Below are 57,671 nucleotides of genomic sequence, written 5' to 3' on the forward strand. Positions count from 1 at the left end.
GGGTGGGCCGGCGCCCGGCGGCCGCCGGCGCGCCGCCCCGCGCCCCGGGGCCGCCCGGGCGGCGCGCCGGCGGCCCGCCCCCCCCCCCCACCGCCGCGTCGCCCGCGTACTGCTCCAGGCAGCCGCGGGCACCGCAGGCGCATCCGGCGCCGTCCGGCTGGACGGGGATGTGGCCGAGTTCGCCGGCGAAGCCGCGGGCGCCCCGGAACAGCCGTCCGTCGATGACCAGGGCGGCGCCGATCCCGGCCTCGGCGGAGACGTGGACGAAGGTCTCCGCGGCCTGCCCGGCGCTCCAGTACTCGGCCAGCGCACCGAGGTTGGCCTCGTTCTCGGGCTCTGGCACGGTGTCCGGGTCGGGCCAGTGGTCGGCGAGGGAGACGCCGCGCCAGCCGAGGTTGGGCGCGCGCTCGACCAGCCCGGCCGGTTCGTTCGGCACCACCCCGGGGACGGCCAGGACGCGGCCCTCGACGCTCAGGCCGAGGTCGGCGGCCTCCGCCTGCGCCTCGGCCGCCAGCGCGGCGGCCTCCGCCAGCACCTCCCCGGCCGGCCGGCCCGCGTTCTCCCGTTCGACCCGGCGCCACACCCGTGGCTCGCCGCGCAGGTCCACCACGCAAGCACCGAGGTGGGTGATGCCGATCTCCAGCCCCAGACCCGCCGGGCCCTGGTCGTTCACGGCCAGCGCCCGTCCGGGGCGGCCGACCCGGCCACTGGCCGTGGCCGCCGCCTCGGTCAGGGCTCCGCGGCCGATCAGCTCGTCCACCAGGGAGGAGACGGCCGCCCTGGTCAGGCCGATGCGCCCGGCGACGTCCGCGCGCGAGAGCGGGCTGTGCCCGGCGACCGCGCCGAGGACCAGTGAGAGGTTCTGGCGTCGCATGTCCTGCTGCGACGCAGGTCCGCTCTCCGGTCCCTTGCCCGCCCTGACCACCACCGTCACGCGCCCCTCCTACCGGTCCTCGGCCGGAGCACCCTGCAAGGCCCCGGCCCGACGCAGGGTATCCCCGATCCGCATCAGCGCGTCCTCGTCCTTCTTCACGGCCTCCAGGACCGGTCCCTCGGCCGTCCGCCAGCGGCGTGCCACGGCGTCGGCGCGCTCGCCGGTGAGCAGCGCGGCGGCCTGGGCGGCGGCGCCGATCGCCACCAGTTCCTGCGCGGCGGGCACCTGGACCGCCCGGCCCGAGAGCCGCAGGACGGTCCGCTGCCACGCCGTGCCGCGGGCGCCGCCGCCGATGAGCAGCAGCGGTTCGTCGCCGTCGGGGTCCTCGCCCCCGGCGCGCAGGACGCCGTCCAGGGCCGCGAGCAGGGCGTGGGCGGCGCCGTCGTAGGCGGCCTGGAGCAGCTGCCCGCGGGTGGTGTCGTGGCGGAGTCCGTGGATCAGGCCGGACGCGCCTGGGAGGTCGGGCGTGCGCTCGCCGTCCAGGTAGGGCAGGACGACCGCGGTGCCGCCGTCCTCGACCTCCTCGCGGCCGCGTCCGAGCAGGGCGGCGAAGCGGTCGACGGCCAGGGTGCAGTTGAGCGTGCAGGCCAGCGGCAGCCAGCCGCCGAGGGCGTCGGCGAAGCCCGCGACGGTGCCGCTCGGATCGGCCGGCCGCGTCCGGCCGACGGCGTAGACGGTGCCGGAGGTGCCCAGGCTGAGCACCGGCTGCCCGGGGCGCAGGCCGAGCCCGAGGGCCGCCGCCATGTTGTCGCCGGTGCCGGTGGCCACCAGTGCCCCCTCGCGCAGCGGCAGACCGGGACGGACGACGCCGGCCCGCACACCGGCCGGGAGGACCTCGGGCAGGAGCGCGGGATCGAGGCCGATGCAGGCGAGGACGTCCCGGTCGTACCCGTCCGGGCCCCACCAGCCGGTGCCCGACGCGTCGCCGCGGTCGGTGACGGCCTCGCCGGTCAGCCGTTCCGTCAGGAAGTCGTGGGGCAGGCGGACGGCGGCGACGCGGTCGGCCGCGGCGGGCTCGTGGGCGCGCAGCCAGGCCCACTTGGGGGCGGTGAAGGCGGCCGTCGGGACGCTGCCGGTGCGGCGGGCGATCTCCACCGCGCCGAGCGCGTCGCGCAGGTCGGCGGCCTGCGGCGCGGACCGGACGTCGTTCCAGAGCAGCGCCGGGCGGACCGGCCGGCCGGCCGCGTCGAGGGTGACGAGGCCGTGCTGCTGGCCGGCGACGGAGACCGCCGCCGCGCGGTCCGCCCAGCCCGTACGCGCCGCGGCCTCGCCGAGCGCCGACCACCACTGCTCGGGGTCGCTCTCCCTGCCGGCCCCCGTGCTGACGGTGTGCTGGGCTCGGCCCTCGCCCACCACGGCGCCGGTGTCGATGTCGACGGCCAGGGCCTTGGTGGACTGGGTCGAGCTGTCGACGCCGATCACGACACGCTGCTCAGCCATGCGTTCCTCCGGTGTGGGTTCCTTTTGACGTTCCGGCATACTAATTTGTTGAGAGCCCTGACAAACACCCTCCGCACGCGATTCGGAGCCGCTCCATGTCCAGCGACCCGCTCGTCCCCACCCCCGCGCACAAGTTCACCTTCGGCCTGTGGACCGTCGGCTGGCAGGGGCGCGACCCCTTCGGCGACGCGACCCGGCCCGCCCTCGACCCGGTCGAGACCGTACAGCGGCTCGCCGGGCTCGGCGCCCACGGCGTCACGTTCCACGACGACGACCTGATCCCCTTCGGCACCGGCGACGCCGAGCGCGAGCAGGTGGTCAAGCGCTTCCGCGCCGCCTTGGACACGGCCGGGCTGAAGGTGCCGATGGCCACCACCAACCTCTTCACCCACCCCGTCTTCAAGGACGGCGCGTTCACCGCCAACGACCGTGACGTGCGGCGCTACGCGCTGCGCAAGACGATCCGCAACATCGACCTGGCGGCGGAGCTCGGCGCCTCGGTCTACGTCGCCTGGGGCGGCCGCGAGGGCGCCGAGTCGGGGGCGGCCAAGGACGTGCGCACGGCCCTCGACCGGCTGAAGGAGGCCTTCGACCTCCTCGGCGAGTACGTCGAGCAGCAGGGCTACGACCTGCGCTTCGCGATCGAGCCCAAGCCCAACGAGCCGCGCGGCGACATCCTGCTGCCCACCGTCGGCCACGCGCTGGCGTTCATCAACGAGCTGGAGCGCCCCGAGCGGGTCGGCCTCAACCCGGAGGTCGGCCACGAGCAGATGGCCGGCCTCAACTTCCCGCACGGCATCGCCCAGGCCCTGTGGCACGGCAAGCTGTTCCACATCGACCTCAACGGCCAGTCCGGCATCAAGTACGACCAGGACCTGCGCTTCGGCGCCGGCGACCTGCGGCAGGCCTTCTGGCTGGTCGACCTGCTGGAGTCGGCGGGCTACGACGGCCCCAGGCACTTCGACTTCAAGCCGCCGCGCACCGAGGACTTCGACGGCGTGTGGGCCTCGGCGGCCGCCTGCATGCGCAACTACCTGCTGCTGGCCGAGCGTTCCCGCGCCTTCCGCGCCGACCCGGAGGTCCAGGCCGCGCTCACCGCCTCGCGCCTGCCCGAACTCGCCCTCCCCACGGCCCAGGACGGCCTCACCGGGCTCCTCGCGGACCGCTCCGCCTTCGAGGACTTCGACGTCGACACCGCCGCCCGGCGCGGCATGGCGTTCGAGCAGCTGGACCAGCTGGCCTACGAACACCTCCTCGGCGCCCGCTGACCAGGGCCACGACCGAGCCGGGCCGTGCGGGCTGCCGACCCGGCTTGCTCCGTCGTGGTCGAGCGAGCGCCTCACCGGCGTGGCCTGGTACTCGCCCAACCACTGCCGGGACCCCTACCAGCTGTAGGGGGCGCATCTACCGCCCGGGTCGGCGCCGACCCGCCGACCCGTGAGGACCCCCCGGCCGGGGGGTCCTCACGGTGCCCGAATGGTCAGGCGCGGGCGGTCATGCCGTGCCCGGCAGGTGCCAGATCTGGTTCTTCTTGGTACTCAGCACGCTCGCGGGGTCGCAGGTCCACTGGTGGACGGGGGCTCCCGGTGCGGTCGACACCCCGCTGACGTCGACGCACTTGCCGCTGCCCACCGCGACGAGCTGGTAGTCCTGGCCGCTGCCCAGCGCGGTGACCGGCTGCAGCGTGAACATCTGGTTCGTCCCGCCGCCGCAGGTCCATCGGATGACGGCGGCTCCGTCGGCCGCGGAGGCACCCGAGACGTCCAGGCCCTTGCCGCTGTACTCGTCGACCACGGTGTAGGTGTTCGCCCGACCGGCGACTGGCTTGAGATCGAGCATCTGCTGGTAGCCGCCCTCGCCGTTGTACTGCTGGTACTGCGTAGCGCCGGCGGTGCTGAGGTTGGTGTCGTCCAGGCACTGACCGTCGTAGAGATATCACGTCTCCCTGGCCGCCAAACATCCTATGTATGCCGAGTGTTCATCCAACGAAGCACGGAGGTGACAGATCGTCAGATTGCGCGCCCATATTGCTTGAGCCAGCCAAAAGGCCAGGCCAGTGGCACTGTCAAGCACCCGCAGAGACATCCCATGTGTCGCCGGGCGAGCAGCTCGCCCCGTCCGATGCCTTGACAGTCGTCACGAGGCTGCCAGAATCGGCTGGGCCGCTTCTGTTATCGCTCACATTTCTACGCCTTGCACGCGGCAGGCCGTGTCGAGCCGCACGGCATGCGCTGCCCCAGCTTCGGTGTCGCGGCCCGGAACATCCTCCACCCAACGACGAAGGATCCAGCCATGGCGATCAACAGACGTGTCTTCCTGTCGAGTGCCGCCGGCATCGTTGCCGCCGCGACGGCGAATCTGACGCTCGGTACGACGAGGGCGGTCGCGGCTCCGTCGTCCTACTCGCCCACCTGGGCCTCGGTGGATCAGCACCCGCCGGCGCCGCAGTGGTTCCAGGACGCCAAGTTCGGGATCTACTTCCATTGGGGTGCCTTCAGTGTCCCGGCGTACGGCAGCGAGTGGTACCCGCGGAACATGTACATCGGCGGGAGCGATGTGAACAACCATCACATCGCCACCTACGGGGACCCGTCGGTCTGGCCCTACAACAACTTCCTCGACGGGGCCCGCGACAAGGCTGGCAACTGGGTGCAGTTCGCGCCCAAGTTGGCCTCCCAGGGCGGGAACTTCGACCCGGACGCCTGGGCCCAGCTCTTCGTGGACGCCGGCGCCCGGTTCGCCGGGCCGGTGGCGGAGCACCACGACGGCTTCTCGATGTGGAACAGCACGGTCAACGAGTGGAACTCGGTGCAGCGAGGACCGAAGCTGAACCTCCTGCAGATCTTCCGCGACTCGATCCGGGGCAAGGGACTGAAGCTGCTGGTGGCCATGCACCACGCCTACAACTTCAACGGCTACTACGACCACGCACCGGCGCAGCCGACCGCGAGCCTGCAGAAGCTCTTCGGCCAGCTGGGCACCACGGCGGAGAACCAGCTCTGGTACGACAAGCTCAAGGAGGTCATCGACCTGGCCCAACCGGACATCCTGTGGGAGGACTTCGACCTCTCCAAGGTCGACGAGACACAACGCCTGAACTTCCTCTCGTACTACTACAACCAGGCCCTGGGCTGGGGTCGGGAGGTCGTGGCCACCTACAAGGACGGTTACGACAACCTCGGCGAGGTCTTCGACTACGAACGCGGCGGCCCGGGCGACATCGCCAACCCGTACTGGCTGACCGACGACAGCATCAGCAGCTCCAGCTGGTGCTACACCGTCGGCATCGGCTACTACTCCACCCAGCAGATGCTGCACGCGCTGATCGACCGGGTCAGCAAGAACGGCAACATGCTGCTCAACATCGCCCCCATGGCGGACGGGACGATTCCCCAGGGCCAGAAGGACGTCCTTCTGGGCATCGGCGACCACCTCCACCGGTTCGGCGAGTCCGTGTACGCCACCCGGGCGTGGACGGTCTACGGGGAGGGGCCGACCAAGATGGGCGGCGGCTCCTTCACCACCCCCGTGGCAGGCACGAACAAGGACTTCCGGTTCACCCGCAGCAAGGACGGCACCGTCCTGTACGCCACGGTCCTCGGCTGGCCCGGGAGTTCCACGACCATCAGCACCCTGGCGAGCGACCGCATCGACCTCAGCTCCCTGACCTCGGTCCAACTGCTCAGTGCGACCGCAGGCACGTACACCAGCCTGCCCACCCCGACCCAGGCGAGCGACGGCCTGCACATCACGCTGCCGTCGTCCTCGGCCCCGTTCAACGCCCTCGCCTACGTCCTGAAGTTCACCTTCTCCGGTCAGATCCCCGTCCTCCAGCCCGGGGGCACCGGCGTGGCCACCGCGTACAGCGACATCTCGTACGCGGGCACGGCGGCCGCGCTGGTGCTGGGCGGCTACACGGCCGCCCAGTTGCAGAGCGCGGGGCTGGCGGCGCAGACCATCTCGTCCCTGCGGGTTCCGGCCGGCTACCAGGTGATCGGCTACTCCGGCGACAACTTCACCGGGACGGCGTGGACCTTCGGCGCGGACAACCCCGACCTGCGCAGCACCGGCAACAACGACGCCGTCACCTCGCTGAAGGTGATCTTCAACCCGGCGGCCTACTTCCGGATCGGCAACGTCACCGACGGCCTGGCCCTGGACAGCGGCGGCAACGTCGCCTCGGGCAGCAACCTCAAGCAGTGGACCTGGAACGGCAGCCCCAATCTCCAGTGGCAGGCGGTCGAGCTCGGCAACGGCTACTACAAGCTGGTCAACCGCACCAACGGGATGGTCGCCGACGGCTGGGGCGCCACCTCCAACGGGGCACCCGCGCAGCAGGCTCCCTGGAACGGCGGCACCAACCAGCAGTGGCAGATCACCGATCGGGGCAACGGCCTGTACAGCATCGCCAACCGCACCACGGGCCTGGTCCTGGACGGCGGCGGCCAGGTCGCCGCCGGCTCCGTCACCAAGCAGTGGGGCTGGAACGGCAGCTCCAACCTGCAGTGGTCCGTCATCGCACAGTAGGCCGTCGAACGGGCGGTTCACGACGCGCTGCCCAACCGCTACAACGCCGTCGACGAGTCCGCTCCGCAGGCCTGTCCGCGTGGCCAGCGCGCCAGGACCCTTCGTCGGGCTCCCGCAGCCGGGAGTCCGACGAAGGGCAGCCCGACGAACGGCCCGGGGCCGTCAGCCGACAGGCAGCAGGGCCGGGTCCGCCATGATCCGGCGGACCGTCGTCAGCGGTCGAGCAGCTGGACCGGCTCGCCCTGGAGCACCTCCTCGACACCCGCTGACCGTAGCCCTGCCCGAGCCGGGTCGTGCCACCACCTGGACGCCCCGGCAGGGCCTGTCCGGGCCGTGCCGGGGCGACGCGGTGTGCTACCGCCGGCGGGCGGTGATCAAACGCTGCAGGACGATGAAGACGAACAGCAGGGCGCCGATGACGATGCGGGTCCACCAGGAGCTGAGGGTGCCCTGGAAGCTGATCACGGTCTGGATCAGGCCGAGCACCAGCACGCCCAGCAGGGTGCCCAGCAAGTAGCCGGAGCCTCCGGTGAGCAGGGTGCCGCCGATGACGACCGCGGCGATCGCGTCGAGTTCGAGGCCCACCGCGTGCAGGCCGTAGCCGGACAGCATGTAGAAGGTGAGCAGTACCCCGCCGAGCGCGGAGCAGAAGCCGCTGATCGCGTAGACGGTGGTCTTGGTGCGCTGCACCGGCAGGCCCATGAGCAGCGCGGACTGCTCGCTGCCGCCGAGCGCGTACACGTTGCGGCCGAACCGGGTGTAGTGCAGCACGACGAACCCGACCGCCAGCACCAGCAGCGCGATGACCGCGCTCGGTGAGACGAACAGGCTGCCGAGCGGAATCCGGGTCTGCGCCATGGCGGTGTACTGCGGGTCGGTGATGGAGATCGACTCGACGCTGATCGTGTAGCACAGGCCGCGGGCCAGGAACATGCCGGCCAGGGTGACGATGAACGGCTGGATCTCGAAGACGTGGATGACCCAGCCCATCAGCCAGCCGCCCGCGGTGCCCATCAGCAGGACCAGCGGGATCACCAGCAGCGGCGGCCAGCCGTGCAACTGGACCAGCCAGGCGGAGACCATGGTGGACAGCGCCACCACCGCGCCGACCGACAGGTCGATGCCTCCGGTCAGCACGACGAAGGTCATGCCGACCGCGACGACGAGCAGGAAGGCGTTGTCGATCAGCAGGTTGAGCACGACCTGGCCGGAGAAGAAGCCGTCGTACTGCACCGAGCCGACGCTGAACATCGACACCAGCAGGACCGCGGTGACCAGCAGCGGGATCTGCCCGCGCAGGCGGGTCAGCAGGGCGTTGGCGTTCATTCGCCGACCTCCCGGTTGATGGGGGCCACAGCGTGCGGCCGGACGGCGGCGGTGCGCCGGGCCCGGGCGCCGCGGGCAGCGAGCTTGGCGCGGAAGACGGGCGACTGGATCAGGCAGACCGCGATCACCACGAACGCCTTGAACACCAGGGTGGTCTCCGGCGGGATGCCGATGGTGTAGACGGTGGTGGAGAGGGTCTGGATGATGAGCGCGCCCAGGACGGTGCCGCCGATCGAGAACCGGCCGCCGTTCAGCGAGGTCCCGCCGAGCACCACCGCGAGGATGGCGTCCAGTTCGATCCAGAGTCCGGCGTTGTTGCCGTCGGCGGCCGAGACGTTGGAGGACACCATCAGGCCCGCCAGCGCCGCGCACAGCGCGCTGAACACGTAGACCAGGGCCACCAGCCGCATCGCCCGGATGCCGACCAGCCGGCTGGCCACCGGGTTGCCGCCGACGGACTCCAGCAGCAGCCCGAGCGCGGTCAAGCGGGTCAGCAGCACGGTGGCCAGCACCACCAGCGCGCTGAGCAGGATCGCGAACGGCATGGTCAGCCAGTAGCCGCCGCCGATCAGCTTGTACGGCTCGCTGGTGACGGTGATGATCTGGCCGTCGGTGATCAGCTGGGCCAAGCCGCGTCCGGCGACCATCAGGATCAGCGTGGCGATGATCGGCTGGACGCCGACCTTGGCCACCAGCACCCCGTTCGCGACGCCCAGCAGCACCGCCGTGCCGAGCGCGATGCCCGTCGCCCCGAACACCGTGCCGAGGCTCGCCGGGTCGGCGGCCTCGCTGATGTGCTGGCAGGCCAGCGCACCGGCGATGGCGACGGTGGAGCCGACCGACAGGTCGATGCCGCCGGTGGCGATCACCAGGGTCATGCCCAGGGAGACCAGGATCAGCGGGGCGCCGAAATGCAGGATGTCGACCGTACTGCCGTACAGGTGGCCGCCCTGGACGTGGACGGCGAAGAAGTCCGGGGTGAAGGCGAGGTTGCCGAGCAGCAGCACGGCCAGCACCACGGCCGGCCAGAACAGCCGGGACCGCGTCACCGCCCTCGCCCGCGCGGTGGTCAGTGCCGTGGTCATTCTTCCGCTCCGCTCGCGATGGTGGCCAGGACACGCTCCGGGGTGAGCTCGACGTCGTTGTCGAGCTGGGCGACCATCCGGTGGTCGCGCAGTACGCCGACCCGGTGACTGAGCCGCAGCACCTCCTCCAGCTCGGCGGAGATGAACAGCACCGCCATGCCGTCCTCGGCGAGGTTCGCCACCAGCTTCTGGATCTCGGCCTTCGCCCCGATGTCGATGCCCCGGGTGGGTTCGTCCAGGATCAGCAGCTTGGGGTCGGTGAGCAGCCAGCGGGCGAGCAGCACCTTCTGCTGGTTGCCGCCGCTGAGGTTGCGCACCAGCGCCTCGGGGTCGCCGGGGCGGATGTCCAGGGCGCGTATCCAGCGCAGCGCGTACGCGTCCTGCGCGGTGCGCGACAGCGGGCGCGTCCAGCCGCGGGACGCCTGCAGAGCCAGGACGATGTTCTCCCGGACGGTCAGTTCGCCGACCAGGCCCTCGGTCTTGCGGTTCTCGGAGCAGAACGCGATGCCGTGGGCGATCGCGTCGCGCGGGCTGCGCAGCGCGGTCTCGACGCCCTCGATCCGCAGCGTGCCTCCGTCGCTCTGGTCGGCGCCGAACAGCAGCCGGGCGGCCTCGGTCCGCCCGGAGCCCAACAGCCCGGCCAGTCCGATCACTTCGCCGGGCCTGATGGCCAGGTCGTACGGCTCGACCGCGCTGCGCCGGGTCATCCCGTCGGCCTGCAGGAACGCCGTTCCGTCGGCCGGTGCGGTGCGTTCGCGCCGCTTTCCGCCGCCGAGCTGGTCGAGTCCGGCGAGCTCGGTGCCGATCATCCGGGAGACGAGTTCGACCTGGTTCAGCTCCCCGGTCAGGTACTCGCCCTCCAGTCGGCCGTTGCGCAGCACCGTCATCCGGTCGCAGATCTCGTAGATCTGGTCGAGGAAGTGCGAGACGAACAGGATCGCCACGCCCTGGTCGCGCAAGCGCCGCATGACGGCGAAGAGTTGGCGCACCTCGTCGCGGTCCAGGCTGGAGGTGGGCTCGTCCAGGATCAGCACCTTGGCGGAGACGTCGACCGCACGGACGATCGCCACCAGCTGCTGGACGGCGATGGAGTAGCTGTTCAGCGGCGCGCTGACGTCGACGTCCAGGTCCAGCTCGCGGACCAGCTCGGCGGCCCGGCGGCGCATCGCCGCCCAGCCGATCAGGCCGAACCGGCGGGGTTCGCGCCCGATGAAGATGTTCTCCGCGACCGACAGGTTCGGGCAGAGGTTCACCTCCTGGTAGACCGTGCTGATCCCGGCCTGCTGGGCCTGCAACGGCCCGTCGATCCGCACCCGATCGCCGGCCAGCACCACCTCGCCGCCGTCCGACTGGTGGACGCCGGTGAGCACCTTGATCAGCGTGGACTTGCCGGCGCCGTTCTCCCCCATCAGCGCGTGCACCTCGCCGGGGAAGAGCCGGAAGTCGACCCCGTCCAGCGCCACCACCCCGGGGAACTCCTTGCGGATACCCCGGACTTCCAGGACCGGTTGCTGACGCACCCCGGTTCTCCTCTCGTCGTGCGATCCGGCTCACCGGGGAGCGATCCGGCCGATCGCTCCCCGGGCCGGCCAGGCCGGTCAGTACTGGCGGTTGGGCAGGGCCGCGGTGGCCTGCTCGGGAGTGAAGGTGCCCTCCTCGGTCTTGATCCGCCGCGGCACCTGCTCACCCGCCTTGACCTTCTTCACCAGGTCCATCAGCTGGTCGCCGAGCAGCGGGTTGCACTCGACGTCGTAGTTGATCTTCCCCTGGCTCATCGCGGTGAAGGCGTCCTTGACGCCGTCCACAGAGACGATCTTGATATCGGTGCCCGGCTTCTTGCCGGCCTCCTCGATCGCCTGGATCGCGCCGAGCGCCATGTCGTCGTTGTGCGCGTACAGCACGTCGATCTTCGACTGGGACTTCAGGAAGGCCTGCATGACCTCCTTGCCCTTCGCGCGGGTGAAGTCGCCGGTCTGCGAGGCGACCACCTTGAACTTGGGCTCACCCTTGGTGGCGTCCGCGAAGCCGGACTTGCGGTCGTTGGCCGGCGCCGAACCGGTGGTGCCCTCCAGCTGGACGATGTTCACCTCGTCGGACTTGCCCTGGTACTCCTTCACCAGCCAGTCGCCGGCCTTCTTGCCCTCCTCGACGAAGTCCGAGCCCAGGAAGGAGACGTAGAGCGACTCGTCCTTGGAGTCCACCGCGCGGTCGGTCAGGATGACCGGGATCTTGGCGTCCTTCGCCTCCTTCAGCACGGTGTCCCAACCCGACTCCACCACCGGCGAGAAGGCGATCACGTCCACCTTCTGCTGGATGAACGAGCGGATCGCCTTGATCTGGTTCTCCTGCTTCTGCTGCGCGTCGGAGAACTTGAGCTCGATGCCCGCCTTCTTCGCGGACTCCTGGATCGACTTGGTGTTCGCGGTGCGCCAACCGCTCTCCGCGCCGACCTGCGAGAAGCCCACCACGAGCTTGTGGCCGGCCCCCTTGTCGGCCGAGCCCCCGCCTCCGCCGGAACCGCACGCGGTGAGGACGGTGACCATCGCACCGGCGACCAGGGCCGCCGCAGCTCTCTTGGACATGGTGGGACTTCCTCTCGGGATCATCGATCGCGCGAACGGCACCGACTGCGTGAACGCAAGGTATCGTCGCCGTTTCGCTCGGAACCGATTGTTAACGCTAACAATTGGCCCCAGCAAGGCCTCCGCGCCGCGTTACCCAATCTTGACCAGGACGCCACCGGCAATCGGAGGCACCCTCAACCCCATATCCATGACGGCCAGTTGACGACCGGAGGAGCACGCTCCCTGCCGTGGAGGACCGGAATCACGGAACACGCCTCGGGCCCGATCGGGGCAGGTCACACCAGATCGGCGGTGCACGATCGGAGGCTCGCCGCACTCGATGGCGTCGGCGCCGGCTCGCCGTCGACCAGTCACAACACCTGCCGCACTGCGGTCGACGGCCGGCCGCCGCCATGCCGCCGAACCGCCGCCCGTGCCGCTCCGGGGCAGTTGAGGCGGTCGGCGCGGCAGGCTCGCGCCGGCCCGGGCGGGCGGCTTCTCGGCGGCTCCGCCGACCGTGGCCGGGCGCGCAGGCCCCGGCCGCAATGGCTGCGCCGAGCTCAGGGGCGGTCTCGCCCCTGAGCTCGGCACCCGTCAGGACCATCGGCACCATGGCCCGCCCGCAGCATCGCGCTGCGCACGACCGCCGGCGCCCCGGCGGCTCAGCCCCAGGGCTGGGCCACCAGCCAGCTGGTGTCGTCAGCCCAACTGGCGGAGCTGTCCCAGCTGTTGGAGCCTCCGTTGTCGGCAATGTAGACCGTGTAGTTGTAGTGGCGGAGGTACTTCGTCGGGAAGTTGACGGACTGGAAGGAGGTGCCGACCCCGCTGTTGCCGCTGGTGGCGCAGAAGGTGGCGTCCTGCGCGAAGGAGCCTGCGCCGCTGTCGAAGTCCAGGTAGAGCTCGTAGTTGTAGTGGTGCAGGAACTGCCCGGGGTTGTTGGCGGACTCGAAGGACAGGCAGGAGCTGTTGGCCAGTCCGGCGCGGACGATCCAAGTGGCGTCGGCCTTGTCGGTGGCCGAGCCGGCGGAGCTGGTGTCGGAGATGACGACCTTGGAGTCGGTGTCGTTGTGGCGGAGGTAGTGGGAGGTGCAGCAGGGCGCGGTGGTGGCCCGCAGGGAGATCCGGGAACCGGGGGTCAGCGTGCCGGTGCTGGTCGAACCGCTGTTGTAGCCCACGGCGGTGATGTTGGCCTGGACCGCGTTCTCGGTGGCGTCCGACGGGTAGCCCTGGGTCATGACCCCTTCGTAGAAGGTGCCTTGGGCCCACTTGCTGTTGTCACCGCCGATGCCGAGGATGATCGCGCCTTCCTTGTGCATCGGGTCGTAACCGGTGGCGTTGGGGCGTGCGCCGTTGTAGAAGGTGGACAGACCGCCCGACTGCGCGTCGCCGCCGTGGAGGGCCCACTGGTTCGGGCCGCCCTTGAGCATGGCGGTCAGGAATCGGTTGCTGACGCTGGGGTCATTGGCGTTGAATCCTCGGTTGACCCCGGAGAACAGGCCGTTCTCCAGGTCGGCCATGACCCAGGGGCCGTTGCCGCTGCCCGAGCCCCAGCTCTTGTTGTTGCCGAAGTAGAGGGCCTCCATGTGGCCGTTGCCGGTGTCCAGGTTGTTGGTCTCGGCGTTGCCGTAGTCGAAGCAGCAGCCGCCGTTGAAGTGCGTGCCGTCGAAGACGGCGTACATGCCCTCGGCCTGGTCGCCGGTGGCGATGCCGTTGGTGTTGTTGTTGCGGTACCCGGTCCCGGGGGCGACGTAGACGCCGTACGCCTTGTGTCCGCCGACGGTGACCGGCGCTTCGAAGGCGTTGGCGAGGTTGTCCGGCCCGCCGGCCGCCCCGCCGGCAGGCGCCTGGGTGAGGTGGTTGCCCTTGCCGGACTGGTCGTAGAGGACGGTGATGACGCAGCTGGTGCCGGCGCAGAAGGAGTCCTGCGCGGCGGCGTCGGCGTATCCGCCGGCGCCCAGCAGGCCGATGTCCTTGGTCGCGTTGTCGGAGGCGCGCCTGACCTGGTACAGCGGGCCGTTGTACGCCCCGTACAGGGCCCGGGTGGTGCTGTGCGCGGCAACGCACGGGGTGTTGCCCGCGGCGTAGATGTCGCACGGTCCCTGGGTGGCGGCCTGTGAGGTGCCGGCCGTGGCGGTGAGCAGGCCGGCGGCGAGCGCAGCGGTGGTACCGGCCGCGAGGAACGCGTGTCGGAGGCGGTTCATCCACGGTTTGATCATGAGGAGTTCCTTCACTGGGTGGGGGTGGGGGGCGCCGACGAACCTCCCGGTGTCCGGCTGTGCGGACGGCACGGGTTGCGCTGGCGCCTGCGGGTCCGGTGCGGCTTCCTGCCCTCGTGGGCACCGGACCCCCTGCACGGGGGCTGCTGGTCAGCTCCAGGGGACGGCGACGAGCCAGCTGGTGTCCTGGGCCCACGACGAAGGGCTGTCCCAGGCGTCGGTGCCGCCGTCGCTCGCGACGTAGCCGGCGAAGCGGTAGTGGCGGACGTACCTCTCCGGGAAGTTGAGGGACTTCAGGGAGTAGCCGGTGCCGCTGTTCCCGGGCTGCGCGCAGAAGGTGGCGTCGGCGGCGAACTGGCTGGTGCCCGCGTTGGGCTGGAGAAGGAGCTGGAACGCGTAGTGCCTGAGGTACCTGCCGGGCATGTCGGCCGACTCGAAGGAGACGCAGCCACTGCCGGCCAGGCCGGCCCGGACGATCCAGGTGGCGCCGCCCTTGTCGATGGCGGAACTGCCGGAGGTCACCGGCGCGATCACGACCCTGTCGTCGCTCGTGTCGTGCTGCAGGTAGTCGTCGGTGCAGCAGGAGGTGGTGGCCCGCAGCGACACCTTCGCGCCCGGTGTGAAGGGGGCGGTGACGTCGGTGCGGTAGCCGGCCGCGGCGATGTTGGCCTGGACCGCGGCGTCGGTGGCGTCGGAGGGGTAGCCCTTGACCATCGCCCCCTCGTAGAAGGTGCCCGCGCTCGCGTTGCGGTTGGTCTGGCAGCAGTCGCCGCCGCTGCCGAGGATGACGGCACCCTGCTTGCGCATCGGGCTCCATCCGCTGGGCAGCGAACCGCTGTAGAGCTCGGTCAGGCTCCCGGACTCGGCGTTGGCGCCCTTGAGTGCCATCTGGCTGGTGCCGTCGTTCTTGAGCATCGCGGTGACGAAGCGGCTGGTCTGCGGGACCTGGCGGGGGTTCCACGCCTTGCCGCCACCGGAGAACAGGCCGTTCTCCAGATCCGCCTGCACCCACGGGCCGGTTCCGCTGCAGCCGCCGAACCAGCATTCCGTGCCGAAGCTGATCGCGTCCATGGCGCCGTTGCCGTCGGCCTTGTGGTCGATCTCAGTGTTGCCGTAGTCGAAGCAGCAGCCGTTGTTGACGTGGGTGCCGCTGGTGACCATGTACTCGCCTTCGGACGAGCTGCCGGTCGGCACGCCCCCGGCGGAGTTGTGGGCGAAGTAGCTGTTGCCGGGTTCGATGGAGAGCGCGTACGCCTTGTGGCCGCCCACGCTCAGCGGCTCCGTGTTCGCGACGGCCGCCGTGTCGGCGCCGCCGGTCCCGCCGGGCCCCTGGTAAACCAGGGTGTTGCCGCCGCCGGTCTGGTCGTAGACGCGGGTGATGGTGCAGGTGGTGGCCGCGCAGAAGGAGTCCTGTGCCGCGGCGTCGGCGATGCCCCCGGCGGACAGTACCCCGACGTCGTGCAACGTGCCGTCCGAGGCCCGCTGCACCTGGTACAGCGGGCCGCCGTAGGAGGCGAACAGCGCACGGGTGGTGCTGTGCGCCGCGACGCACGGCGTTCCGCCGCCGGCGTAGACGTCGCACGGCCCCTCGGCCGCGGCCTCAGCGGTGCCCGTGCCGGCGAGCAGACCGGCGGCCAGCACCGCGGTCGTTCCGACCGCCGCCAGCGCCCGGCGGGCGCGGCTCAGCCACGATCGTATGGTCATGAACGAACTCCTTCGCGGGTGGGGGAAGGAAGAAGGCGTTCCAATATTGTTAGCGTTAACAACAGTGGCCGGAAAAGAGCGCACCCGGGACGCCGAGGAAGTTCCTGGCCGGGCTGCGCCGCCCCTCACTATGGCCAGACGCTGAGACACCGTCAAGATGGCTGGTTGTTAACGCACACAATCGTGAGATCGCCTCCGCGACGACGACTTCCGGGTGTCGGGCGGGTGTCGGGCGGGTCCGGGGCGGCCGGGTCCGGGGCGGGAGTCCCCGCACGCCCGTGCTGTGGCGTGCGGGGACCCGCGTCCTGGGGCCGCCGTCAGGCCGGGTAGGGCAGCTCCGCCTCCACGGTGCCGGCCGGGCTGACGTTCAGCGCGCCGTCCGGGCCGCCGATCCGCAGCGCCAGGGGCACGGGCCGCCGGAGGCGTTCGTCAAGTGACCACCCGCTGAACGGCTCCGTGGAGTGGCTGCACAGGAACCGCCTGCATCCAGGACGAGGAACCCCGACCGGCGCGCGGCCGGGGTTCCTCCAGGCGTCGGGTACCGGTTCTCAGACGGACCGGGCGGGTCAGCGCTGCAGGGTGAGCACGCCCGGCCGGTACGGCAGCTGGATGTAGGACGTGCCGTCCGAGTTGGGGTTCCTGCCCTGGTAGAGGAACTGCATGTTGCATGGGTCGATGGTCATGGTCTGGTCGGGGTTGTTGCGAACCAGGTCACCGTGGCTGATGTCATTGGTCCAATTGGCACCGCTGTTGGCCTTGCTCGCGAAGGCGTCGCTCGCGGTGGCGGCCTGCGGAGTCCAGGAACCGTTCAGGCTGGTGGCGGTGAACGAGCGGAAGTAGCGGTGCTCGTTCACGTCCCGGGCCTCGACGATCATGAGGTACTGGTTCTGGCCCTGGACCTTGTAGACCTGGGGCGCCTCGAACAGGTTCTGCACCGTGTCGCTCATGACCGTGGTGTACGAGGAGCCGAAGCTACCGGGGAAGTTCCCGATCGGCATGCTCGCCCGGTAGATGCTGCCGTTGTCACCGGCGAAGAACAGGTACATGTTCTGGTCGTCGGCGATCAGGGTCGGGTCGATCGGGCCGCCGGTGGGGAGACTGCCGGTGAACAGCGCCTGCGGCGCGGACCAGCCGTTGGGGTTGGTGGGGTCGCTGGACGTGCGGTACGTGAAGGGCCAGGCGGTCCCCCACCCCAGTGAGGCCAGCACCCAGGTGTTCTTGGGCGCGAAGTAGAACAGCTGGGGCGCCACCGCGGACGAGGACATGACGGTCTGGGTGGCCGAGGCCATGTCCGCCCAGTTCGTGAAGGGAGCGAATCCCATCGACTTCCACGACGTTCCGTCGGAGTAGGTCGCGTAGACCAGGTGCTTGCCGTTGTAGACCACGTCGGTGAAGTCCTTCAGCGCGGCTCCCCCGTTCACCGGCTCCGCCAGCGGACCGGTCGAGGTCCACCGGTACGTCGACGGGAGAGCACACGTGGCGCCCGTCCCGGACAGGCCGGTCCACTGCTGGTTGCCGGTGCCGCCGCAGTTCCAGAGTTGCACCGCCGTCCCGTTGGCCGTACCACCGCCCGACACGTCCAGGCACAGCCCGGACTCCACACCGACGACCGTCCCGTCGGAATTCACCCGCCACTGCTGGTTCGCGGCGCCGGTACAGGCCCAGATCTCCACCCGCGTGCCGGCCGCGGTGGCGTGGCCCGGAACATCCAGGCACTTGGTGCCGTACACGGTCAGCTGGTTGCCGGACGTCAACGTCCACTGCTGGTTGGTCCCGCCCGAACAGTCCCAGATCTGAAGGAACGTTCCGTCGGTCTGGCTCGCGTTCGGCACATCGAGACACCGACCGGAACCCGCACCGCGCAATGCGCCGCTGGTGGCCGCCTGAGCCTGGCCTGCGACGAGCATCGACGCCAACGCCACCACGGCCGCAGCCACGGCGGTGAGCACCACGGACAGAGGTCTGCGGTTGGAACTTCGTCTGCGCATCGAGATGTCCTATCTGTGGGGATGGAGCTGTCACACGGTTCGGTTGTCGTTGACACGTGTGCTACCTGGCGGCGCGCGCCAGGAGTCGGGATCGGCCGGCGGGGAAGCCCCACCTTTGCCTGTCGGACTTCAGAAGCCCTGCACAGGTGCTTCTCTCTGCGGGGAAGGTCGGCGGAGGATGCGCCTCCAACTCGCCGTATGCGAAGGCGTTGCCGTCCACCGAGTCGGCGGGGGCGACGTGCAGCTCGCCAAGGGTGTTAGCGCTAACAATGCAGGGTCGAAGGGAGCCCTCCCAGTGGGAGGCAGATGAGATCTTGAACGTGAGCGGAGTCAATACCCGCCCACCTCGGCACGTCAAGACAGCTGCAACGACTTCCCGTGCCGCGACCGGTCGACCGGAGCGGTCCAACCGCATCCTGCCGTGGCGGGCGCTGACCGGCGACGACAGCTACGACCTCGACCACCGGGTGACCAGGGTCTCCAACCGTCCCAAGGAGAAGACGCCATGACGACCGATTCGGCCCCGCAGCAGATGCTGGTGCTCTACCGGTCCAGCTCCGCACTGGACTCCTCCGTCGTCGGCTGGGCGAGGTACGACGGCACCGGCCGCACCTCTCCCACCACCGACGACAGCGACGAGCCGCCGTACGAGACAGGAGTGACGGCGCTCCGGGAGGGCCGGCGGCTGTTCCAGGCCGCCCAGCTGATCCCGCCGTACCCGGGTCACGAGTACGACGTCTCCTCCCTCAAGCACGAGTTCTTCTTCGAACGGATCGCCGACGCCCGCAGCCCCGGGGTGGCGATGACGCCCTTCGGGGCCACGGTGACGGGTGCCGGCCTCGTCCAGCCCGCTCCCCGGCCCCCGCTTTCCGCCGAGCCCCACCCCCAGGTGGCGAGTGTGCCCCGGCGGAACAGAAGCAGACCCCGGACGTGGCATCCCTGCAACCTGACGACTCGTCATCAACTGTCAGAATGTGCGGTGTAGGTGAACCGGCCGGCGATCGGACATGGGATGCGATGCAGGCCTCCGTGGAGCGGGTGCATCCCCCCGTTCCTCCTGACAGTGCCGCCTGTCGAGCAGCTTTGCAGATACGGGCCTGTCATCGTGACTCCTGCGCCTGTTCCCGGCCATGGGATGTTCAGCGCGAGGGCGAACGTGCTATCTCTTGGAGTGCACTCCGTCCGGCGGGAGCACGGAACCAACCCGCCGGCGAAGGGAGCCCGAACCGGCGAACGCGGCGGACCAGCGCATGTGCGAACGCTGACCGCGCTCCTGACGGAACCGGACAGGCCCGTGACCGGACGGCTCCGGCCGTGCCCCAGACGGACGAGGACGCTTCCGCGCCGGGCACGGCTCGTCGGCCGCAGCGGTGACCGCATCGCCCCCGTGTCCCACAGCTGCCGCGCCGCGACGGTACAGCCCGGCTCCCGTCGTGCACTGGACCAGGACTCCCCTGAGCGAGGACTAGATGACTGAGGCGAACCTCGTCGTGCTGTCGGCCGGTGACGCGGCCCTCGTGCTCGACACCACCGGACCCGCGATGCCCCGGGTGCTGCACTGGGGCGTCGATCCCGGCTTCCGTGCCGGCGACGCCGCGCAGGTGCTCGACGCCATGGCCCGGACCTCGCGCCACCAGGCCGGGAGTCTGATGCCCTCCCAGGGGCAGGGCTGGGGCTGGTTCGGACGTCCGACCCTGTCCGGGCACCGCGACGGCCGGGTGCGCCCTCTGCGCTTCGAGCTCGCCGAACCGGCCGCCGTACGCGCCCAGGACGGCCGGGGCGGCACCCTCCGTGCGCGGGCCCTGGACCCCGGTGCGAGGCTCGCGCTGGACACCGAACTGCAGATGACGGAGCAGGGCGTGGTGCGGCTGCGCCACACCCTGACCAACACGGCCACGGACACCTACACCCTGGACGTCCTCACGTGTGTACTGCCGGTGCCCGCCCACACCGCGGAACTGCTGGACTTCGCGGGCCGCTGGGCCCGTGAGCGCTCCCCGCAGCGCGCTCCGCTGCGGCAGGGTGTGTGGTCGAGGGAGAGCCGTCGCGGCCGCACCGGCTTCGACGCCGGGTTGCTGCTCGCCGGCACCGAAGGCTTCGGCTTCCGCCACGGCGAGGTCTGGGGCGTGCATCCCGCCTGGAGCGGCAACCACGTCCAGTACGCGGAGCGGCTGGCCGACGGGACGACGGTCCTCGGCGGCGGCGAACTGCTGGACGCAGGTGAGATCCGGTTGGCGGAGCACGAGTCGTACCGAACCCCGTGGGTGTACTTCGCGACCTCCGGCACGGGCCTGGACGGGATCAGCCGCGGATTCCACGACATGCTCCGGAGCCGACCCCGGCACCCGAACTCCGCCCGGCCGGTCACCATGAACATCTGGGAGGCGGTCTACTTCGACCACGATCCCGAGCAGGTACGCGCCCTTGCGAACACCGCGGCAACGGTCGGCGTGGAACGGTTCGTCGTGGACGACGGCTGGTTCCGGCACCGCCGCCACGACCGGGCCGGCCTCGGCGACTGGTACGTCGACGAGAAGGTGTGGCCCGACGGGCTCCGCCCGCTCGCCGACCACGTCCACGGCCTCGGCATGCAGTTCGGCCTCTGGGTCGAACCCGAGATGGTCAACCGCGACTCCGACCTGGCCCGCGCCCACCCCGACTGGTTCCTCGCCGACCCCGAACGCCTCCCGTTCGAGCAGCGCAGCCAGCACGTCCTGGACGTCGCGCACCACAACGCCCACGCCTACCTACTGGAGCGGATCAGCGCCCTCGTCCGAGACGTGGGCATCGACTACCTCAAGTGGGACCACAACCGCGACCTCGCCGACGCCGTCCACGACGGCCGACCCGGTGTGCACGCGCAGACCACGGCGGTCTACCGGCTCCTGGACGAACTGCGCGGCCGCCACCCCGGGCTGGAGATCGAGTCCTGCTCCTCCGGCGGAGCCCGCGCCGACCTCGGCATCCTCGAACGCACCGACCGGATCTGGGGATCGGACAACATCGACCCGATCGAACGCCAGGCCATCCAGCGCTGGACCGGCCTGCTCCTGCCCCCCGAGCTGATCGGCTCCCACATCGGCTCCGCCCCCGCCCACATCAGCCGCCGCGACACCACGCTCGCCTTCCGCTGCGCCACCGCCCTGTTCGGTCACGCGGGCATCGAATCCGACATCTCGAACTGGTCGCAGGACGAGCTGACCGCACTGACCTCATGGGTCGGTGCCTACAAGCAGCTACGGCCGCTGCTCCACGGCGGCGACGTCGTCCGCACCGACCACCCCGACCCGGCCGCCTGGGTCCACGGCGTCGTCTCGCGGGACCGGACCCGCGCCGTCTTCGTGTACGTCCAACTCGACACCTCCGTCGCCGAGAACGGCGCGCCCGTACGCCTCGCGGGCCTGGACCCCGAGGTCCATTACGCCCTGCGGGTGCGGCCCGAGCTCTCCTGCCCAGAGCACACCTGGCCCGCCTGGGCACGACGGGCGTCCGCGCTCACCCTGACCGGCCGGTTCCTGACCCAGGTCGGCCTGGCCGCCCCGGCCCTGGCCAACCAGCCCGGCCAGGCGTTGGTGCTTGAGGCCCGGACGCAGCCGCCGGCCTCCGGGAGGCGATGACGAGGTCGACGAAGGCGTACCGCGCCGCGCGGAGGGATTGCACGACCGTTCTCTCCTTCCTCAGGCCGCAGAGGATGTCAGCCGGGCCGCGACGTCGGCGCCTTCTCGTACGAAGACCGGGATGCGCTCCAGCGGGGCCTCGGCGTCGAGCGTCGTTCCGCCCTCCAGCACACCGCCGGTGGCCGGGTCGCACCAACGGGTGCCGGACGGCAGGTACACCCGGCGGGCCCGGACGCCCGCCTCGTACACGGGTGCCACCAGCAGGTCGGGGCCGAGCAGGAACTGGTCGTCCACCTCCCAGGCGCGCTCGTCCTCGGGGAAGTCGAAGAACAGCGGACGCATGGGCGGGGCGCCGGTGCGGTGGGCGTCCTCGGACAGGCCGTGCAGGTACGGGCGCAGGCGCTCGCGCAGCAACAGGTGGTCGCGGAGGATGCCGTACGCCTCCTCCCCGTACGACCAGACCTCGTTCGGCCCGCCGGTCATGTCCGTCCCGAAGGCGGGGTAGTTGGGCGCGCGGTCGCCGTGCAGCCGCATGACGGGGCTGAAGGTGCCGTACTGGAACCACCGGACCATCAGCTCGCGGTAGGCCGGGTCGTCCGGGTCGCCGCCGAAGAAGCCACCGATGTCGGTGTTCCACCAGGGGATGCCGCTCATCGCGACGTTCAGCCCCGCCCTGATCTGGCGCCCGAGGGAGTCGAATGTCGTGGGGATGTCGCCGGACCACAGCAGGGCGCCGTGCTTCTGGCTGCCCGCCCAGGCGGAGCGGACCAGCGACAGCGGGCGGTCCTCGCCCGCCGCGCGCAGGCCGTCGGCCACCGCGCGGGCGTGCTCCAGCGGGTAGAGGTTCGCGGCCACGGCGGCCGGCCCTGCCGCGTAGACGGCGCGCTCGGCCAGGCCCGGGGGCACGTCGGGTTCGCAGGCGTCGAGCCAGAAGCACGCCACTCCCAGTGAGCGGTAGTTGTCGTTCAGCCGCTGCCACAGGGCGGCGCGGGCTCCGGGGTGGGTGGCGTCGTAGTACGCCATCGGGCGGATCAGAGCCTGCCCGCTGTGCCGGGACGGCCACGGGAAGGTCAGCAGGCCGCCGCCCGTGTCCCGTACGAGGTGCCCGGCTGAGCGGAGCCCGTCGTACGCGTCGCTTCCGGGCTCGACGGTGGGCCACACCGAGACGGCGAGCCTCGCTCCGAGGTCCGACAGCTCCTCGACCATGGCGGCGGGGTCGGGCCACTCGCTCTCTTCGAAGCACCAGTCGCCCATCCTCGGCCAGTGGAAGAAGTCGCAGACGATGACGGACAGCGGAAGTCCGCGTTCCTTGTACTCCCGGGCCACGGCGAGGAGTTCCTCCTGGGTGCGGTAGCGCAGCTTCGACTGCCAGAAGCCCGACGCCCATTCGGGCAGCAGGGGCGGACGGCCGGTGGCCAGGGTGTAGGCGTTCAGGATCCGGGCCGGGGTGTCACCGGCGGTGATCCAGTAGTCGATGCGCCCGCCGGCGTCGGCGGTCCACCGGGTGGTGTCGGCGCCCAGCTCGACCCGGCCGGTGGCGGGGTTGTTCCACAGCAGTCCGTAGCCGCGCGAGGAGTGCAGGAACGGGACGGCGGCGACGGTGTTGGTCTGGATGAGGTCGATCACGCAGCCCTTCTGGTCCAGTCGCCCGTGCGGATGCTGCCCCAACCCGTGCAGCCGCTCACCGTCGTACGCCTCGAAGGACTGTTCCGTCCGGCCGCCCGCCGCGTGGACGCGGGAGCCGGCATGGTGCGCGTACGGGCTTCGCTCGGCGAGGAGTTCGCGGCCCGAGGCGGCGTCGACGAACCTCAGCCGGCCGTCCGCCGAGGCCTCGACGGCAATGCCGCCGTTGACCAGGCGGGCACTGCCGTCGTCCGACACGGACATCTCGGCTTGCGGGGCGGGCCGCGGGTCCTCCAGCGCGCCGGGGGCGGTGGGGTCGACGGTCCCGGACGAGGCCCGCACCCGGACGGCGTCCGGTCCCCAGGGCTCGATACGGAGGATCTCTGCGGCGGTGTGCCGTTCCAGGGCGCCCGCGCGGATGCTGTAGGACAAGGGTGGCTCCTCTGTTCACGTGGCGGGTGGATGCGGGCGGATGTCCAGGTGCCGGTGCTCGTGGCTGTCGTCGCTGTCCCAGCGACCGGAGCCCGGCGACGGTGTCGGTGTCGGTGTCGGCGAGCATCCGGCGGCAGAAGGCGAGGTGGTCCTCGACGATGGCGGTGAAAGCCGCGTGCCAGTCGGCGTGTTGAACCAGCCGTCGGTCAGCTCGTGCTCCAGTCGACACCCGGTGCCGGACGAGTCGCGCAGCAAGGCGTCGAGCGACTCGGGCGTCAGGCGGCGTTTGGTGCGGCTCTCCATGCGTGCTTCCGGGTGTCGGGTGGGACCGGGGTGGCCCGGGTCGGGGTGGCCCGGGTCCGGGGTGGCCGGGTCCGGGGTGGCCGGGTCCGGGGAGGAGCGGAGTCCCCGCTCGCCCGTTCGGTGGCGTGCGGGGACCCGCGTCCTGGGGCCGTTGTCAGGCCGGGTAGGGCAGGTCGGCTTCCCGGGTGCCTGCCGGGCCGATGTGCAGGGCGCCGTCCGGGCCGCCGATCCTCAGCTGCCACGGGTGCGGGCTGTCGGTGGTCACCTTGAGGCGGTCGCCGGTGCGGCGCAGGTGGAAGCGGGCGGTCTCGCCGGGGCCGTCGCCGCGCGGGATCACGACGGTGCGCTCGGCGCCGTCCGCGAAGGCGTGGACCCGCAGTTCGACGCCTTCCGCCCAGGCAGACACCGGGCGCTGGTCGTCCGCCGCGAGCGGGATGACGGAGTCCGGTCGGGCGAGCAGCGGCAGGGTGTGGAAGCCGTGCTGCTCGCGCACCCAGCGCGGGCCGGTGACCCGATCGCCGGTCAGGACGTTGGTCCAGGTCCCCTCGGGCACGTAGTACTCGACCGTGCCGTCCTCGGTGAAGACCGGGGCGACGAGGAGGTCGTCGCCGAGCAGGTACTGCCGGTCGAGCGTGGCGGCGGCCGGGTCGTCCGGGAACTCCAGCACCATCGCCCGCATCACCGGCAGGCCGGTGGCGTGGGCCTGCTGCGCCGCGCGCTGGAGGTAGGGCGCGAGCCGGTGCTTGAGCAGGGTGAACTCGCGGGTGACCTCGACCGCCTCGTCGCCGAAGTCCCACGGCACCCGGTAGGACTTGCTGCCGTGCAGCCGGCTGTGCGAGGAGAGCAGGCCGAACTGGGTCCAGCGCTTGAAGACCGCCGGGGTCGGGGTGCCCTCGAAGCCGCCGATGTCGTGGCTCCAGAAGCCGAAGCCGGACAGGCCGAGGGAGAGGCCCCCGCGCAGCGACTCCGCCATCGCGTTGAAGTGCGACTCGCAGTCGCCGCCCCAGTGCACCGGGTACTGCTGGCCGCCGGCGGTGGCGGAACGGGCGAACAGCAGCGCCTCGCCCTCCCCGCGCTCCTCCCGGAGCAGCTCGAACACCGCCTGGTTGTACAGGTGGGTGTAGTAGTTGTGCATCAGCTCCGGGTCGGAACCGTCGTGCCAGAGCACGTCGGTGGGGATGCGCTCGCCGAAGTCCGTCTTGAAGCAGTCCACCCCGACGTCCAGCAGGGCGCGCAGCTTGCCGGTGTACCAGTCGCGGGCGGCGGGGTTGGTGAAGTCCACCAGGGCCATGCCCGGCTGCCACAGGTCCCACTGCCAGACGCTGCCGTCCGGGCGCCGCACGAGGTGGCCCTCGCGCATGCCTTCGGCGAACAGCTCCGACTTCTGCGCGATGTACGGGTTGATCCACAGGCAGATGTGCAGCCCCTGCTCCTTGAGCCTGGCGAGCATGCCCGCCGGGTCCGGGAAGGTGTCCGGGTCCCAGCGGAAGTCGCTCCACTGGTACCCGCGCATCCAGAAGCAGTCGAAGTGGAAGACGCTCAGCGGGATGCCGCGCTCGGCCATGCCGCCGACGAAGCGGTTGACGGTGGCCTCGTCGTACTCGGTGGTGAAGGAGGTGGTCAGCCACAGGCCCAGCGCCCAGGCCGGGGGCAGCGCGGGGCGGCCGGTGAGCGCGGTGTAGCGCTCCAGGATCAGCTTGGGGGTCGGGCCGTGGATGACGAAGTACTCCAGCGACTGGTCCTCGACGCTGAACTGGACCTGCCCGACGGACTCGGAGCCGACCTCGTAGCCGACCCTGCCGGGGTGGTTGACGAACACCCCGTAGCCCCGGTTGGTGAGGTGGAAGGGGACGTTCTTGTAGGCCTGTTCGCTGCTGGTGCCGCCGTCCGCCTGCCAGATGTCCACCACCTGGCCGTTGCGGACGAACGGGGTGAACCGCTCCCCCAGGCCGTAGACCAGCTCGCCGACGCCCAGGGCGAGTTGTCCGAGCATGTGGTGGCGGCCGTCTGCGTCGGTGACGAAGCCGGTGCCGCGCTCGCCCACCGAGGTCAGGACCCGCCCGCCGGCGGTGAACTCCAGCTGCCACGGCTTGGAGGTGTCCACCCGCAGTGTCAGTTCGCCGGCGCAGAGCTCCACGACGTCGCCGTCCCGGCGCACCTTCCCGCTGCCCTGTTCGGCGCCGGGCAGTGCGAACTCCGGCCCGCGCCGCACCGAGCCGGCGTGGTGGGTGGTGCGCACGCCGATCACGCCCTCGGCCGGGGACCAGCACTCGACGGTCAGCAGCGGGCTGTTGAGCGTGTCACCGCGGCCGCGCACGTGTTTGACGGGCGCGTAGAGGGTCATCCGGTCCTCGCCGGTCCGGACGTCGGCGACCTCGGCGGCGTAGCGCGCGGTGACGCCCGGGCGCATCAGCCAGTAGCCGTCGGTGAACTTCATCGGGCGGTTTCCTCCGTCCGCGCGCGGTGCGCGGTGATCAGGCCCCGGTACCAGTGGTAGCTGTCCTTGGGCGTGCGGGTGAGGGTGTCGTAGTCGACGCGGACCAGGCCGAAGCGTTGCTCGTAGCCGCGGGCCCACTCGAAGTTGTCCAGCAGCGACCAGACGTAGTAGCCGCGCACGTCGACCCCGGCCGCGATGGCGTCGGCGACGGCGGCGAGGTGGCCGGCCAGGTAGTCGGTCCGCTCCGGGTCGTGGACGCGGCCGTCGGGGGTGATGCCGTCGGCCTCCGCGGAGCCGTTCTCGGTGATCCAGAGCGGCGGGAGCCGCGGGTAGCGGGCGTGGAGCCCGGTGAGCAGTTCGGTGAACGCGGACGGGACGACGGGCCAGCCCATGGTGGTGAGCCGGGTGCCGTACGGGTTCGGTTCGGTGACGCCGATGTCCGTGGCGGTGCGCAGTTCGGGGTCGGACTCGCGGTGCGGGGCGGCCGCGACGGTGACCGGGCGGTAGAAGTTGATGCCGACGAAGTCCAGTGGCACGCCGATCAGTTCGAGGTCGCCGGGCCGGCGCCACGGACCGTCCGCGAGTCCTCCCCAGGTCTCGGCCTCGTGCGCGGGGTAGCACCCGGCGAACAGCGGCTCGGTCCAGACCTCGTTGTGCAGGACCTCGGCGCGGCGCAGTGCGGCGAGGTCCTCGGACCGGCCGGAGGCGGGGTGGAGGCGGTCGAGGTTGAGCGCGATCCCGACCTCCCGGGCTCCCGCCGCGCGGAGCGCCCGGACGGCGAGCCCGTGGCCGACGAGGAGGTGGTGGGCGGCCCCCAATGCCCCGCGGCCCTCCCGGGCGCCGGGGGCGTGCCGGCCCTCGGCGTAGCCGACGAAGGCGGAGCAGAATGGCTCGTTGAGAGTGATCCAGCGCTCGACCCGGTCGCCGTACCGTTCGGCGGCGAGGGCCGCGTACTCGGCGAACGCCTCGGCGGTCTCCCGCGCCCGCCAGCCGCCGCGGTCCTCCAGGGCCTGGGGCAGGTCCCAGTGGTACAGGGTGGCGGCGGGCGCGATCCCGGCGGCGAGCAGTTCGTCGATCAGGCGGTCGTAGAAGTCCAGGCCCTTCGCGTTGGCCGGGCCGGTGCCGCCGGGCAGGAGGCGCGGCCAGGAGATCGAGAAGCGGTAGCCGTCGACGCCGAGCTCCCGCAGCAGGGCGACGTCCTCGGGGTAGCGGTGGTAGTGGTCGCAGGCGGTGTCGCCGGTGGCGCCGCCGAGGGTGCGGCCCGGGGTGTGGCTGAAGGTGTCCCAGATGGAGGGGCCGCGGCCGTCCTCGTCGTGGGCGCCTTCGATCTGGTAGGCGGCGGTGGCGGCGCCGAAGCGGAATCCGGCGGGCAGGTCCGGGAAGGCCGGGGAGGTCACGGGTGTCCCGGCGCCGGAGGGCGCGGCGCTCACAGCTGCGGCGCCAGCCCGTGCTCGCGCAGCCAGGCCAGCTGGACGGGCGGGTTGGAGCCGCAGCCGCCGGCGTGGTCGGCGAACGGCCACACCGTCATGGTGCGGTCCTCGCCCGCGTAGTGGTTGAAGGCGGCGTAGACCGTCCGGGGCGGGCAGATCGGGTCCATCAGGCCGACGCTGAACAGGGCCGGAGCGGTGGCCCGCTGGGCGAAGTTGACGCCGTCGAAGTAGGCGAGGGTGGCGAAGGTCGGCTGCACGCGCTCCCGGCTGTGCCAGCGCAGGTAGCTGACGAGCTCCTGGTACGGACCGTCCAGGGAGGTCTGCGCGCCCTCGCGGTAGTGGCACAGGAACGGTACGTCCGGCATCACGGCGGCCACGCGGTCCCCGGTGAGCCCGGCGACGGCGAGGGACAGGCCGCCGCCCTGGCTGCCGCCGGCCACGACGATCCGGTCGGTATCGAGACCGGGCAGCTGCGCGACGGCGTCGACCGCGCGCACGCAGTCGGTCATCAGCCGCCGGTAGTAGTGGTTCTCGGGGGAGTCGATGCCCTTGGTCATGAAGCCGCCGACCCACTGGGTGCCGTCGCCCATGCCCCGGTCCGGGGTGTCGTGGCCCTGGCCCCGGCTGTCGACGACGAGCTGGGCGTAGTCGGCGGCGGACCAGAACAGGTGCTCGGTGGGCAGCCCGCGGCCGCCGGAGTAGCCCATGTAGGTGACGACGACCGGCAGCGGCCCGTCCACGCCGCGCGGGCGCAGCAGCCAGGCGGCCACCGGCTCGCCGTTCCAGCCGGGGAAGCGCACGTCGTCGACCTCCACGGTGCGCAGTCCGTACTGCGCGGTGACGCGTTCGGCCTTGACGGCCCCGCCGTGCGAGCGGGCCTCGGCGAGGGTGCGCTGCCAGAACTCGTCGAAGTCCTGCGGGGCGGTCGACTCGGGCCGGTAGCCGGCGAGTTCGTCGGCACCGAAGTCGGTGACGGGCATGGGGGATTCCTCCGGGTGCTGCGAGTTCGAGGTCAGGTGGTGGGGTGTGAGCAGTGACATGCGGGCCGCCTCCGGGTGGCTGGTGACTGCGGGTCGGCGCCCGTGTGGCGAGCGGGATGCCCGGGCCGTGAGCCGGGCTGGAACGGGTGGCGGCCCGTCTTCCCCCAGGACGGGCCGCCGGTCTGTGGGGCGGGAGGCGTCAGCCGGCCGCGGCGAAGCGGAAGGCGGTGAGCCGGAAGTCGCCGTGCAGGATCAGGCTCACGTCCTGCACGCCGTCGAGCGGGGTGGCGAGTTCGGCGGTGGTGCTCGTCCAGGCGTAGCGGTCGCCGGTCACGGGCACGTCGATCTCGGCCAGCACCCGGCCGTCGGCCCGGACCTCCAGCCGGGCAGTGCCGTTCGCGTCGTCCGCGCGGGCGGTCTCGACCTCGACCCGGACGGCCCCCGTCACGTCGGAGGTGCGGAACAGGAGCGCCGCGGGCTGTCCGGGGTCGGCGGGCGTGACGGCGTCGCCGTCGGCGCGGGTGGCATCGACGATGGTGACGTCCGTGTGGTCGTCGAAGTCGACGGCCCGGACGGTCCGTCCGACGACGGCGCGGGCAGCGGGCGCCGCCCCGGTCACGGTGAGCGGCGTGACGAGCACCTCGTCCTCGGCCGACCGCGCCACGATGACCTCGTAGTCGCCGGGGTCGACGGCGAAGGCGCCCGTGGCGACGTCCCAGTGGGCGAACCGCTCGGCCGGGAGCCGGAACGTCAGCTCGCGGGTCTCCCCCGGCTCCAGGCGGACCTTGCGGAAGTCGGCCAGGCGCAGCCGGGGCGCCGCGTAGCGGGCGTCCAGGGCGCGGACGTAGACCTGGACGACGTCGCTGCCGGCGCGCCGGCCGCGGTTCTCCACGGTGACGGTGAGGTCGACCTCGCCGTCCGGGCCGATCGACGGCTGCGACAGGCGCGGGTCGCGGTAGGCGATGTCGGTGTAGGACAGCCCGTGGCCGAAGGGGTAGAGGGTGGCACCCTGGTGGTACTGGTAGGTCCAGCCGGCCTTGATGATGTCGTAGTCGAGCGGGGCGGGCAGCGGGTCGTCGCCGCGGTACCAGGTCTGCGGCAGACGGCCGGCGGGCTCGGCCTCGCCGAGCAGGACGGCGGCCAGCGCGTGGCCTGTTTCCTGCCCGCCGTGGGATGTCCACACCACGGCGGGCAGGTGCTCTGCGGCCCAGTCGGCGGCGAACGGGTAGCTGCTCATCAGCACCAGTGCCGTCTCCGGGCGGGCTTCGGCGACGGCGCGCAGCAGCTCCTCCTGGCCCTCGGGCAGGCGGATGTCGGCGCGGTCCTCCGTCTCGCGGCCGTTGACCAACGGGTGGTTGCCGAGGACGACGACGGCGGCGTCCGCCGTCGCGGCGGCTTCGCGCGCCTCGGCGCGGCCGTCGCGCAGCAGCTCGCGCTGCCAGCGCTCGGCGGCCTCCGGGGTCTCGGCGGTGACCGTCACCCGGCCGTCGGTCGGGTCCACGGCGGCGTAGCGGCCGGTGAAGACGTTGCGCAGCAGCACGGTGTCCTCGCCGGCCGGTTCGAACCGGAAGGTCTCCTTGACGAACCAGGCCTTGATGACGTCCTGGTCGGCGGCCAGGCCCTCGTCGTCCTGCAGGGTCAGGTAGCGGCCGGTGTGGACGGCGCGCAGCGTGGAGGCGCCACCGCCCCAGTCGGTCACGTCGAAGGAGGTCTTGCCGAGCAGGTCACCGGTGGTGCGCGAGCGCAGGGCGATCCGGTCGCTGCCCTCCACCCGGACGATCTCGCCGCCGTGCGGGGCGAGGGCCGCGCCGAGGCCGGTGGCGACGCCGACCCGGTACGGCATGGTGCCGCTGTACCAGTCCTCGAAGAGTGCGTCGGCGAGCGGGCCGATGACGGCGATCCGGGGCGTGCGGGCGGGGTCGAGCGGCAGGATGCCGTCGTTCTTGAGCAGGACGACGGACTCGGTCGCGGCCTGCCGGGCCAGCTCGCGGTGCTCGGCGCAGTCGATCACCTCCGGGCCGATGGCGGCGTATGGGTCCAGCTCGGGGTCGAACTCGCCGAGGCGGAAGCGCACTTCGAGCTGGCGGCGGACGGCGCGGTCCACGTCGTCCTGGTCGATCAGGCCGCGTTCCAGGGCCTCGCGCAGCCGGCCGACCACGGTCTCCGTGTCCTCGCCGTGGTCGGTGTAGCTGTCGATGCCGGCCCTGAGCGCGGCCGCGTGGGACTCGGCGTGGTCGTCGAAGTAGTGCTCCGGGTCGACCAGGTTGGACGGCGCCTCGGCGTCGCTCACCACGAACAGCTCGTGGCCGGTCGGCCGGGCCCAGCGGCGCAGCTCCGTCTCGATCAGCGGACTGACGTGGCACGGGCGGCCGTTGACCAGGTTGTAGGCGGCCATGGCACCGGTCGCGGCGCCGGAGGCGACGACGGGCCGGAAGGCGGCGAGGTCGTACTCCTGGAGGACGCGCGGGCGCACCCCGGAGGAGGTGGTGCAACGGTCGTCCTCGTTGTTGTAGGCGAGGAAGTGCTTGAGCACCGGGGCGGTCCGCAGGTAGTCCGGGTGATCGCCGGTCAGACCCCGGCAGAACGCCTCGCCGATGCGCGCGGTCTGCACCGGGTCCTCGGAGTAGCCCTCCTCGTTGCGCCCCCAGCGCGGGTCGCGCAGCAGGTTGAGCACCGGGGCCCAGGCCTGCAGGGAGTTCGCCCCGCGCTCGGGGCCGCCGACGGCCGGCGGGCGGTGGTGGTGGAAGGCCCGCAGCTCGGTGGAGACCGCCTTGGCCACCCGGCGCACCAGCTCCTCGTCCCAGCTGGCGCCCAGGCCGACGGCCTGGGGGAACACCGTCGCCACGCCCAGCCACGAGACGCCGTGCAGGCCCTCGCTGCCGGTGCGGAAGGGGCCGACCCCGAGGCGCGGCACCGCCGGCGCGTACTGGTGCAGCATCGCGAGCCGCTCGTCGGGTGTGAGCCGCTGGAGCAGGTCGTCGACACGCTCCTGCAGGGCGAGCGCGGGATTGCGGAAGCCGGGCAGGCCGGCAGCGGACACGGGCACGGAACTCACGTGGAACACCCTTCGGGCGGGCTCGGCTCGGCGACCGGATGATCGAAGCGTTTCGACGCTGGCATGCTCCCACGGGCCTGTCAACTCCCCATGGCACAAACGATTTTGTATTTGTTCAGCCTATTGCCCAACCGGTAACGCGTCGTTAGTCTCACCGAAACATCCAAGCGCTTCGACGGAGAGGGCTACGCCACCATGAGATCCGGGTTGAACCGCAGGAGCTTCCTCACTACCGCCGCCACGGTCGCGGGAGCCGCCGCGATGGCGCCCCTGCTGTCCGCCTGCGGCGGCGGCTCGGACAAGAAGGCCGGGGCGAACACCAAGGAGGGCCTCAAGGCCGCTCTGCCGACCTACGTACCCAACGCCAACGCGGTCAAGCCGGACATAGCCCCCGTGCAGGGCTCGGGCGACGCCGCGACCGACCCGGCCTACCTCTCCTACCCGGCCTCCCCGCCCGCCAGCGTCTCCGGCGTTCCGGGCAAGGGCGGCAGCTACACGGCGGTCACCCCGCTGTGGGGCACGGCCCCGCCGGTCGGCAACTCCTTCTACCAGGCGATGAACAAGGCACTCGGGATCGACCTGACCGTCAAGCCGACGGACGGGATCAACTACAACACCATCATCCCGACGATGACCGCCGCCAAGAAGCTGCCGGACTGGATCAACCTGCCGGCCTGGCTGAACGCCAACTTCAACACCGGTGGGCTGGTCGGCACTCAGCTCGCGGACCTCACCCCCTACCTGTCCGGCGACAACATCAAGAAGTACCCCAACCTGGCCGCCCTGCCCACCGGCGCCTGGCAGCACGGCGTCTGGGGCGACAAGCTCTACGGGATCCCCTGCTTCTCCACCAGCTTCGGCATCCCCGGCGCCACCTTCTACCGCCGGGACATCCTCGAGGCCCGGGGCATCACGGCCGACCAAATCAAGTCCGCCGACGACCTGATGAACCTCGGCAAGGAACTGACCGACGCCAAACGGGGCGTGTGGGCCTTCGACGACGTGTGGACCTACAACCAGTTCACCTGGAACGTCCCCATGAACTGGAGGGTCGACAACGGCAAGCTGGCCCACCCGTTCGAGACCCAGGAGTTCCTGGAGGCCCTCGACTGGCACAACCGCCTGGCCGCCTCGGGCTCCATGCACCCCGACGCGCTCGCCGGCGACGTCGCCAACGGGGCCACCCGCTTCTACAGCGGCAAGACGCTCGTCGGAGGCGGCGGACTGGGCGCCTGGAACCTGGCCGACCACCAGTCCGGCACCGCCGCGGACCCGAACTACCGGCGCGGCGCCTTCAACGCCATCACCGCCGACGGCAAGGGCACGCCGGTGATCTACATGGGCGCCGCCGCCAGCATGATCAGCTACCTCAACGCCAGTCTGAAGCCGGAGCAGATCCAGGAACTGCTCGCCGTCGCGAACTACCTCGCCGCCCCCTACGGCACGGCCGAGTACACCCTGGTCAACTTCGGCGTCGAGGGCGTCCACCACACCCGGGTGAACGGCATGCCGACCTTCACGGAGGAGGGGAAGAAGGACGTCCAGGTGACGAGCTACCAGTTCCTGGCCGCCGCCCCCTCCGTGACCAGCAACCCGGGCGGCGAACAGATCACCAAGGACTACGCGGGCTGGTCGGCCGCCAACGTCAAGTACCTCACCAAGCCGCCCTTCTGGGGCATGAACCTCAGCATGCCCCAGGCCATCGCCCAGGCATCGGCCGCGCAGAACGTCAACGACACCATCAAGGACTGCTACCACGGCAAGAAGAAGGTCTCCGAGGTGCAGGACGCCATCGCCAGCTGGCGCTCCGGCCCCGGCGAGCGGCTCAAGCAGTGGATGACCGACAACGTCCTCAACAAGTACGGCACCGGCCAGTGAGCACCGCGGCCCCGAAGCAGCCGGCCGGCCCCGCGCGGCTCAACTGGCGGACCAGGCTGCGGCGCGACAAGTCCCTCCTGCTGATGACGGTGCCCGCGGTCGTCCTGCTCCTGGTGTTCAACTACGTCCCGCTCTTCGGCATCGTCACCGCCTTCCAGGAGTACGACCCGCTGGTCGGGGTCTGGCACAGCGAATGGGTCGGCTTCGACCAGTTCCAGCAGCTGTTCGGCGACCCGGCGTTCTGGGCCTCGATGAAGAACACGCTGTACCTCAGCTTCGTCCAGCTGATCCTGTTCTTCCCGGTCCCGATCGCCCTGGCCCTGCTGCTCAACTCGGTGATCAGCGAGCGGATCCGCAACTTCTTCCAGTCCGTGGTCTACCTGCCGCACTTCTTCTCGTGGGTGCTGGCGGTCACGATCTTCCAGCAGATGCTGGGCGGCGCCGGCGTGCTCAACCAGTTCCTGCGCCAGCACGACATCGGCACCTGGGACATCATGACCAACCCACACACCTTCGCGCTGCTGGTCACCTCCCAGGCGATCTGGAAGGAAGCGGGCTGGGGGATCATCGTCTTCCTCGCGGCGCTGAGCGCGATCAACAGCGAGCTGTACGAGGCCGCGGCCGCCGACGGCGCGGGACGGTTGCGGCGGATGTGGCATATCACGCTGCCGGGCCTGCGCGGAGTGATCGTGCTGATGCTGGTCCTGCGGCTCGGCAACGCCCTGTCCGTCGGGTTCGAGCAGTTCCTGGTCCAGCGCGACGCCGTCGGCCACGAGGCCGCGGACGTCCTGGACACCTTCTCCTTCTACTACGGCATCGCCACCGGCGGCTACAGCTACGGCGCGGCGGCCGGGCTCTTCAAGAGCGTGGTCTCGCTGCTGCTCATCTGGGGCGCCAACAAGCTGGCGCACGCCTTCGGCGAGGACGGGCTGTACCGCAAATGACGAACGCACTCACCATGGGTTCGCGGGGCGAGAAGCGCCGCACCGCGACAGCAGCCGCCCGCCGCCGGGCCAACTCCGCCCGCCCGCCCTGGGACGAGCCGCCCACCGCCGTCGGCCAGGCCGCCAAGGGCCTCACGCTCGGCGGGACGCTCGCCGTCATCCTGGTCCCGCTCTGGATCATCGTCCTGACCAGCTTCTCCACCCCCGGCGCCATCAACCGGGCCGGCGGCCTGGTGATCTGGCCGGACGGCCTGACCACCGAGACGTACCGCCAGATGCTCGGCGACCCGACGATCATCACCGCGCTGGGGGTGAGCCTGGGCATCACCGTGGTCGGCACCGCGCTGTCCATGGCCGTCTCCATCCTGTGCGCCTACGGCCTCTCCCGGCCGCGCTCCCTCGGGCACCGCTTCGTCCTGCTGCTGCTGATCATCACGATGTTCATCAGCGGCGGCCTGATCCCGAGCTTCCTGGTCGTCACCGGCCTCGGCGGCTACGGCCAGTGGTGGGCGCTGATCCTGCCGAGCGCGGTCTCCGTCTTCAACATCCTGGTGCTGCGCGCCTTCTACCAGGAGACCTCCTCCGAACTGATCGACGCGGCCCGGATGGACGGCGCCGGGGACTGGCGCATCCTGTGGTCGGTCGTCCTGCCCACCTCGCGCGCCGTCACCGCCGTCACCGCGCTGTTCTACGCCGTCGGGTACTGGAACTCCTTCTTCAACGTCATGCTCTACATGCCGACGGACAGTCAGAAATGGCCTCTCCAGTACGTGTTGCTCACCTACGTCAACCGGGCGAACGGCCTGCCCGGTTCGGTCAACTCGGGCTTCGGGAACACCAGCGTGCAGACCGCCCCGCTCTCCCTGCAGATGGCGGTCGTGGTCCTCACCCTGGTACCACTGGTGATCGTGTACCCGTTCGTGCAGAAGCACCTGCGTACCGGTGTCCTCACCGGAGCGATCAAGGGCTGAGCCGTCCGCTCCGGTCCGGCGCGCCCCGCCGGACCGGGACCGGGCCGGGAACACGCCCTCAACGGAACCGACACGAAGGACAGAGCGATGGTGACACTCGCCGACGTAGCCAGGCAGGCCGGCGTCTCGTCGAGCACGGTCAGCTACGCCCTCAGCGGCAAGCGCCCGATCTCCGACGAGACCAGGGCCCGCATCGAACGGGCCATCACGGACCTCGGCTACCACCCCAACGCGGGTGCCCGGGCCCTGGCCGGCAAGCGCTCCCACATCATCGCCCTGGTCGTGCCGCTCAACCCCGAGGTGCACGTGCCCACCATGATGGAGATCGCCATCGCCGTGACCGTCGCGGCCCGCGAACACGGCTACGACGTCCTACTGCTCACCAACGACGAAGGCCCCGAAGGCGTCCGCCGGGTCGCCGCCACCGGACTCGCCGACGGCGTCATCCTCATGGACGTCCGGCTCGACGACGACCGCATCCCGGTCCTGCGCGCCGAGGACATCCCCGCCGCACTCATCGGCCTGCCCGACGACCCCACCGGACTCTCCTGCGTCGACCACGACTTCGCCACGGCCGGCGCCCTGTGCGCCGACCACCTCGCCGACCTCGGCCACCGCGACGTCGCCTTCATCGGCTACAGCAGCGGCGTCTACCGGCGCCACTCCGGCTACGCCGAGCGCACCCTGAACGGCTTCCGCTCCCGCGCCGAACGGCGCGGCCTGCGCTTCCTCCACCGGCCCTGCGAGGGCACCTACGAGAGCACCGCCGGCACCCTGGCCCGCATCCTCGCGGACCGCCCGGAAACCACCGGGTTCGTCGTCCAGAACGAGGCCGCGATCGGCCCGCTGCTCAGCCTGCTGCGCGCCAGCGGACGGACCGTGCCGGAGGACGCATCCGTCATCGCCATCTGCCCCGACGCCCTGGCCGAGCAGCACGCACCCCGCCTCACCTCCGTCACCAGCCCCAAGAAGGACCTCGGACAGGTCGCCGTCGACCAGGTCATGGCGAGGATCGCCGCGACCACCGCCGGCGACGAAGTGAAGGACCAGCTCCTCCTGATGCCGCCGGAACTCGTCGTCCGCGAAAGCACCGCACCGGCCCCGCACCGCAGTTGAGGCCCCTACCGAAGGACATCTCGCCATGGACATCCGCCGGCTCACCGACCGCCTCGGCGGCCTCGCCTTCGGCGGGGACTACAACCCCGAACAGTGGGACGCCGAGGTGTGGAAGCAGGACGACGAACTGATGCGCAGGGCGCGCGTCAACCTCGCCACCGTCGGCGTCTTCTCCTGGGCCCTGATGGAGCCCGAAGAGGGCCGCTACGACTTCGACTGGCTCGACGCCCACCTCGACCGGCTCCACGCGGCCGGCGTCGCCGTCGACCTGGCCACCCCCACCGCCTCCCCACCGCCGTGGTTCACCCTGGCCCACCCGGACTCCCTGACCGTCCGCCCCGACGGCACCCGCCTGACCCACGGCAGCCGGGACACCTACTGCCTCACCTCCCCCGCCTACCGCCAGGCCGCCCGCCGCATCGCCGCCGCCCTCGCCGAACGCTACGGCGACCACCCCGCACTCGCCCTCTGGCACGTCCACAACGAGTACGTCACCCCCTGCCACTGCGACCACACCGCCGCCGCGTTCCGCGTCTGGCTGCGCGCCCGCCACGGCTCCCTGGACGCCCTCAACGAGGCCTGGGGGACGGCCTTCTGGAGCCAGCACTACACCTCGTGGGAGCAGGTCCTCCCGCCCCGCACCAGCCAGTGGCACCACAACCCCGGCCACCTCCTGGACTACAGCCGCTTCTGGTCCGACGAGACCCTCGCCGCCTACCGCGAGCAGCGCGACGCGATCCGCGCCCACAGCGACCGGCCGGTGACGACCAACCTCATGGTGCCCGGCTACCAGAACCTCGACCTGTGGGCGTTCGGCCGCGAGGTCGACCTGGTCTCTGTCAACCACTACCCCAGCGCACCCGGCATCGACGCCCCCGCCCACGCCGCCTTCGACGCCGACCGGGCCCGCTCCTTCGCCGGCGGCGCCCCCTGGCTGCTGATGGAATCGGGCACCAACACCGTCTACGCCGGAGACCGCGTCCTCCCGAAGGAGCCGGGCGACATCCTTCGCCACTCGCTCGTCCACATCGCCCGCGGCTCGGAGGGCGCGCTGTTCTTCCAGTGGCGCCAGTCCCGGGCCGGCGCCGAAACGTGGCACTCAGCGATGGTCCCGCACGCCGGGCCGGACAGCAGGACCTTCCGCGAGGTCACGGCGGCCGGAGCGGCCGTCGCCCGGCTCGGCGAGCTCACCGGCTCCACCGTCCGGGCCGAAGTCGCCGTGCTGCACGACTCCGACGCCTGGTGGGCTTCGAACGTCGACGGCCTCCCGTCCGCCGAGCTCGGCTACTACCCCGCGCTGCGTCGCGCTCACCGTGCGCTGTGGGACGCCGGAGTGACGGTCGACTTCGCCCACCCCGAGCACGACCTGAGCCGCTACCGGGTCGTCCTCGCCCCCGCCCTCTTCCTGCTCACCGACGCGGGCGCCGAGAACCTGCGCCGCTACGTCGCCGACGGCGGCACCCTGCTCGTCCAGCACTTCAGCGGCGTCGTCGACGAGCATATGCATGCCCGGCTCGGCGGCTACCCGGCCGCACCGCTGCGCGAGGCGCTGGGCATCCGGGTCGAGGAGCACCGCCCGCTGCGGCAGGACGAGGAGGTCGCGCTCTCCGACGGCTCGACGGCCACCTCCTGGAGCGAGTCCCTGCGCACCGAGGGCGCCGAGGCGGCCGCCGCCTACACCCACGGCATGCTGACCGGCAGCCCGGCGCTCACCCGGCACGCCTTCGGATCCGGCCGCGGCTGGTACCTCTCCACCCGCCTCGACGACGCCGGCTACGCCGACCTGGTCGGCCGGCTCCTGACGGAGGCCGGGGTCGCCCCGGAGCTGCCGGGCCTGCCGACCGGCGTCGAGGCCGTCACCCGCCACGCGGCGGACGGCCGCGGCTGGCACCTGCTGATCAACCACCGCACCGAGGACGTCACGCTGCCGCAGCCTGGCCACGACCTGCTCACGGACCGGCCGGTGAACCAGCTGCCGCCCGGCGGCTGCGCCGTGCTGCGCACCGTGTGAGCGCTAACAGAGCCGTGAACGCCCGTTGATCCGTCCCACCGAGGAAGGCCACCATGACCGACCCGCACGAGACGATCCGCTGGGGGCACGACGCCCTGGAGCTGGAGATCGCCCTGGGCGAGCACGGCACCCCTCGCCTGGTCCGCATCGGCGCACCCGGCGAGAAGACCACCACCCCGCGCCCGGCCGCACCGCTGCCGCTGGTGGAGGTGACGACTGCGGATCTCGGCCGCTACTGGTCGGGCCGGCACCTCGTCAACAGCGCCCTCGGCGGACGGTTACGCCACCGCACGCACCAGGCGACCCGGGACGGCGACTGGCACGTACTCACCGTCGAACTCCACGACCCGGAGAGCGGTCTGACCGCCGAGGCGGTCTACCGCTCCCCGGACGGGCTGCCGGTGCTGCGCGGCGAGGTGCTGCTGCGCAACGAGGGACCGCGCACGCTGCACCTGGAGTCGGTCTCCTCGCTCGTGGCTGGCTGCCTCACCGGGGGCCACCCGGTGGATCTGGACCACGCGGACCTGCTGTGGGCGGAGAACGAGTGGTTCGCCGAGTGCCGCTGGCAGCGCGAGCCGCTGCGCGTGTCCTCGCCCGAACGCAGTGGCCGCTTCCACACCACCTCCGGCCGCAGTACCCGCGCCGTGGCCGGCCAGGGCATGTGGTCCAGCTGCGGCCACCTGCCGATGGGCGGCCTGACCGACCGTGAGTCCGGCCGTACCTGGGTGTGGCAGATCGAGCACAACGGCGGCGGCTGGCGCTGGGAGTGCGGCGTGCGCGACGACACCGCGTACGCGGCGCTGTACGGCCCGAACGACGCCGACCACGGCTGGCGCCACCCGCTGGAGCCGGGCGCCGGGTTCCGGACCGTGCCCGTGGCCCTGGCGTTCAGCCCGGACGGCGGACCGGACGCGGCGTTCGCCGCCCTCACCGCGTACCGCCGGGCCACCCGCCGGCCGCACCCCGACCACCGGCGGCTACCGGTGATCTTCAACGACTACATGAACTGCCTGATGGGCGACCCCACCACGGCCAAGCTGCTGCCCCTGGTCGACGCCGCCGCCGAGGCCGGCGCGGAGTACTTCGTCATCGACGCCGGCTGGTACGACGACGGCGGCAACTGGTGGAGCTCCGTCGGTGCCTGGGAGCCGTCGGCCTCCCGCTTCCCCGGGCCGAAGGGCATCCACGAGGTCCTGGAGCGCATCCGGGAGCGGGGCATGGTGCCCGGCCTGTGGCTGGAGCCGGAGGCGGTCGGGGTGAACAGTCCGGTCGCCCGGTCCCTGCCGGAGGAGGCGTTCTTCCGCCGCGACGGACGGCGGGTGGAGGAGGGCGGGGGCCGGTACCACCTGGACCTGCGCCATCCGGCCGCCCGCGCCCATCTGGACCGGGTGGTGGACCGCCTGGTCGGTGAGTGGGGCGTCGGCTACCTCAAGCTCGACCACAACACCGACCCTGGGTCCGGCACCAGTGCCCACCCCGGCGAGGCCCCGGCAGCGGGGCTGCTGGACCACAACCGGGCCCAACTCGCCTGGCTGGACGGCATCCTGGACCGGCACCCGGACCTCGTGGTCGAGAACTGCGCCTCGGGCGGCATGCGGATGGACCACGCACTGCTCTCCCGGCTCCAGCTGCAGTCCACCAGCGACCAGCAGGACCTCCTCCTCTACCCGCCCATCGCGGCGGCGGCCCCCACCGCCGTCACCCCCGAACAGGGCGCCGTCTGGGCGTACCCGCTGCCCGAGAACACCCCCGACGAAGTCGCCCTGACCATGGCCAACGCGCTCCTCGGCCGCATCCACCTCTCCGGCCGGATCACCGAACTGTCCCAGGAAGCAGGTGACTTGGTCCACGAGGCGGTCACCGTCCACAAGGCGATCCGCGCCGACCTCCCGCACGCGCTGCCCGCCTGGCCGCTCGGGCTCCCGGGCTGGGAGGACCCGTGGATCGCCCTGGCCCTGCACACCCTCGACACCACCTACCTCACCGCCTGGCGGCGATCCGGCGAGGAGGTCGTCAGGGACCTCGGCCTGCCCCACCTGGCCGGCGCTGAGGTCCGCGTCGAGGTGCTCTACCCGGCGTCCAGTCAGGCCCGCGCCACCTGGAAGCCGGACACCGCCGAACTCGCCCTGACCCTGCCGACGGCACCGTCCGCCGTCGTCCTGCGCCTCACCAGTATTCCTGTCGATAGGAGTTGACGATGCCTCAGATATCCGCCCGCGCCCCACCGCGCCGGCCCGCATCCGTACGGAACACGCTTCGCGTCCGGGCCCGACCCATGCAGCCGCACCGGGCCCTACCGTCCAGAACGCGGGAGTTCGATCCCCACATCCGAACCCCACGCACCCCCACCCCTGGAGGGACGAAGTGAAATCACCCGTCCAGTCCTGCCGTGAACGCGCCATAGCCGTCGCGGCGGCCCTGTCGCTCGCACTCACCGGCGCGATCGCCGCCGTCGCGCCACCCGCCCACGCCGCGAGCACCGTGTCGGTGTCCGTCGACGCCGCCCTGCAACTCGCCACCGTTCCCGCCACCGGCGTCGGCGTGAACATCCCGGTCTACGACGCCGCCATGAACGCCGCCGCCACCCCAGGCCTGCTCAGCACGGCCGGTTTCAACACCGTCCGCTACCCCGGCGGCAGCCACTCCGACGTCTACCACTGGCAGACCGGCACCGCCGAGGGCGGCGCGTACGTCGCCCCGAACACCGGCTTCGACGCCTTCATGGGCACCGTGCGCGCCGCCGGAGCGCAGCCGATCATCACCGCCAACTACGGCTCGGGCACCCCCCAGGAGGCCGCCGCCTGGGTCCAGTACGCCAACGTCACCAAGGGCTACGGCATCAAGTACTGGGAGATCGGCAACGAGACCTACGGCAACGGCGAGTACGGCGCCAACTGGGAGTACGACACCCACAGCAGCAAGAGCGCCACGACCTACGCGAACAACGTGCTCCAGTACGTCTCGGCGATGAAGGCGGCCGACCCGAGCGTCAAGATCGGCGCCGTGCTGACCACCCCCGGCTACTGGCCGGACGGCATGGTCGGTCCGGGCGACACCATGGACTGGAACCACACCGTCCTGTCGATCGCCGGCTCGAAGATCGACTTCGCCATCGTGCACGCCTACCCCACCAGCACCAGCCCGGCCGACCTGCTCACCAAGCCGCAGGCCCAGAACGCCGGCATCACCGGCGCCGTGCGCTCGCTGATCAACCAGTACGCCGGATCCAACGCCCCCAACGTCGGCATCGCGGTGACCGAGGCGAACGCCCAGGCCTACCTCGACACCTCCCCCAACGGACTGTTCGCCCCGGACAACTACCTCACCTGGCTGGAGAACGGCGCGTTCAACGTGGACTGGTGGGACCTGCGCAACGGCACCGACTGCACGAAGGTGACCACGGTCGAGGGCGCCACCGACTACAACGACGGCGGCATGGTCTCCAGCGGCTCCCCCTGCGAGCCGGCCGCCAACACGCCCTTCCCCGCCTACTACGGCATCCAGATGATCAGCAGGCTGGGCGCGCCCGGCGACACCCTGGTCAAGGCCGCCAGCTCGTCCTCGCTGCTCACCGCGCACGCCGTCCGCCGCGCCAACGGCGACGTGGACGTCATGCTGATCAACAAGGACCCGAACAACGACGCCACGGTGAGCCTGTCCTACACCGGGTTCACCCCGTCCTCCGCCACCCCGACCGTCCACTCCTACCTCAAGAACGCCCACGGGATCGGCACGGCCCAGACCGGCAGTCCGACCACCCAGACCGTGCCCGCCTACGGCATCACGGTCGTCCAGATGCACCCGACCAGCGCGCCCTGCCGGGTCGTCTACAACAAGAACGAGTGGCAGGGCGCCATGGTCGGCTCCGTCACCGTCGTCAACAACAGCCTCGGCCAGGTCAACGGCTGGTCCCTCGGCTTCGACTTCCCCGGCGACAACAGCATCACCAACAGCTGGAACGCCTCGGTGTCGCAGAGCCGCCGGAGCGTCAACGCCGGGAACGTGTCCTACAACGCCTCCGTCCCCCAGGGCGGCAGCGTCCAGTGGGGCTTCACGGCCACCTGGTCCAGCAGTGACGCCAACCCCTCCGGCTTCCGGTTCAACGGCGCCTCCTGCGCGATCGGCTGAACCCGCTGAGCCGGTGGTGCCCCGGCCCCGACCTTCTCCAGGGCCCAGGGTCCGGGGCACCACCGCCCACCACCTCCTCACAGGACAGGAACCCCACATGTCAGACCAGCCCCAGCCCGCCGGCACCCTCCCCAACCCGGTGATCCCCGGCTTCCACCCCGACCCCAGCGTCTGCCGCGTGGGCGACGACTACTACCTCGCCTGCTCCAGCTTCGAGTACTTCCCCGGCATCCCCGTCTTCCACAGCCGCGACCTCTTCAACTGGACCCAGATCGGCAACGCCCTGGACCGGCCGAGCCAGCTCCGCCTGCCGCCCGAATCCCCGTCCTCCGGCGGGATCTACGCCCCCACCCTGCGCCACCACGACGGCCGCTTCTGGCTGATCGTCACCAACGTCAGCGGTGACGGCAACCTGCTCTTCACCGCCACCGACCCGGCAGGCCCCTGGTCCGACCCGATCCGGCTGCCCGGCGTCCACGGCATCGACCCGGACCTCGCCTGGGACGAGGACGGCACCTGCTGGTGCACCGTCGCCGGCGTCTCCCAGGTCCGCCTGGACCCGGCCACCGGCGAGACCATCGGCGAGCCGCAGCGGATCTGGTCCGGCGCGCCCGGCGCCATGGCCCCCGAGGCCCCGCACCTGTACCGGATCGGCGAGTACTGGTACCTGATGATCGCCGAGGGCGGCACCGAGCGCGGCCACGCCGTCTCCATCGCCCGCGGCACCTCGCCCTCCGGCCCGTTCGAGCCGTGCCCGTCCAACCCGGTGCTGACCCATCGCGGCATCGACAGCCCCATCCAGAACACCGGGCACGCCGATCTCGTCCAGGCGCCCGACGGCTCCTGGTGGATGGTCCTGCTCGCCGTCCGGCCGCGCGGCGGCACCCCCGCCTGGTACGTGCTCGGCCGGGAGACCTTCCTCGCCCCGGTCGAGTGGGTGGACGGCTGGCCGGTGGTCGGCCGGGTCGCCCCCGAACTGCCGCTCCCGGCTTGGCCGTTGCACCCGGCTCCCGCCGTTCCGGCCCGGGACGACTTCGACCAGAGCGATCTGCACCCCCAGTGGATCTCGGTACGGAGCCGTCCCGAGCACCTGGTCACCACGAAGGAACGTTCCGGCTGGCTCACCCTGCACGCCGCGGGCGCCTCCCTCGACGAGAACGACGTGGTGTTCGTCGGCCGCCGCCAGCAGCACCTCGGCTGCCGGACCCGCACCCTGATCGACCCCGCCGACGGCCGCGGCGGCCTCGCCGTCCGCATGGACGAGGACCACCACTACGAGATCGAGGCGGCCGACGGCGAGGTGAAGGTCTTCGCCCGGATCGGCTCGCTCCGCACCGAGGTCGCCTCCCGTCCGGTGCCCGCCGGAGCCGTGGTGCTCGGTGTCGACGTCGTCCCGCGGCAGCCACGCGGCCCGCGCACCGGCCCCGACGACGTCGTCCTCGGCGTCGAGGAGCCCGACGGCACCTTCGCCGAGCTCGCCGCCCTCGACGGGCGCTACCTCTCCACCGAGGCGGCCGGCGGCTTCACCGGCCGGGCCATCGGCATGTACGCCGCCGCCGGCACCGTCCACTTCGACCGCTTCGACTACGAGCCGCTCCCCCTCCCCTGACCACCCGTCAGGGGATTCCCCACCCGTTCACCTGAAAGGGACGCACCGTGAACGACGCACGACGGACCGCCCACCCGCGCAACCGTCGGCTCCACCGCACGGCCGGCCTCCTGGTCGCCCTGGTCACCACCGGAGCCCTCTGCGGCGGCACCGCGCTCGCCGCACCCGCCGACAAGGCCCCGTCCGCGGCCGAGGCCGCCGGGGCCAGGGTCCCGCACGACCCGATGGCCGCCGTGGCGCACATGCAGCCCAGCTGGAACCTCGGCAACACCCTCGACGCGATCCCCGACGAGACGTCCTGGGGCAACCCGCTCACCACCAAGGCGCTGTTCGACCGTCTCCGGTCCGAAGGCTTCCGCAGCGTCCGGATCCCCGTCACCTGGTCCCCGCACCAGTCCGCCACCGCCCCGTACACCATCGACCCGGTGTGGATGAAGCGGGTCAAGCAGGTGGTCGACCTCGCCCTGGAGGACGGCCTCTACGTCGAGATCAACGTCCACCACGACTCGTGGCAGTGGATCAAGTACATGTCCACCGACCACGACACCATCATGGCCCGGTTCAACTCCACCTGGCAGCAGATCGCCACCGCCTTCAAGGACGAGCCGCGCACGCTGCTCATGGAGAGCATCAACGAGCCGCAGTTCGACAACGCCACCGACGCCCAGAAGACCCAGTACCTGCGGGAACTCAACACCTCCTTCCACCGCATCGTCCGCAACTCCGGCGGCAGGAACAAGGACCGCCTGCTCGTCCTGCCCTCGGAGGAGACCAACAACGCCCAGCACTGGCTGGACGACCTGTCCACCACGATGACCTCGCTGCACGACCGCAACCTGGTCGCCACCGTGCACTACTACAGCTGGTACCCGTTCAGCGTGAACATCGCCAACGGCACCACTTACGACGCCACCAGCCAGAAGGACCTGACCGAAGGCTTCGCCCGGGTGCACGACACCTTCGTCAAGAAGGGCATCCCCGTCTACGTCGGCGAGTACGGCCTGCTCAGCGAGCCCAACTCGGGCACCGTCGAATACGGCGAGATGCTGAAGTTCTACGAGCACGTCAACTACGTGGCCCGGGTCAACGGCTTCACCACCGCGCTCTGGGACGACGCCAACTACCTGGACCGTTCCACCCTCCAGTGGCGGGACCGGACCCTGATGAACCTGATCGAGGCGTCCTGGACCACCCGCTCGGGCACCGCCTCCACCGACAACCTCTTCGTGCCGAAGTCCGGCCCCGTCGCCGCGCAGACCATCACCCTCAACCGCAACGGCCTCTGGTTCGCCGGCCTCTGGCAGGGTCAGCTCCCCCTCATCCAGAACATCGACTACACCCTCGACGGCGACAAGCTCACCCTCACCGCCGACGCCCTCACCCGCCTCGCCCGCGACCGCGCCACCGGCATCAACACCACCCTCGAAGTCCGGTACTCCGGCGGCGCCCCCTGGCAGCTCAACATCCGTTCCTACGACAAGCCCGCCATGTCCGGCGCCACCGGGACACTCGACGGGCTCACCATCCCCACCCGGTTCAACGGCTCCCTGATGGCCAACGTCCAGTCCACCTACGCCGACGGCACCGCCGCCGGCCCGGCCTCCTGGACCACCTACCAGGCGTTCGGCGACTTCGGCCCCGACTACGCCGCCGGCACCACCACCGTGAAGGCCGGCTTCCTCAAGTCGCTCAAGGACGGCGCCACCGCGACGCTCATCTTCCGCTTCTGGACCGGCGACACCGTCACCTACACCGTCACCAGGACCGGTGACACCGCCACCGGCACCGCCTCCTGACCGACTCCCCCTCCCCTGACCACCCGTCAGGGGATTCCCCACCCGTTCACCTGAAAGGGACGCACCGTGAACGACACACGACGGACCACCCACCCGCGCAGCCGCCGGCTCCACCGCACGGCCGGCCTCCTGGTGGCCCTGGTCACCACCAGCGCCCTCTGCGGCGGCACCGCGCTCGCCGCGCCCGCCGACCAGGCCCCGGCGGTGACCGAAGCCACCCGCGTGAAGGTCCCGCACGACCCGATGGCCGCCGTGGCGCACATGCAGCCCAGCTGGAACCTCGGCAACACCCTCGACGCGATCCCCGACGAGACGTCCTGGGGCAACCCGCTCACCACCAAGGCGACCTTCGACGGCCTCAAGGCCCAGGGCTTCCGCAGCGTCCGCATCCCCGTCACCTGGTACCCGCACCAGTCCGCCACCGCCCCGTACACCATCGACGAGAAGTGGATGAAGCGGGTCAAGCAGGTGGTCGACCTCGCCCTGGAGGACGGCCTCTACGTCGAGATCAACGTCCACCACGACTCGTGGCAGTGGATCAAGTACATGTCCACCAACCACGACGCCATCATGGCCCGGTTCAACTCGACCTGGCAGCAGATCGCCACCGCGTTCAAGGACGAGCCGCGCACGCTGCTCATGGAGAGCATCAACGAGCCGCAGTTCGACGCCGCGACCGACGCCCAGAAGACCCAGTACCTGCGCGAGCTCAACACCTCGTTCCACGACATCGTGCGCAACTCCGGTGGCAAGAACAAGGATCGCCTGCTCGTCCTGCCCTCGGAGGAGACCAACTTCGCCCAGAACTGGCTGGACGACCTGTCCACCACGATAGCCTCGCTGAACGACCGCAACCTCGTCGCTACCGTGCACTTCTACAGCTGGTACCCGTTCAGCGTGAACATCGCCAACGGTACGACGTACGACGCCAAGGCCCAGTCGTTCCTGACCGAGGGCTTCGCCCGGGTGCACGACACCCTCGTCGCCAAGGGCATCCCCGTCTACCTCGGCGAGTACGGCCTGCTCACCTCCCCGTACTCCGGCGTGGTCGAGCGCGGCGAGATGCTCAAGTACTTCGAGCACGTCAACTACGAGGCTCGGCGCAACGGCATGACCTCCGCCGTCTGGGACGCCGCCAACGACTTCCTGAACCGTTCCACCATGCAGTGGATGGTCCCCGAGATGAAGGCCCTGATCCAGAGCTCCTGGCGGACCCGCTCGGGCACCGCCTCCACCGACAACCTCTTCGTGCCGAAGTCCGGCCCCGTCGCCGCACAGAGCATCACCCTCAACCGCAACGGCCTCTGGTTCACGGGCCTCTGGCAGGGTGACCGCCCGCTGATCCCCTACCTCGACTACACCCTCGACGGCGACAAGCTCACCCTGACCGCCGACGCCCTCACCCGCCTCGCCGGGGACCGCGCCGCCGGGATCAACGCCACCCTCGAAGTCCGGTACTCCGACGGCGTCCCGTGGAAGCTCTTCGTCCGCTCCTACGACAAGCCGACCATGGCCGGCGCCACCGGAACCGTCGACGGGCTCACCATCCCCACCCGGTTCAACGGCTCCCTGATGGCCAACGTCCAGTCCACCTACGCCGACGGCACCGCCGCCGGCCCGGCCGACTGGACCACGTACCAGTCGTTCGACAACCTCCGTGCCGACTACGGAGCCAACACCACCACCCTCAAGCCCGACTACGTCAAGTCCCTCAAGGACGGCGCCCCGGCGACATTCACCTTCCGCTTCTGGACCGGCGACACCGTCACCTACACCGTCACCAGGACCGGTGACACCGTCACCGGCACCGCCTCCTGACCCACACTCCTCCCCGCCCCGGCTGCCTCCCCCGGCAGCCGGGGCCCTCACGTTCCGAGGTGCACCCATGTTCCCGCTGCCCCCGCGCGTGCTGTTCGGCGCCGCCTACTACCACGAGTACCAGCCGTACGAACGGCTCAAGGAAGACCTCGACCTGATGGCCGGGGCGAAGTTCACCGTCATCCGGGTCGGCGAGTCCGTCTGGTCGACCTGGGAGCCGGAGAACGGCCGGTTCGAGCTCGACTGGCTGACCCCCGTCCTCGACGGCGCCCACGAGCGCGGCATCGCGGTCGTCCTCGGCACCCCCACCTACGCCGTGCCGCCGTGGCTGGCCCGGCAGTACCCCGAGATCGCCGGCGACCGGGCGACGGGTCGGCGCACGGGCTGGGGCGCCCGCCAGGAGGCCGACTTCTCCCACCCCGCCTTCCGCTACCACGCCGAACGCGTCACCCGGGCGATCCTCGGCCGCCACGCCACGCACCCCGCCGTCATCGGCTTCCAGGTCGACAACGAACCCGGCCTCCGGCTGCCCCACAACCACGGCGTCTTCCAGCGGTTCGTCGACCACCTGCGCCACACCTACGGCGACGTGGAGACCCTCAACCGGGAGTGGGGCCTGGTCTACTGGTCGCACCGGCTCTCCACCTGGGCCGACCTGTGGCACCCCGACGACAACCAGCAGCCGCAGTACGACGTCGCCTGGCGGGCGTTCCAGGCCCGCCAGACCACCGAGTTCATCGCCTGGCAGGCCGCGATCACCCGCGAGTACGCCCGCCCCGACCAGTTCGTCACCACCTGCCTCGCCTACAACCACCCCGCGATGGAGGACGACGAGATCACCGACGCCCTGGACGTCACCGCGGGGAACCCGTACTACGACATGCAGGACGCCCTCGCACTGCCCGACACCACGCCCGACGACCACGAGCAGTGGTGGAAGACCACCGGCGTGTGGGCCCTGTACCAGAGCGCCGACCGGATCTTCTCCTCGCGCCAGGAACCGTTCCTCGTCACCGAGACCAACGCCCAGGCGATCAGCGGCACTTCGGAGAACCGGCCGGCCTTCGACGGCCAGTGGCGCCAGGCCGCCTGGGCACTCGTCTCCCGCGGTGCGCGGATGATCGAGTACTGGCACTGGCACACCCTGCACTTCGGCGCCGAGACGTACTGGGGCGGGATCCTGCCGCACAGCGGCAAGCCCGGCCGGGTCTACGCCGAACTCGCCCGGCTCGGAGCCGAGTTCGAGAGTGCGGGGCCGCTGGTCGCCGGGATCGAGCCCGATGCCGACATCGCGATGGTCTACTCGATGCCCAGCAAATGGCTCATGCAGAAGTACCCGCCGCTGGCGCGGACGAACGGCGATCCGGATCCGGCCTCCTACCACCGCATCTTCGACCCCTTCTACCGCGGCGCGTTCGAGGCCGGCCGCCAGGTGCGGATCCTGCACGCCCGACAGTTCCACGACGGCCTCGCACCCGCCGAGGCCGCGCGACGCCACCCCGTGCTGGTCGTCCCCGGGCTCCACCTCGCCGAGGACTCCCTGCTCGACCGGCTCGCCGCCTACGCCGAGGCCGGCGGCCACCTCGTCCTCGGCCCCCGCACCGGCTACGCCGACCACGAGGCCCGGGCCCGCCACGAGACCGCCCCGCCGCGCCTCACGGCCGCCGCCGGCGTCCGGTACGACGAATTCAGCAACCTGACCTCGGACCTCCCGCTGCGCACCGCCCCGGGCAGTCCGCTGGAGCTACCGGCGGGCGCCACCGCCACCCGCTGGGTGGAGGGCCTCACGGCCACCGACGCCACGGTGCTGGCCGGCTACGAGCACCCCCACTTCGGCCGCTGGCCCGCCGTCACCACCCGCCGCCACGGCGAGGGCCGGGTCACCTACGTGGGCACCGTGCCCGGCCGCGACCTCGCCCGGGAGCTGGCCGCCTGGCTGGCTCCGGTTCCCGCGAGCGGCTGGCGGGACCTGCCGGCCTCCGTCACCGCGACGACCGGGACCTCCCCGGACGGACGCCGCGTCCACGTGGTCCACAACTGGAGCTGGCAGCCCGCCGACGTCCGGGCGCCCGTCGAGCTGACCGACGTCCTGGACGGCACCGCGGTGGCGTCCGGAGGGTCGGTCTCCCTGAACGCCTGGGACGTGCGGGTGTTCGTCGCCCGCTGACGAAGGGGCGGTGGGCTCCGCCGAGCCCACCGCCCCCGTTCACCACCCGACCGGGTGCTCCCGCTCGGGCCCTCCTGGCCGGGCCCTCCTACTCGGACAGGAAGCGGTAGACCGTCATCGAGCCGTACTCCTCCCCCGGACGCAGCACGGTGGACGGGTACTCGGGCCGGTTGGGCGAGTCCGGGAAGTGCTGCGTCTCCAGCGCGATGCCCGCGTAGGCGGGGTACGGGCGGCCGGATCGGCCGATCAGCGAGCCGTCGAAGTGGTTCCCGGTGTAGACCTGGAGCCCCGGCTCCATCGTGAAGCACTCGACCCGGCGGCCACTGGCCGGGTGGCTCAGCACGGCGGCCTTCCTGAAGCCCCTCCCACCGAGCACCCAGGTGTGGTCGAAGCCCTGGCCGGCCCGACGGATCTGCGGGTGTCCGTCGGCGACGCGGTCCGCGGTCGTCCGGGACTCGCGCAGGTCGAACGGCGTGCCGGCGACGGGCAGGACGGGCCCCAGCGGGATCAGTTCCCCGTCCACCGGGAGGTACCCGGCGGCCTCGACCTGGAGCAGGTGGTCGAGCACCGTTCCGCAGCCCTCGCCGGCCAGGTTGAAGTACGCGTGGTTCGTGAGGTTGACGACCGTCGGCGCGTCCGCGGCGGCGCGGTAGACGATGAAGAGGTCACCGGCCGGGTCGAGGAGGTACATCACCTCGGCGGTGAGGGCGCCCGGGAACCCCTGGTCGCCCTCAGGGCTGTGCAGCCGCAGCCGGACCCCGGCCCGACGGCCCTCTCGGACCGCCACGCCGTCCCAGAGCCGCGTGGCGAAGCCGTCCGGCCCGCCGTGCAGGGTGTGGCCGTCGTCCTGGACCGCCAGCCGGTGCCTCGTGCCGTCGAGGGGCAGGACCCCGCCCGCGATCCGGTTGGCGTAGCGGCCGACCGTCGCTCCGAAGTACGCGGCCTCCCCGAGCAGGTCCTCGACGTCCTCACAGCCGAGGACGACGTTGCACCGCCGCCCGTCCCGGTCCGGCGCGTGCACGGCCTGGAGGCGGGCACCCAGGCTCAGCACCTCCACCGTCACGCCCTCGGGCGCCCCGAAGGTCCATCGGGTGATCCGCCGACCGTCCGGCAGCGCCGCGGCGGGCTCCTGGGTCACCGTCACTTCGCCGTGGGATATGAGGGCGTCTCTCGGCACGGGTCCTACTCCATTGTGTTCGGTGCGGTGCGGTGCGGGGACGACGACGCCCGCCGTGCGGGCGGGCGTCGTCGGCGGGGCCGCCGGGCGGCGGGGGGGTCGGCGGGTCAGAACCCCTGGGCCAGGCGGTGGTAGGCCTGGTTCCAGCGGAGCTCCTTCGTGAACCGGCGGATGGACGTGTCCTCGTCGATCATCAGGAGCTCCACGCCGAGCATCTCGGCCAGGTCCTCCAGTTCCTCGGTGCCGAGCGCGCCGGAGAGCACGGTGTGGTGCGGCGCACCGGCAGTCAGCCACGCCTCGGCGGACGTGTGGAGGTCCGGACGCGGCTTCCAGACGGCGCGGGCCACGGGCAGGTTGGGCAACGGCGCCGGCGGCTCGACGACGTCGACGTCGTTCGCGACCAGCCGGAAGCGGTCGCCCAGGTCGGCGAGGCCGACCACGACCGCGGGGCCGGGCTCGGCGTCGAAGACCAGGCGGACCGGGTCCTCGCGTCCGCCGATGCCGAGCGGGTGGATCTCGCAGGACGGGGTGGTGGCCGCGATGCTCGGGCAGACCTCCAGCATGTGCGCGCCGAGGATCAGCTCGTGGCCGGGTTCCAGGTGGTAGGTGTAGTCCTCCATGAAGGAGGTGCCGCCGGCCAGGCCGGTGGCGGTCACCTTGAGGGTGCGCAGCAGCGTCGAGGTCTTCCAGTCGCCCTCGCCGCCGAAGCCGTAGCCGTCGGCCATCAGCCGCTGCACGGCCAGTCCGGGCAGCTGCCGCAGCCCGCCGAGGTCCTCGAAGTTGGTGGTGAAGGCCTTGAAGCCGCCTTCTTCCAGGAAGCCCCGCAGGCCGAGCTCGATCCGCGCCGCGTAGCGCAGCGACTCGTGGCGCTCCCCGCCGACCCGCAGCTCGGCCGCGAGGTGGTAGCTGTCCTCGTACTCCTTGACGAGTTCGGTGACCTCGGCGTCGGCCGTGGCGTCCACCGCCGCGACCAGGTCGTTGACGCCGTAGGTGTTGACGGAGACGCCGAAGCGGAGCTGGGCCTCGACCTTGTCGCCCTCGGTCACGGCGACGTCGCGCATGTTGTCGCCGAAGCGGGCGAGCTTCAGGCCGCGCAGTTCGGCGCGGCCGGCGGCGGCTCGGGCCCAGGAGGCGATCCGGGCGGTCACGGCGGGGTCGGTGACGTGTCCGGCGACGGTCTTGCGGGCGACGCCGAGGCGGGACTGGATGTAGCCGAACTCGCGGTCGCCGTGGGCGGCCTGGTTCAGGTTCATGAAGTCCATGTCGATGGACTGCCAGGGCAGTTCGACGTTCGCCTGGGTGTGCAGGTGGAGCAGCGGCTTCTGCAGGGCGTCCAGGCCGGCGATCCACATCTTCGCCGGGGAGAACGTGTGCATCCAGGCGATCAGGCCGATGCACCGGTCCTCGGCGTTGGCCTCCAGGCAGATGCGGCGGATGGCGGCGGCATCGGTGAGGACGGGCTTCCAGACGATCTCGACCGGCAGGCCGGGGTCGGCATCCAGTGCGCCGGCGATCCGCTGCGACTGCTCCGCGACCTGCCGCAGCGTCTCCTCGCCGTAGAGTCCCTGACTGCCGGTCAGGAACCAGATCTCGCGTCCCGCGAGTGACGTCATGGGGGTGACTCCTTACCGGGCCTTCGGGGGCTGGCCGTAGACGTTCTGGTAGCGGAAATTGAGGCTGTCGATGTCCGCCTGGGCGATCGGCAGCGGCTCGCCGAGCTGCCGGGAGATGTGGACGGTGCGGGCCACGTCCTCGCACATCACGGCGGCCTTGACGGCGGCCTTGGCGTCCTTGCCGATGGTGAAGACGCCGTGGTTCTGCATCAGGACGGCGGGCGAGCGGTGGCCCTTGAGCGTGTCCACGATGCCCCGGCCGATCGAGTCGTCCCCGATCAGCGCGAAGGGGCCGACCGGGATCTCGGCGCCGAACTCGTCGGCCATGGCGGTGAGGACGCAGGGCACGGCCTCGCCCCGGGCGGCCCACGCACACGCGAACGTGGAGTGGGTGTGGACCACCCCGCCGACCTCGGGCATGTGGCGGTAGACGTAGGCGTGGGCGGCCGTGTCGGAGGAGGGCGAGTGGTCGCCCTCGACGACGTTGCCGTCCAGGTCGCACACGATCATGTTCTGCGCCGACAGGTCGTCGTAGGGGACGCCGCTCGGCTTGATCACCAGCAGGTCCTCGCCTGGGATCCGGGCGGAGACGTTGCCCGCCGTCCAGACCACCAGGCCGTAGCGGACCAGTTCCTGGTGGAGGTCGCTGACCTGCTGGCGGATGAGGTCGGTGGTCGCGTTCACAGGGCCTCGCTCGATGGGGTGAGGGCGGCGTTGCGGATGGCGCGCAGGCGGTGCAGGAGCTTGTCGGCACCGAGGCCGAAGTGGTCGTGCAGGGCCCGGTACTCGGCGAAGAGCCGGTCGTACGCGTCGGCGGAGGTGTGGTCCGGCCGGTACGCCGCCGTGCGCACCCGGCCCATGGCGGCGGCCGCGGTCCGGACGTCGGGGTGGGCCCCGGCGGCGACGGCGGCGTGGATCGCCGAGCCGAGTGCCGGTCCCTGCTCCGACTCGGCGACCGACACCGGGCGGCGCAGCACGTCGGCGTAGATCTGCATGAGCAGTTCGTTCTTCTTGAGGCCGCCGGTGACGACGAACTCGGTGACGGGGACGCCGCCCAGCTCCAGGGCCTCGACGATGACGCGGGTGCCGAAGGCGGTGGCCTCCAGCAGGGCGCGGTAGATCTCCTCGGGGCGGGTGGCCAGGGTGAGCCCGGCGATCACTCCGGAGAGGTGGTGGTCGACCAGGGTGGAGCGGTTGCCGTTCATCCAGTCGAGCGCCACCAGGCCGTGGGCGCCGACGGGTTGGGCGGCGGCCTTGCGGGTGAGGAGCTGGTGCGGGTCCTCGCCGTTCCGCTCGGCCTCGGCCAGGTAGTCGGCGGGCAGGCCCTGGCGCAGCCACCAGGCGAAGATGTCGCCGACGGCGCTCTGGCCGGCCTCGTAGCCGTAGGAGCCGGCGACGATGCCGTCCTCGACGACGCCGCACATGCCGGGGACGTCCGCCAGCGTGGCGCCGTTGACGACGTGGCAGGTGGACGTGCCCATGATGGCGAGGAGCTGGCCGTTGTCGACCGCCCGTGCGGCGGGCGCGGCGACGTGGGCGTCGACGTTGCCCGCCGCCACGGCGATCCCCTCGGGCAGGCCGGTCCACTGCGCCGCCTGTGCGGTGAGGGAGCCGACCCGGGAGCCGAGCGGGGCGAGCGGGTGCTCCAGGCGGGTGCGGGCGAAGTCGGCGAAGTCCGGGTGGAGCGCGGCGAGGTAGTCCTCGCTCGGGTAGCTGCCGTCCTGGTGGATGCCCTTGTAGCCGGCGGTGCAGGTGTTGCGGCTCTCGGCTCCGGTGAGCTGCCAGACGATCCAGTCGGCGGCCTCGATCCAGCGGGCGCAGGCGGCGTAGACGGCCGGGTCCTCCTCCAGGACCTGCAGGGCCTTGGCGTACTGCCACTCGGCGGAGATCCGGCCGCCGTACCGCGAGATCCACTTCTCCCCGCGGGCGTGCGCCAGGGCGTTGATCCGGTCCGCCTGGCCCTGGGCGGCGTGGTGCTTCCAGAGCTTGGGCCACGCGTGCGGGTACGGCGCCCAGTCGGCCGTCTCCGCCAGGGGGGTGCCGTCGGCGAGCACCGGGAGGACCGTGCAGGCGGTGAAGTCGGTGGCGATGCCGATGACTTGGGCGGCGTCGATGCCGGCGTCGGCGAGCGCCGCCGGAACGGCGGTGCGCAGCACGGCCCGCCAGTCCGCGGGGTGCTGGAGCGCCCAGTCGGGCGGGAGCGGCCGGCCGGTGCCGGGCAGCTCGCGCTCGATGACGGCGTGCGGGTAGTCGTGGACGGCGGTGCCGACCTCTTCGCCGTCGCGCACGCGGACCACCACGGCGCGGCCGGAGAGGGTGCCGAAGTCGACGCCGACGACGTATCCCTCCGAGTCCCGGGCGGCAGGAATCACGGTCACTTCCTCATCCTTCGTGCGGGAGGGTGGTGTTGTCGCCTGTCGCCGGTGCGGTCCAAATCCGGGGCAGGGCGGAGCGCACCGGCGACAGGCTCCGTTCCGCCGGCTCCGTCGGAGGAGGGCGGAAGGAGGACCGTCGGCGGACGGACGGAGGCGATGTCGTTGCCCGCCGGCGGAGTTGAGGAGCGCTGTTTGTTAGCGCTCACAGGAATTGTTAGCGCTAACATATGCGCTGTCAAGGCAGCTTTCATCCGCAGTGCCGGGAGCCGAGGGGCGGTCGAGCGCACGACCGCGCCCCGGCGTGGTGCGCCGCCCCTCGCTCCGGCTACCGGATCACCAGCGCCCGGCGGGGCCGACGCTATGGCGCAGCACCATCTCCGGGGCGATCTGCACATGGGTCTGGGAGGGCGCCACGCCCTCCAGTTCCCCGACGAGGAGTTCCAGGGCTTTGCGGCCGAGTTCCCCGAAGTCCTGCCGCACGGTGGTCAGCGGCGGGGTGAAGTAGGCGGCCTCCGGGATGTCGTCGAAGCCGACCACGCTGATCTCCTCGGGGACCGACCGGCCGGCCTCGTGCAGGGCGCGCAGCAGGCCGAGGGCCATGTGGTCGTTGGCGCAGAAGACGGCGGTGACGTCGTGCAGTCCGGCGATCCGCAGACCGGCCTGGTAGCCCGAGCGGGCGCTCCAGTCGCCGCGTTGCACCTCCGGCACGGGGGCCCCGGCGGCCTTCAGCGTGAGCCGCCAGCCCTCCTCGCGGTCCTGGCTCTCCAGCCAGTTGGCCGGCCCCGCCACGTGGTGCACGGTGCGGTGGCCGAGGTCGAGCAGGTGTCCGGTGGCCTCGCCGGCACCGAAGCGGTTGCTCACCGACACCATGGGCACCTGGGTCTGGTTGCCCGACCCGACGGCGACGAGCGGCACGGAACTGGAGAGCCGGGCCACCGCGCTGACGGCGGAGGTCTGCGGCGCGATCACGACGACGCCCTCCACTCCCTGGTCGCGCAGCCGGTCGACGGCCTCCTGGACCGAACGGCCGTCCAGGGAGCGCAGGCTGGTCACGCTCACGAAGTACCCGGCGCTCCGCGCGGCGCGCTCGATCCCGTCCAGCATCGACGCGGGGCCGTAGAGGGTCGAGTCGAAGCTGACCACGCCGAGCGTCTGCGAGCGGCGGGTGACCAGCGCGCGAGCGGCCGAGTTGGGCCGGTAGTCCAGCTCCCGTATGGCCGCCAGCACTCGGTCCCGGGTGTCGGGCCGGACGTGCGGGGCGCCGTTGAGCACCCGGGACACCGTCTGGTGGGAGACACCCGCCAGTTTCGCCACGTCCGCCATCACGGGCTGGCGCTGTTCAGTCCCGGTGCTGTCGGTTCCCACTGGCAGTCCCCTCCTCGGCTCTGGACCACAGTACGCGACCAGGTCCAGGCCAATCCGTCACCTTCGGTTCGACAGGCGGCTCCCCTTCATACCAGCCCTTCAGGGCGCCGACACCTGCCGATACTGCCAAGTTAGCGCTCACAAGCCCGCCATGGAGGCAGATGCCGCAGATCGTCGCCCTATCGGGTCGGCCGGTCGCTTTCGGTGACCGAACGCGCGGAGCCGTGCGCAGCCCGGAACGATCGGGCTGGTGAGCGCTGCCACACGGCCGTCGGCATAGCGGACCTCGACGCGGACCGGCACCGATTCCACTGCTTCGGCCGGGCTCATCGGCCACTCGGCGATACCCGCACCGCTCCCGGGCAAGGACGTTCGCACGCCCGCCCCTCTCCGGCACGGCCGCCGCTTCCCACGCTCCCCCGCCCCTCCTGGACCTACAGGGGCCGGGCCCGGGCTCCGGAGGTGCGAGGAGCCCGTGCCCGGGCTCCGGGGGTGCGCGGAGCCCGGGCCCGGCCGGGTGGGTGCTACCCGAGGGTCCACTTCTGGTTGTCGCCGCCCCAGCAGGTCCACAGCTGGACGGCCGTGGCATCGGTGACGGCCGCCCCGGCGACGTCCAGGCACAGGCCGGACGGGACGCCGGTGACGCTGCCGTCGGCGTTGAAGCGCCATTGCTGGTTGGCACCGCCGTTGCAGGGCCAGGTCACCGCCTTGGTGCCGTCGGCCGTCCCGCCGCCGTACGCGTCCAGGCACAGCGTGCTGCCGGCGACGTTCACCGTGAGCTGTCCGTCGGCGGTGCGCGTCCAGGCCTGGTTCGCCCCGCCCCAGCAGGTGTAGATCTGCGCCTGCGTCCCGGCCGTGGCGGAGGCGTTCGGGACGTCCAGGCACTTGCCCGAGCCGGTGCCGCGCAACGCCCCCGTGGTGGCCGTGGAGTTGGCGTATCCGGCGGCGACGATGTTGGCCTGGACGGCGTTCTCGGTGGCCTCCGACGGGTAGCCCGAGGTCATCACGCCCTCGTAGAAGGTGCCGCGGGCCCCCTTGCTGT

General features: G+C 71.4%; 36 protein-coding genes and 2 pseudogenes (1 of these 38 only partly in view). 16 read left to right on the forward strand and 22 right to left on the reverse strand.

The annotated features are described in order from the left end of the window. The coding region (locus tag ACFVSN_RS06285; RefSeq protein ID WP_387953802.1) for an ROK family protein at positions 1–934 on the reverse strand (934 nt) is incomplete at its 3' end. Positions 935–943: 9 nt separating this feature from the next. Next, positions 944–2,374 carry a xylulokinase gene (xylB, locus tag ACFVSN_RS06290; protein ID WP_387591679.1) on the reverse strand — a complete coding sequence of 477 codons (1,431 nt, stop codon included), beginning with the start codon at positions 2,372–2,374 and terminating at the stop codon, positions 944–946. A gap of 95 nt (positions 2,375–2,469) precedes the next feature. On the opposite strand from xylB, the gene xylA reads away from it, so the two are divergent. Then, on the forward strand, positions 2,470–3,642 hold the full coding sequence (gene xylA / locus ACFVSN_RS06295; RefSeq protein WP_387591676.1) for a xylose isomerase: 1,173 nt from the start codon (positions 2,470–2,472) through the stop codon (positions 3,640–3,642). 226 nt (positions 3,643–3,868) lie between these two features. Here the strand turns inward: xylA and ACFVSN_RS06300 are convergent, their stop codons facing one another. Continuing rightward, the gene (locus ACFVSN_RS06300) at positions 3,869–4,288 is read right to left on the reverse strand and encodes an RICIN domain-containing protein (RefSeq protein WP_387591694.1); all 420 of its coding nucleotides are present in this window, start codon (positions 4,286–4,288) and stop codon (positions 3,869–3,871) included. Between the two features lie 378 nt (positions 4,289–4,666). Between ACFVSN_RS06300 and ACFVSN_RS06305 the strand changes: the two genes are divergently transcribed. Continuing rightward, a complete protein-coding gene (locus tag ACFVSN_RS06305) occupies positions 4,667–6,901 on the forward strand; it encodes an alpha-L-fucosidase (RefSeq protein WP_387591673.1) in 2,235 nt (744 codons plus the stop codon). A gap of 354 nt (positions 6,902–7,255) precedes the next feature. Here the strand turns inward: ACFVSN_RS06305 and yjfF are convergent, their stop codons facing one another. The 7 genes from yjfF to ACFVSN_RS06340 form a co-directional block, all read right to left on the reverse strand. Then, a complete protein-coding gene (gene yjfF, locus ACFVSN_RS06310; RefSeq protein ID WP_363658757.1) occupies positions 7,256–8,227 on the reverse strand; it encodes a galactofuranose ABC transporter, permease protein YjfF in 972 nt (323 codons plus the stop codon). Further along, complete coding sequence (locus ACFVSN_RS06315) at positions 8,224–9,312, reverse strand: ABC transporter permease (RefSeq protein ID WP_387591669.1); 1,089 nt, start codon at positions 9,310–9,312, stop codon at positions 8,224–8,226. The genes yjfF and ACFVSN_RS06315 overlap by 4 nt, the downstream gene beginning before the upstream one ends. After that, positions 9,309–10,832, reverse strand: coding sequence for a sugar ABC transporter ATP-binding protein (locus ACFVSN_RS06320; protein ID WP_387591666.1), 1,524 nt, complete (start codon positions 10,830–10,832; stop codon positions 9,309–9,311). Before ACFVSN_RS06320 ends, ACFVSN_RS06315 begins: the two co-directional genes overlap by 4 nt. Before the next feature lie 78 nt (positions 10,833–10,910). Continuing rightward, positions 10,911–11,894 (reverse strand): ABC transporter substrate-binding protein, encoded by a 984-nt coding sequence (locus ACFVSN_RS06325; RefSeq protein WP_363658768.1) that lies wholly within the window; start codon positions 11,892–11,894, stop codon positions 10,911–10,913. Positions 11,895–12,538: 644 nt separating this feature from the next. Next, positions 12,539–14,077, reverse strand: coding sequence for an alpha-L-arabinofuranosidase B (locus ACFVSN_RS06330; RefSeq protein ID WP_387591663.1), 1,539 nt, complete (start codon positions 14,075–14,077; stop codon positions 12,539–12,541). Positions 14,078–14,242: 165 nt separating this feature from the next. After that, positions 14,243–15,796 (reverse strand): alpha-L-arabinofuranosidase B, encoded by a 1,554-nt coding sequence (locus ACFVSN_RS06335; protein ID WP_387591660.1) that lies wholly within the window; start codon positions 15,794–15,796, stop codon positions 14,243–14,245. A gap of 566 nt (positions 15,797–16,362) precedes the next feature. Next, complete coding sequence (locus ACFVSN_RS06340) at positions 16,363–17,784, reverse strand: non-reducing end alpha-L-arabinofuranosidase family hydrolase (RefSeq protein ID WP_387591657.1); 1,422 nt, start codon at positions 17,782–17,784, stop codon at positions 16,363–16,365. A 383-nt stretch (positions 17,785–18,167) separates the two neighbouring features. Between ACFVSN_RS06340 and ACFVSN_RS06345 the strand changes: the two are divergent. The 3 genes and pseudogenes from ACFVSN_RS06345 to ACFVSN_RS06355 all read left to right on the forward strand — a co-directional run. Then, positions 18,168–18,293, forward strand: a pseudogene (locus ACFVSN_RS06345) (phytanoyl-CoA dioxygenase); the annotation flags it as partial. Next, a pseudogene (locus ACFVSN_RS06350) lies at positions 18,290–18,565 on the forward strand (hypothetical protein); the annotation flags it as partial. The pseudogenes ACFVSN_RS06345 and ACFVSN_RS06350, both read left to right, overlap by 4 nt. Positions 18,566–19,253: 688 nt before the next feature. Continuing rightward, positions 19,254–21,401, forward strand: a complete 2,148-nt coding sequence (locus ACFVSN_RS06355) for an alpha-galactosidase (RefSeq protein WP_387591653.1) — start codon at positions 19,254–19,256, stop codon at positions 21,399–21,401. 60 nt (positions 21,402–21,461) lie between these two features. Here the strand turns inward: ACFVSN_RS06355 and ACFVSN_RS06360 are convergent, their stop codons facing one another. The 6 genes from ACFVSN_RS06360 to ACFVSN_RS06385 form a co-directional block, all read right to left on the reverse strand. Continuing rightward, the gene (locus ACFVSN_RS06360; protein WP_387591650.1) at positions 21,462–23,456 is read right to left on the reverse strand and encodes a TIM-barrel domain-containing protein; all 1,995 of its coding nucleotides are present in this window, start codon (positions 23,454–23,456) and stop codon (positions 21,462–21,464) included. Between the two features lie 15 nt (positions 23,457–23,471). Then, complete coding sequence (locus ACFVSN_RS06365; protein WP_387591648.1) at positions 23,472–23,759, reverse strand: hypothetical protein; 288 nt, start codon at positions 23,757–23,759, stop codon at positions 23,472–23,474. A 154-nt stretch (positions 23,760–23,913) separates the two neighbouring features. Continuing rightward, positions 23,914–26,196, reverse strand: a complete 2,283-nt coding sequence (yicI, locus tag ACFVSN_RS06370; RefSeq protein WP_387591645.1) for an alpha-xylosidase — start codon at positions 26,194–26,196, stop codon at positions 23,914–23,916. Continuing rightward, positions 26,193–27,593: a GH1 family beta-glucosidase gene (locus ACFVSN_RS06375; RefSeq protein WP_387591642.1), complete on the reverse strand. Its 1,401-nt coding sequence runs from the start codon at positions 27,591–27,593 to the stop codon at positions 26,193–26,195. Before ACFVSN_RS06375 ends, yicI begins: the two co-directional genes overlap by 4 nt. Positions 27,594–27,622: 29 nt before the next feature. Beyond that, positions 27,623–28,666, reverse strand: coding sequence for an acetylxylan esterase (locus ACFVSN_RS06380; RefSeq protein ID WP_387591639.1), 1,044 nt, complete (start codon positions 28,664–28,666; stop codon positions 27,623–27,625). 139 nt (positions 28,667–28,805) lie between these two features. After that, the gene (locus ACFVSN_RS06385; RefSeq protein ID WP_387591636.1) at positions 28,806–31,661 is read right to left on the reverse strand and encodes a glycoside hydrolase family 3 C-terminal domain-containing protein; all 2,856 of its coding nucleotides are present in this window, start codon (positions 31,659–31,661) and stop codon (positions 28,806–28,808) included. A 207-nt stretch (positions 31,662–31,868) separates the two neighbouring features. On the opposite strand from ACFVSN_RS06385, the gene ACFVSN_RS06390 reads away from it, so the two are divergent. The 11 genes from ACFVSN_RS06390 to ACFVSN_RS06440 all read left to right on the forward strand — a co-directional run bounded on the left by ACFVSN_RS06390 (position 31,869) and on the right by ACFVSN_RS06440 (position 50,099). Continuing rightward, positions 31,869–33,539 (forward strand): ABC transporter substrate-binding protein, encoded by a 1,671-nt coding sequence (locus ACFVSN_RS06390; protein ID WP_387591633.1) that lies wholly within the window; start codon positions 31,869–31,871, stop codon positions 33,537–33,539. Next, positions 33,536–34,483, forward strand: a complete 948-nt coding sequence (locus tag ACFVSN_RS06395) for an ABC transporter permease (RefSeq protein WP_387591630.1) — start codon at positions 33,536–33,538, stop codon at positions 34,481–34,483. The genes ACFVSN_RS06390 and ACFVSN_RS06395 overlap by 4 nt, the downstream gene beginning before the upstream one ends. Then, a complete protein-coding gene (locus tag ACFVSN_RS06400) occupies positions 34,480–35,454 on the forward strand; it encodes a carbohydrate ABC transporter permease (RefSeq protein ID WP_387591627.1) in 975 nt (324 codons plus the stop codon). Before ACFVSN_RS06395 ends, ACFVSN_RS06400 begins: the two co-directional genes overlap by 4 nt. An 87-nt stretch (positions 35,455–35,541) precedes the next feature. After that, positions 35,542–36,570: a LacI family DNA-binding transcriptional regulator gene (locus ACFVSN_RS06405; protein ID WP_387591624.1), complete on the forward strand. Its 1,029-nt coding sequence runs from the start codon at positions 35,542–35,544 to the stop codon at positions 36,568–36,570. A gap of 25 nt (positions 36,571–36,595) precedes the next feature. Further along, positions 36,596–38,581, forward strand: coding sequence for a beta-galactosidase (locus ACFVSN_RS06410; protein ID WP_387591621.1), 1,986 nt, complete (start codon positions 36,596–36,598; stop codon positions 38,579–38,581). Between the two features lie 53 nt (positions 38,582–38,634). Continuing rightward, complete coding sequence (locus ACFVSN_RS06415) at positions 38,635–40,776, forward strand: alpha-galactosidase (protein ID WP_387591618.1); 2,142 nt, start codon at positions 38,635–38,637, stop codon at positions 40,774–40,776. A gap of 169 nt (positions 40,777–40,945) precedes the next feature. Next, complete coding sequence (locus ACFVSN_RS06420; RefSeq protein WP_387591615.1) at positions 40,946–42,709, forward strand: cellulose binding domain-containing protein; 1,764 nt, start codon at positions 40,946–40,948, stop codon at positions 42,707–42,709. Positions 42,710–42,806: 97 nt separating this feature from the next. Then, positions 42,807–44,318, forward strand: coding sequence for a glycoside hydrolase family 43 protein (locus ACFVSN_RS06425; protein WP_387591612.1), 1,512 nt, complete (start codon positions 42,807–42,809; stop codon positions 44,316–44,318). 47 nt (positions 44,319–44,365) lie between these two features. Next, positions 44,366–46,114: a cellulase family glycosylhydrolase gene (locus tag ACFVSN_RS06430; RefSeq protein ID WP_387591609.1), complete on the forward strand. Its 1,749-nt coding sequence runs from the start codon at positions 44,366–44,368 to the stop codon at positions 46,112–46,114. A gap of 66 nt (positions 46,115–46,180) precedes the next feature. Further along, the gene (locus tag ACFVSN_RS06435) at positions 46,181–47,932 is read left to right on the forward strand and encodes a cellulase family glycosylhydrolase (RefSeq protein WP_387591606.1); all 1,752 of its coding nucleotides are present in this window, start codon (positions 46,181–46,183) and stop codon (positions 47,930–47,932) included. Between the two features lie 67 nt (positions 47,933–47,999). Further along, positions 48,000–50,099: a beta-galactosidase gene (locus ACFVSN_RS06440; protein WP_387591603.1), complete on the forward strand. Its 2,100-nt coding sequence runs from the start codon at positions 48,000–48,002 to the stop codon at positions 50,097–50,099. 88 nt (positions 50,100–50,187) lie between these two features. Here ACFVSN_RS06440 and ACFVSN_RS06445 read toward each other — a convergent pair whose 3' ends face one another. From ACFVSN_RS06445 to ACFVSN_RS06470, 6 genes are all read right to left on the reverse strand, one after another. Further along, the gene (locus ACFVSN_RS06445) at positions 50,188–51,276 is read right to left on the reverse strand and encodes an aldose epimerase family protein (protein WP_387591600.1); all 1,089 of its coding nucleotides are present in this window, start codon (positions 51,274–51,276) and stop codon (positions 50,188–50,190) included. 107 nt (positions 51,277–51,383) lie between these two features. Further along, the gene (gene araA / locus ACFVSN_RS06450) at positions 51,384–52,889 is read right to left on the reverse strand and encodes an L-arabinose isomerase (protein WP_387591597.1); all 1,506 of its coding nucleotides are present in this window, start codon (positions 52,887–52,889) and stop codon (positions 51,384–51,386) included. Positions 52,890–52,901: 12 nt separating this feature from the next. Continuing rightward, a complete protein-coding gene (locus ACFVSN_RS06455; RefSeq protein ID WP_387591594.1) occupies positions 52,902–53,573 on the reverse strand; it encodes an L-ribulose-5-phosphate 4-epimerase in 672 nt (223 codons plus the stop codon). Continuing rightward, a complete protein-coding gene (locus tag ACFVSN_RS06460) occupies positions 53,570–55,267 on the reverse strand; it encodes a ribulokinase (protein WP_387591591.1) in 1,698 nt (565 codons plus the stop codon). Before ACFVSN_RS06460 ends, ACFVSN_RS06455 begins: the two co-directional genes overlap by 4 nt. A gap of 330 nt (positions 55,268–55,597) precedes the next feature. Then, complete coding sequence (locus ACFVSN_RS06465; RefSeq protein ID WP_380490445.1) at positions 55,598–56,587, reverse strand: LacI family DNA-binding transcriptional regulator; 990 nt, start codon at positions 56,585–56,587, stop codon at positions 55,598–55,600. A gap of 566 nt (positions 56,588–57,153) precedes the next feature. Next, positions 57,154–57,671: the 3' end of an arabinofuranosidase catalytic domain-containing protein gene (locus ACFVSN_RS06470; protein ID WP_387591588.1), read on the reverse strand. Its footprint extends 964 nt past the window's final position; 518 of the gene's 1,482 nt are visible here — the last part of the coding sequence; its start codon lies off the right edge, out of view — the gene reads right to left on this strand; it ends in the stop codon at positions 57,154–57,156.

This window comes from Kitasatospora sp. NPDC057904 (assembly GCF_042887925.1).
Lineage (GTDB): Bacteria > Actinomycetota > Actinomycetes > Streptomycetales > Streptomycetaceae > Kitasatospora.

Excerpts from the sequence above, each read along its gene's own strand:
- ACFVSN_RS06335 (WP_387591660.1), bottom strand. The coding sequence starts at position 15,796 with ATGACCATACGATCGTGGCTGAGCCGCGCCCGCCGGGCGCTGGCGGCG.
- ACFVSN_RS06465 (WP_380490445.1), bottom strand. The coding sequence starts at position 56,587 with ATGGCGGACGTGGCGAAACTGGCGGGTGTCTCCCACCAGACGGTGTCC.
- ACFVSN_RS06355 (WP_387591653.1), top strand. The coding sequence starts at position 19,254 with ATGACTGAGGCGAACCTCGTCGTGCTGTCGGCCGGTGACGCGGCCCTC.
- xylA (WP_387591676.1), top strand. The coding sequence starts at position 2,470 with ATGTCCAGCGACCCGCTCGTCCCCACCCCCGCGCACAAGTTCACCTTC.
- xylB (WP_387591679.1), bottom strand. The coding sequence starts at position 2,374 with ATGGCTGAGCAGCGTGTCGTGATCGGCGTCGACAGCTCGACCCAGTCC.
- yjfF (WP_363658757.1), bottom strand. The coding sequence starts at position 8,227 with ATGAACGCCAACGCCCTGCTGACCCGCCTGCGCGGGCAGATCCCGCTG.
- ACFVSN_RS06410 (WP_387591621.1), top strand. The coding sequence starts at position 36,596 with ATGGACATCCGCCGGCTCACCGACCGCCTCGGCGGCCTCGCCTTCGGC.
- araA (WP_387591597.1), bottom strand. The coding sequence starts at position 52,889 with ATGACGTCACTCGCGGGACGCGAGATCTGGTTCCTGACCGGCAGTCAG.
- ACFVSN_RS06305 (WP_387591673.1), top strand. The coding sequence starts at position 4,667 with ATGGCGATCAACAGACGTGTCTTCCTGTCGAGTGCCGCCGGCATCGTT.
- ACFVSN_RS06315 (WP_387591669.1), bottom strand. The coding sequence starts at position 9,312 with ATGACCACGGCACTGACCACCGCGCGGGCGAGGGCGGTGACGCGGTCC.
- yicI (WP_387591645.1), bottom strand. The coding sequence starts at position 26,196 with ATGAAGTTCACCGACGGCTACTGGCTGATGCGCCCGGGCGTCACCGCG.
- ACFVSN_RS06330 (WP_387591663.1), bottom strand. The coding sequence starts at position 14,077 with ATGAACCGCCTCCGACACGCGTTCCTCGCGGCCGGTACCACCGCTGCG.
- ACFVSN_RS06415 (WP_387591618.1), top strand. The coding sequence starts at position 38,635 with ATGACCGACCCGCACGAGACGATCCGCTGGGGGCACGACGCCCTGGAG.
- ACFVSN_RS06325 (WP_363658768.1), bottom strand. The coding sequence starts at position 11,894 with ATGTCCAAGAGAGCTGCGGCGGCCCTGGTCGCCGGTGCGATGGTCACC.
- ACFVSN_RS06440 (WP_387591603.1), top strand. The coding sequence starts at position 48,000 with ATGTTCCCGCTGCCCCCGCGCGTGCTGTTCGGCGCCGCCTACTACCAC.
- ACFVSN_RS06400 (WP_387591627.1), top strand. The coding sequence starts at position 34,480 with ATGACGAACGCACTCACCATGGGTTCGCGGGGCGAGAAGCGCCGCACC.
- ACFVSN_RS06425 (WP_387591612.1), top strand. The coding sequence starts at position 42,807 with ATGTCAGACCAGCCCCAGCCCGCCGGCACCCTCCCCAACCCGGTGATC.
- ACFVSN_RS06380 (WP_387591639.1), bottom strand. The coding sequence starts at position 28,666 with ATGTCACTGCTCACACCCCACCACCTGACCTCGAACTCGCAGCACCCG.
- ACFVSN_RS06365 (WP_387591648.1), bottom strand. The coding sequence starts at position 23,759 with ATGGAGAGCCGCACCAAACGCCGCCTGACGCCCGAGTCGCTCGACGCC.
- ACFVSN_RS06405 (WP_387591624.1), top strand. The coding sequence starts at position 35,542 with ATGGTGACACTCGCCGACGTAGCCAGGCAGGCCGGCGTCTCGTCGAGC.
- ACFVSN_RS06340 (WP_387591657.1), bottom strand. The coding sequence starts at position 17,784 with ATGCGCAGACGAAGTTCCAACCGCAGACCTCTGTCCGTGGTGCTCACC.